This is a genomic window from Hydrotalea sp. GW822-HT8A01, from assembly GCF_058798575.1.
Map to the genome: position 1 here is coordinate 1,038,086 of NZ_CM179506.1, position 57,671 is coordinate 1,095,756.

At 39.0% G+C, this 57,671-nt stretch carries 56 protein-coding genes and 1 tRNA gene (1 of these 57 cut by a window edge); 25 read left to right on the forward strand and 32 right to left on the reverse strand.

Annotated features, from left to right (window positions below; genetic code table 11):
• Positions 1-45 precede the first annotated feature (45 nt).
• The 6 genes from AC3QLY_RS04535 to AC3QLY_RS04560 form a co-directional block, all read right to left on the reverse strand.
• Complete coding sequence (locus AC3QLY_RS04535; RefSeq protein ID WP_492990752.1) at positions 46-456, reverse strand: hypothetical protein; 411 nt, start codon at positions 454-456, stop codon at positions 46-48.
• A 3-nt stretch (positions 457-459) separates the two neighbouring features.
• Entirely contained in the window at positions 460-1,074 is a 615-nt protein-coding gene (locus AC3QLY_RS04540; protein WP_492990754.1) for an SHOCT domain-containing protein, read from the reverse strand.
• 201 nt (positions 1,075-1,275) lie between these two features.
• Positions 1,276-1,995 (reverse strand): hypothetical protein, encoded by a 720-nt coding sequence (locus tag AC3QLY_RS04545; RefSeq protein WP_492990756.1) that lies wholly within the window; start codon positions 1,993-1,995, stop codon positions 1,276-1,278.
• Positions 1,976-3,496: a DUF4339 domain-containing protein gene (locus AC3QLY_RS04550; protein WP_492990758.1), complete on the reverse strand. Its 1,521-nt coding sequence runs from the start codon at positions 3,494-3,496 to the stop codon at positions 1,976-1,978. The genes AC3QLY_RS04545 and AC3QLY_RS04550 overlap by 20 nt, the downstream gene beginning before the upstream one ends.
• Before the next feature lie 263 nt (positions 3,497-3,759).
• Positions 3,760-4,947: a tyrosine-type recombinase/integrase gene (locus AC3QLY_RS04555; RefSeq protein ID WP_074420924.1), complete on the reverse strand. Its 1,188-nt coding sequence runs from the start codon at positions 4,945-4,947 to the stop codon at positions 3,760-3,762.
• 377 nt (positions 4,948-5,324) lie between these two features.
• Positions 5,325-5,618 carry a hypothetical protein gene (locus AC3QLY_RS04560; RefSeq protein ID WP_074418430.1) on the reverse strand — a complete coding sequence of 98 codons (294 nt, stop codon included), beginning with the start codon at positions 5,616-5,618 and terminating at the stop codon, positions 5,325-5,327.
• Positions 5,619-6,181: 563 nt separating this feature from the next.
• On the opposite strand from AC3QLY_RS04560, the gene AC3QLY_RS04565 reads away from it, so the two are divergent.
• Complete coding sequence (locus AC3QLY_RS04565; protein WP_492990760.1) at positions 6,182-6,664, forward strand: hypothetical protein; 483 nt, start codon at positions 6,182-6,184, stop codon at positions 6,662-6,664.
• A 124-nt stretch (positions 6,665-6,788) separates the two neighbouring features.
• Here the strand turns inward: AC3QLY_RS04565 and nadA are convergent, their stop codons facing one another.
• From nadA to AC3QLY_RS04585, 4 genes are all read right to left on the reverse strand, one after another.
• Positions 6,789-7,796, reverse strand: a complete 1,008-nt coding sequence (gene nadA / locus AC3QLY_RS04570; protein WP_074420918.1) for a quinolinate synthase NadA — start codon at positions 7,794-7,796, stop codon at positions 6,789-6,791.
• A 579-nt stretch (positions 7,797-8,375) separates the two neighbouring features.
• Positions 8,376-9,266 carry an OmpA family protein gene (locus AC3QLY_RS04575; protein WP_492990762.1) on the reverse strand — a complete coding sequence of 297 codons (891 nt, stop codon included), beginning with the start codon at positions 9,264-9,266 and terminating at the stop codon, positions 8,376-8,378.
• A 62-nt stretch (positions 9,267-9,328) separates the two neighbouring features.
• On the reverse strand, positions 9,329-9,904 hold the full coding sequence (nadD, locus tag AC3QLY_RS04580) for a nicotinate (nicotinamide) nucleotide adenylyltransferase (RefSeq protein WP_492990764.1): 576 nt from the start codon (positions 9,902-9,904) through the stop codon (positions 9,329-9,331).
• Positions 9,901-10,149: a FeoA family protein gene (locus tag AC3QLY_RS04585; protein WP_074418424.1), complete on the reverse strand. Its 249-nt coding sequence runs from the start codon at positions 10,147-10,149 to the stop codon at positions 9,901-9,903. The genes nadD and AC3QLY_RS04585 overlap by 4 nt, the downstream gene beginning before the upstream one ends.
• 75 nt (positions 10,150-10,224) lie before the next feature.
• Between AC3QLY_RS04585 and ybeY the strand changes: the two genes are divergently transcribed.
• The 7 genes from ybeY to AC3QLY_RS04620 all read left to right on the forward strand — a co-directional run bounded on the left by ybeY (position 10,225) and on the right by AC3QLY_RS04620 (position 22,033).
• On the forward strand, positions 10,225-10,740 hold the full coding sequence (gene ybeY / locus AC3QLY_RS04590) for an rRNA maturation RNase YbeY (protein WP_288095482.1): 516 nt from the start codon (positions 10,225-10,227) through the stop codon (positions 10,738-10,740).
• Between the two features lie 119 nt (positions 10,741-10,859).
• Entirely contained in the window at positions 10,860-12,728 is a 1,869-nt protein-coding gene (gene mnmG, locus AC3QLY_RS04595) for a tRNA uridine-5-carboxymethylaminomethyl(34) synthesis enzyme MnmG (RefSeq protein ID WP_218330800.1), read from the forward strand.
• Positions 12,729-12,765: 37 nt separating this feature from the next.
• Positions 12,766-13,806, forward strand: a complete 1,041-nt coding sequence (locus AC3QLY_RS04600) for a proline iminopeptidase-family hydrolase (protein ID WP_074420922.1) — start codon at positions 12,766-12,768, stop codon at positions 13,804-13,806.
• A gap of 159 nt (positions 13,807-13,965) precedes the next feature.
• Positions 13,966-17,040 carry an amidohydrolase family protein gene (locus AC3QLY_RS04605; protein ID WP_218330799.1) on the forward strand — a complete coding sequence of 1,025 codons (3,075 nt, stop codon included), beginning with the start codon at positions 13,966-13,968 and terminating at the stop codon, positions 17,038-17,040.
• A 51-nt stretch (positions 17,041-17,091) separates the two neighbouring features.
• Entirely contained in the window at positions 17,092-18,411 is a 1,320-nt protein-coding gene (locus AC3QLY_RS04610) for an amidohydrolase family protein (RefSeq protein WP_218330798.1), read from the forward strand.
• A gap of 99 nt (positions 18,412-18,510) precedes the next feature.
• Positions 18,511-21,339, forward strand: a complete 2,829-nt coding sequence (gene polA / locus AC3QLY_RS04615; protein WP_492990767.1) for a DNA polymerase I — start codon at positions 18,511-18,513, stop codon at positions 21,337-21,339.
• A 10-nt stretch (positions 21,340-21,349) separates the two neighbouring features.
• Positions 21,350-22,033 carry a peptidylprolyl isomerase gene (locus AC3QLY_RS04620; RefSeq protein WP_287101497.1) on the forward strand — a complete coding sequence of 228 codons (684 nt, stop codon included), beginning with the start codon at positions 21,350-21,352 and terminating at the stop codon, positions 22,031-22,033.
• A gap of 51 nt (positions 22,034-22,084) precedes the next feature.
• On the opposite strand, the gene AC3QLY_RS04625 is transcribed toward AC3QLY_RS04620, so the two are convergent.
• The 5 genes from AC3QLY_RS04625 to glk form a co-directional block, all read right to left on the reverse strand.
• Positions 22,085-22,483: a lipocalin-like domain-containing protein gene (locus tag AC3QLY_RS04625; RefSeq protein WP_218330796.1), complete on the reverse strand. Its 399-nt coding sequence runs from the start codon at positions 22,481-22,483 to the stop codon at positions 22,085-22,087.
• Between the two features lie 11 nt (positions 22,484-22,494).
• Positions 22,495-23,001: a DUF2480 family protein gene (locus AC3QLY_RS04630; protein WP_218330795.1), complete on the reverse strand. Its 507-nt coding sequence runs from the start codon at positions 22,999-23,001 to the stop codon at positions 22,495-22,497.
• Positions 23,002-23,125: 124 nt separating this feature from the next.
• Positions 23,126-25,225, reverse strand: coding sequence for a peptidylprolyl isomerase (locus AC3QLY_RS04635; protein WP_218330794.1), 2,100 nt, complete (start codon positions 25,223-25,225; stop codon positions 23,126-23,128).
• A 211-nt stretch (positions 25,226-25,436) separates the two neighbouring features.
• Positions 25,437-26,219, reverse strand: coding sequence for a murein L,D-transpeptidase catalytic domain family protein (locus tag AC3QLY_RS04640; RefSeq protein WP_141676770.1), 783 nt, complete (start codon positions 26,217-26,219; stop codon positions 25,437-25,439).
• Positions 26,220-26,326: 107 nt separating this feature from the next.
• Entirely contained in the window at positions 26,327-27,370 is a 1,044-nt protein-coding gene (glk, locus tag AC3QLY_RS04645; protein WP_074419277.1) for a glucokinase, read from the reverse strand.
• A gap of 208 nt (positions 27,371-27,578) precedes the next feature.
• On the opposite strand from glk, the gene AC3QLY_RS04650 reads away from it, so the two are divergent.
• Both AC3QLY_RS04650 and AC3QLY_RS04655 read left to right on the forward strand, forming a co-directional pair.
• Positions 27,579-29,951, forward strand: coding sequence for an ATP-dependent helicase (locus AC3QLY_RS04650; protein WP_228733137.1), 2,373 nt, complete (start codon positions 27,579-27,581; stop codon positions 29,949-29,951).
• A 223-nt stretch (positions 29,952-30,174) separates the two neighbouring features.
• Positions 30,175-30,774 (forward strand): NifU family protein, encoded by a 600-nt coding sequence (locus AC3QLY_RS04655; RefSeq protein ID WP_218330793.1) that lies wholly within the window; start codon positions 30,175-30,177, stop codon positions 30,772-30,774.
• Positions 30,775-30,830: 56 nt separating this feature from the next.
• Here the strand turns inward: AC3QLY_RS04655 and AC3QLY_RS04660 are convergent, their stop codons facing one another.
• Together AC3QLY_RS04660 and AC3QLY_RS04665 are read right to left on the reverse strand one after the other, a co-directional pair.
• Entirely contained in the window at positions 30,831-31,736 is a 906-nt protein-coding gene (locus AC3QLY_RS04660) for a hypothetical protein (protein WP_492990772.1), read from the reverse strand.
• Positions 31,737-31,811: 75 nt separating this feature from the next.
• Entirely contained in the window at positions 31,812-32,951 is a 1,140-nt protein-coding gene (locus AC3QLY_RS04665) for an AI-2E family transporter (protein WP_074419275.1), read from the reverse strand.
• A gap of 149 nt (positions 32,952-33,100) precedes the next feature.
• Here AC3QLY_RS04665 and AC3QLY_RS04670 point away from each other — a divergent pair, with 149 nt between their 5' ends.
• The 7 genes from AC3QLY_RS04670 to AC3QLY_RS04700 all read left to right on the forward strand — a co-directional run bounded on the left by AC3QLY_RS04670 (position 33,101) and on the right by AC3QLY_RS04700 (position 35,898).
• The gene (locus AC3QLY_RS04670; protein WP_492990774.1) at positions 33,101-33,262 is read left to right on the forward strand and encodes a hypothetical protein; all 162 of its coding nucleotides are present in this window, start codon (positions 33,101-33,103) and stop codon (positions 33,260-33,262) included.
• Between the two features lie 243 nt (positions 33,263-33,505).
• On the forward strand, positions 33,506-33,913 hold the full coding sequence (locus AC3QLY_RS04675) for an IS110 family transposase (RefSeq protein ID WP_218330791.1): 408 nt from the start codon (positions 33,506-33,508) through the stop codon (positions 33,911-33,913).
• A gap of 29 nt (positions 33,914-33,942) precedes the next feature.
• A complete protein-coding gene (locus AC3QLY_RS04680) occupies positions 33,943-34,077 on the forward strand; it encodes a hypothetical protein (RefSeq protein ID WP_262900168.1) in 135 nt (44 codons plus the stop codon).
• 189 nt (positions 34,078-34,266) lie between these two features.
• Positions 34,267-34,839, forward strand: coding sequence for a transposase (locus AC3QLY_RS04685; protein ID WP_492990775.1), 573 nt, complete (start codon positions 34,267-34,269; stop codon positions 34,837-34,839).
• 60 nt (positions 34,840-34,899) lie between these two features.
• Positions 34,900-35,271, forward strand: a complete 372-nt coding sequence (locus AC3QLY_RS04690) for an iron chaperone (RefSeq protein WP_218330789.1) — start codon at positions 34,900-34,902, stop codon at positions 35,269-35,271.
• Positions 35,268-35,555 (forward strand): YdeI/OmpD-associated family protein, encoded by a 288-nt coding sequence (locus AC3QLY_RS04695; RefSeq protein ID WP_218330788.1) that lies wholly within the window; start codon positions 35,268-35,270, stop codon positions 35,553-35,555. Before AC3QLY_RS04690 ends, AC3QLY_RS04695 begins: the two co-directional genes overlap by 4 nt.
• A 172-nt stretch (positions 35,556-35,727) precedes the next feature.
• On the forward strand, positions 35,728-35,898 hold the full coding sequence (locus AC3QLY_RS04700; protein ID WP_218330787.1) for a DUF2200 family protein: 171 nt from the start codon (positions 35,728-35,730) through the stop codon (positions 35,896-35,898).
• Positions 35,899-36,027: 129 nt separating this feature from the next.
• Here AC3QLY_RS04700 and AC3QLY_RS04705 read toward each other — a convergent pair whose 3' ends face one another.
• Positions 36,028-36,924, reverse strand: a complete 897-nt coding sequence (locus AC3QLY_RS04705; protein WP_218330786.1) for a helix-turn-helix domain-containing protein — start codon at positions 36,922-36,924, stop codon at positions 36,028-36,030.
• Positions 36,925-37,081: 157 nt separating this feature from the next.
• On the opposite strand from AC3QLY_RS04705, the gene AC3QLY_RS04710 reads away from it, so the two are divergent.
• The 3 genes from AC3QLY_RS04710 to AC3QLY_RS04720 are packed head-to-tail and all read left to right on the forward strand — an operon-like array spanning position 37,082 to position 39,903.
• Positions 37,082-37,987 carry an MBL fold metallo-hydrolase gene (locus tag AC3QLY_RS04710; protein WP_218330785.1) on the forward strand — a complete coding sequence of 302 codons (906 nt, stop codon included), beginning with the start codon at positions 37,082-37,084 and terminating at the stop codon, positions 37,985-37,987.
• A gap of 4 nt (positions 37,988-37,991) precedes the next feature.
• Positions 37,992-38,855 (forward strand): carboxymuconolactone decarboxylase family protein, encoded by an 864-nt coding sequence (locus AC3QLY_RS04715; protein WP_218330784.1) that lies wholly within the window; start codon positions 37,992-37,994, stop codon positions 38,853-38,855.
• A gap of 37 nt (positions 38,856-38,892) precedes the next feature.
• Entirely contained in the window at positions 38,893-39,903 is a 1,011-nt protein-coding gene (locus AC3QLY_RS04720) for an aldo/keto reductase (protein ID WP_492990778.1), read from the forward strand.
• 214 nt (positions 39,904-40,117) lie between these two features.
• On the opposite strand, the gene AC3QLY_RS04725 is transcribed toward AC3QLY_RS04720, so the two are convergent.
• Entirely contained in the window at positions 40,118-41,089 is a 972-nt protein-coding gene (locus tag AC3QLY_RS04725) for a phytanoyl-CoA dioxygenase family protein (protein ID WP_218330783.1), read from the reverse strand.
• Positions 41,090-41,288: 199 nt separating this feature from the next.
• Between AC3QLY_RS04725 and AC3QLY_RS04730 the strand changes: the two genes are divergently transcribed.
• Entirely contained in the window at positions 41,289-42,137 is an 849-nt protein-coding gene (locus tag AC3QLY_RS04730) for a helix-turn-helix domain-containing protein (protein ID WP_218330782.1), read from the forward strand.
• Positions 42,138-42,173: 36 nt separating this feature from the next.
• Here AC3QLY_RS04730 and moaCB read toward each other — a convergent pair whose 3' ends face one another.
• From moaCB to AC3QLY_RS04790, 12 genes are all read right to left on the reverse strand, one after another.
• Complete coding sequence (moaCB, locus tag AC3QLY_RS04735) at positions 42,174-43,082, reverse strand: bifunctional molybdenum cofactor biosynthesis protein MoaC/MoaB (RefSeq protein ID WP_492990781.1); 909 nt, start codon at positions 43,080-43,082, stop codon at positions 42,174-42,176.
• Between the two features lies 1 nt (position 43,083).
• On the reverse strand, positions 43,084-43,527 hold the full coding sequence (locus AC3QLY_RS04740) for a molybdenum cofactor biosynthesis protein MoaE (RefSeq protein ID WP_492990783.1): 444 nt from the start codon (positions 43,525-43,527) through the stop codon (positions 43,084-43,086).
• A 3-nt stretch (positions 43,528-43,530) separates the two neighbouring features.
• A complete protein-coding gene (locus tag AC3QLY_RS04745; RefSeq protein WP_492990784.1) occupies positions 43,531-44,616 on the reverse strand; it encodes a ThiF family adenylyltransferase in 1,086 nt (361 codons plus the stop codon).
• Positions 44,617-44,618: 2 nt separating this feature from the next.
• Positions 44,619-44,846 (reverse strand): MoaD/ThiS family protein, encoded by a 228-nt coding sequence (locus AC3QLY_RS04750; protein WP_074419270.1) that lies wholly within the window; start codon positions 44,844-44,846, stop codon positions 44,619-44,621.
• Between the two features lie 15 nt (positions 44,847-44,861).
• Positions 44,862-45,587, reverse strand: a complete 726-nt coding sequence (locus AC3QLY_RS04755; protein ID WP_492990786.1) for a sulfite exporter TauE/SafE family protein — start codon at positions 45,585-45,587, stop codon at positions 44,862-44,864.
• A gap of 12 nt (positions 45,588-45,599) precedes the next feature.
• Positions 45,600-46,775, reverse strand: coding sequence for a molybdopterin molybdotransferase MoeA (locus AC3QLY_RS04760; RefSeq protein ID WP_218330780.1), 1,176 nt, complete (start codon positions 46,773-46,775; stop codon positions 45,600-45,602).
• Positions 46,776-46,786: 11 nt separating this feature from the next.
• Entirely contained in the window at positions 46,787-47,776 is a 990-nt protein-coding gene (moaA, locus tag AC3QLY_RS04765) for a GTP 3',8-cyclase MoaA (protein WP_228733135.1), read from the reverse strand.
• The gene (locus tag AC3QLY_RS04770; protein WP_074419280.1) at positions 47,757-48,368 is read right to left on the reverse strand and encodes a nucleotidyltransferase family protein; all 612 of its coding nucleotides are present in this window, start codon (positions 48,366-48,368) and stop codon (positions 47,757-47,759) included. The genes moaA and AC3QLY_RS04770 overlap by 20 nt, the downstream gene beginning before the upstream one ends.
• Positions 48,365-49,468: an XdhC family protein gene (locus AC3QLY_RS04775; protein WP_074418473.1), complete on the reverse strand. Its 1,104-nt coding sequence runs from the start codon at positions 49,466-49,468 to the stop codon at positions 48,365-48,367. The genes AC3QLY_RS04770 and AC3QLY_RS04775 overlap by 4 nt, the downstream gene beginning before the upstream one ends.
• Positions 49,469-49,488: 20 nt before the next feature.
• Entirely contained in the window at positions 49,489-49,899 is a 411-nt protein-coding gene (locus AC3QLY_RS04780) for a c-type cytochrome (RefSeq protein WP_218330779.1), read from the reverse strand.
• A 111-nt stretch (positions 49,900-50,010) separates the two neighbouring features.
• Positions 50,011-52,218: a xanthine dehydrogenase family protein molybdopterin-binding subunit gene (locus AC3QLY_RS04785; protein ID WP_218330778.1), complete on the reverse strand. Its 2,208-nt coding sequence runs from the start codon at positions 52,216-52,218 to the stop codon at positions 50,011-50,013.
• 19 nt (positions 52,219-52,237) lie between these two features.
• Positions 52,238-52,699 carry a (2Fe-2S)-binding protein gene (locus AC3QLY_RS04790; protein WP_074418470.1) on the reverse strand — a complete coding sequence of 154 codons (462 nt, stop codon included), beginning with the start codon at positions 52,697-52,699 and terminating at the stop codon, positions 52,238-52,240.
• Between the two features lie 1,308 nt (positions 52,700-54,007).
• Between AC3QLY_RS04790 and AC3QLY_RS04795 the strand changes: the two genes are divergently transcribed.
• Entirely contained in the window at positions 54,008-54,691 is a 684-nt protein-coding gene (locus AC3QLY_RS04795; protein ID WP_288072245.1) for an IS982 family transposase, read from the forward strand.
• Positions 54,692-55,149: 458 nt separating this feature from the next.
• Here the strand turns inward: AC3QLY_RS04795 and AC3QLY_RS04800 are convergent.
• Positions 55,150-55,222 (reverse strand) — tRNA-Lys (locus AC3QLY_RS04800).
• A 135-nt stretch (positions 55,223-55,357) separates the two neighbouring features.
• Between AC3QLY_RS04800 and pxpB the strand changes: the two genes are divergently transcribed.
• The 3 genes in view from pxpB to AC3QLY_RS04815 are tightly spaced (each overlapping or abutting the next) and all read left to right on the forward strand, a layout consistent with a single transcriptional unit that may run on beyond the window.
• Positions 55,358-56,086 carry a 5-oxoprolinase subunit PxpB gene (gene pxpB, locus AC3QLY_RS04805; RefSeq protein WP_218331645.1) on the forward strand — a complete coding sequence of 243 codons (729 nt, stop codon included), beginning with the start codon at positions 55,358-55,360 and terminating at the stop codon, positions 56,084-56,086.
• Positions 56,077-57,078, forward strand: coding sequence for a 5-oxoprolinase subunit C family protein (locus AC3QLY_RS04810; RefSeq protein WP_218331647.1), 1,002 nt, complete (start codon positions 56,077-56,079; stop codon positions 57,076-57,078). The genes pxpB and AC3QLY_RS04810 overlap by 10 nt, the downstream gene beginning before the upstream one ends.
• Positions 57,065-57,671 carry the 5' portion of a 5-oxoprolinase subunit PxpA gene (locus AC3QLY_RS04815; RefSeq protein ID WP_218331650.1) on the forward strand. 134 nt of this gene lie beyond the right edge of the window, so 607 of the gene's 741 nt are visible here — the first part of the coding sequence; it begins with the start codon at positions 57,065-57,067; its stop codon lies off the right edge, out of view. The genes AC3QLY_RS04810 and AC3QLY_RS04815 overlap by 14 nt, the downstream gene beginning before the upstream one ends.

Below are 57,671 nucleotides of genomic sequence, written 5' to 3' on the forward strand. Positions count from 1 at the left end.
CTAACACAAAACCTGATGTTGCACGCTGGCAAAGTCTTACTAAATTCATATTGCATTTAGTGGTGGAACTTCTCCAAATTTTTCAGCATATGTTGTCAATAATGAACGTTCAAGTTCTTCGGGTTTGTCTGTTTGCAAAAGTTCTATAAATAAAATCTCATAAGGAAATTGTTTTGCAATGTTTGGATTTGCTTTGTATCGTCTGCCACAAATATGTCCTGTTCCATTATATTCTGGTGCAATTGATTTCTTTAATTCAATTACTCTGTCAATAAAGGAAGTTGCTTTGCCAATGTATAAAACGCCTTCAATGTCTGCTCCTAAAAACCTGTTAATGGGTATTCTTGTTTCATTACGAACTGCAATGATTTTATAAACACCACCATTTTGGTTGTGTCTTTCATTGATGCTGTTCCAAAAATTGCTGTCGTTTAGCAACAGTAAATCTTGTGTCATTGTTTATGCGTTTAACAATTTTGCTTTTAGTTTATTGTATTCGTCTTCGCTTATTATACCTTTAAGTTTAAGGTCAAATAGCTTTTCCAACTCTACTGAAATTGAATTGCTGTTATTGTTTTGTTGCACTTGTCCAAAAATGTTTGCAAGTTCTTTTGCTTGATTTTTAGCGAATGAATTTTTATACTCTTCTTGCATTGTTGTAATTGTGTCTTTCAACTTTTGAGGATTTTCAACTCCACTATAAGTTGTAGCACCGTGTCCTGCTGCTGTTTGAATAACAACAGTTCCATAACCCCAATTTCTTTCCATAAAATTTTGGCTGAATGAAACATTATTTATTTTATCAAGTGGACTTTCTTTTGCGTTAAGTGAGAGTAGTCCAAACTCATCAATAACACGAAAGTTTGTAACAATCCAAATGTTTTTTTGCCACTCAAAATACTTGTAAACACAGAATAAAATTGCAGCTATTGTCAAGCACAAACCATAACCACCAATTTTAATTCCTATGATTGAACATAAAAGTCCAAATGCAAATTTGTTGAACAAAGTAGGAAACCAATGCAGCTTTGTTATTAAAGCTACTTTCTCGTCTTTTTTTAATTGAGTTCTCATTTTTTATAAAGTCTTAGTGTGTGTCAAATTGCTTGCGTGCAACGTTTTCGGGCTTTGCGTTCGGGCGGGTTTCGGAGTACAAAACTGTCAACCAGCACTGAACTTAAATAGAATCACAAAGCTCCAAATTTGCACGTCACCCCGCCTGACGCAAAACCCGTGTTACCAGCCGTTTTTCTTTGTCTGTCAATTGCTTTGTCGTCATTTTTTGGTGATGAATTTCATAAAAGTTGAAGTCAGGTCGATGATAAATTCGATTTCTTTTTCGTTCACATTGTCATCGTGTTTGGCATATTTATTTTGATATTTCCCGTAATAGTCCAAAAGTGTATTAAACATATTGGTCGTTTCAGGACTTATTCCTTTAGCTTGTTGAAATTGTCCTACGTCTGCAATTTGTTTTTCTAAAGGCTTGTCATTATTAAGAACCTCTTTTAGCAGTAACTCTAATGAAAGTCTTAAGTCGTCAATTAAATTTCTTTGGTAAACATTTTTATTAAGTTTGTCAAAGGCAGAATTATATAATTCAAAAGCCTTCTTGTAAGCAGAAAGCCAATGTTGAGTTTCCTTTACAAGTTCAGTTGTAAGAATATGTTGTCCGCTTGGTATATACTCAGGGTATTGAGAATACAATTTGTTTCTTAAATCCTTAACACTGTCAAGATGTTGAAGCCTTTCAATAGTCTCAGAAATAATTTCAAATTGTTGGTCTGAGTTAAAACACTTCAAATTTTCCAGAAATGCTGTTCTTTTATTAGGAACATCAACAAATGGAGGCTTATGGAATGGAATGTCTACATTATAATCCAAACTTTTGGCTGAAAAATACTTGCCAATTTCTGTTGAAGTAAGGCCAGTATTAGTGTCCGCTAAAATATCAGATGCGTATGTTAAGAATACATTATTTAGTGGTTTCTTCATTTTCAGTTTGGTCAATTTGTTTTTCTCCTTCGTTAATTGTGTTATCAACGTTAGATTCATTTTTAACTTCTTCTTTCGCACCAACTCTTTTGAAAGTTATGCTACTCTTATCTTTATTTGATACAAGTATCAAATCATCTTGATTGATTTTTTCGATTTTATAAAATAGTTCTTTATTTGGATAAGAAAGATTTACGGTATTTCCTTTGTCAGTAAACTTCACAACACCCTTGGAAACTTTATCATTAATGATTTCAATGAATGTGTGTTTGCCAAAGAAAGAATGTTCAAAGAAGAATATTTGCTCTTGATAAGCGTTGTTTTTCCAACGTTTCCCAAACAAGTTTAAGTTTCTAAAATATTTAGGTTTTGCGAAAAAGCTGATAATTAGTAGTAGTAATATTGAACCTACTGTAATACCTAAGTAAGTAAATAGGTCTTTTCTTATGACTTCCTCATTCTCGGTTATTTCATAGTGTTTGCCATACGTTGAATAATATACAGCCCAATCTTCCGTATTAATATTTGCCCCGTGTTCGCCTGTACTATTCCAAGAAGGTGCAAAAATGCCTGAAGATGAATACTGTTTTGGTGATGTATTATCCATATAGAAGTATTCATTCCTGATGTCAGAGAAATTAGATATGTCTACATATTTGCCAGGAGTGAAAGCCCCCGGTGATTTCTTGTCTTCTTTGGTAAAATACTCAAATGCTTGTGTATAACATTGTCTGACTGGCAGCCTGTAGTTGCTTGCATAATATCCGCCACCAACTTTCATTCGTTCTCCCCATCCCATATCCATATATTCTGGCTCAACATACCTACCTGCTGGCTTCTTATAACCCATATCACCAGAAGAATAGGTTTCGACATCGTAGCCATCGTCATTTTGTTTTGTTAGTTGCTTGATAGTGAAGCCACCTCCTGTCGCTTCGAAAATTGTATAAAGTTTCTCGCTTGCCCACCATTCTTGAAATAAATTAGCAAGGGGGTCATCACTTTTATTTTTCGATTTTGAATAGCCTGTTTCTTTTAGTTCACCTTGTGTTAATGAAATTACACCGTCAAGCACAACAGTTTTACCGTCAAGAATATTGTCAACCTTTGAGTAAATCTCTTTTTTTAATTTCTGCTTTTTATTGTTTGAAATTAAATATGCCGTGAGAATAGCAGCCCCAATGAGCAAAATTGAAATTGAATAAATTTTGAAGGAAGCCCAAAATTTCACATTGCTATCTTCTACAAGAATTTTCTTTTCTTCTTTAGCTTCGTCTTGAACTTGAATTGTTGAATTTGTCGAGTTGTCAATAATTGGAGGTGGGGGCGGTGTTTTTTTGAGAAGTCCTTTAAGTTCTTCCACTTCTTTAACTGGTTTCCAATTTTCAAAACCGTCAGCCCAAACTAAGGTGTCAGGTTTTAGGCCAACTGTCTTTAGTTGGTCAATGCTAAAAGGCCCTTTTTGTTCCTTTTCATCTAAGTAGTAAAATTCTTTTTCCATACTGTCAATTTTGTTCGTTTGTCTGTCGTCCTAAAATGGCTGGTAACACATAAATATATGCTATAATACGCTACTTTCCTAAAAAAACACACCTTGATAGCCAACTACTTAACATTATACAATTTCAATTTTCGTTAGGACAATCCACTCGGCTCTTTTTGTAAAACAAAATTTTACTGTTTATCGCTATTACTCCTTATAGATTGCTTAAAATCAATGCTTTACTGTTATCAAAATCAAATTGTCGCCCCCGCACAGCGGTTTTACCATTCTATGCTTTCTTTTTTCATTAAATCATCCAATGGGCTACTAATGTTTACCAAATTTCGTTTGCTTACGTGTAAATACCGTTCCGTTGTCTTTATGTCAAAATGCCCCAGTAGATCCTTTATATAACGTATATCCGTTCCTTTATCAAGCAGGTGTGTGGCAAAACTGTGCCGTAAACTATGCACACCTACCTCTTTTTTAATGCCCGCCTTGGTTTTGGCATTATTAAATATTTGCTGCACCGTACGGGTGGGGTAGGCGGTATTGGTTTGTTCAGATTCAAACAAGTATTCTTTTGGCTGCGGCCTGTACTCACTAAGGTATTTTCTTAATATATCCAATAATACAGGGCTTAGGTTTACATACCTGTCTTTTTTGCCCTTTGCTCGCCGCACAAAAATTTGCATACGGCTACTGTCTATATCCGATATCTTTAATTCCACAATTTCACTTACCCTTAAACCGGCACTGTATGCAGTAAATAACATGGCTTTATGTTTTTTATTAGATAGTGCATTAAACAACCTTCCTAATTCTTTTTCATTTAATAGTTTAGGAAGCAGTAAGGGTTTTTTGGGCCTGGGTATTTCCCAAAAAAACTTTTCACGGCCCAGCACCTGTTCAAAATAAAATTTTAATGCATTAAGCCTGCTATGAGCTGTGTTTTCACTTATTCCCTCTTTTTCTATTGTATAAACCATATAGCGGCGTAGCTCATCTGCAGTTAATGTATCTACATGCTTTTGTTTTATAGTTTGCAGCAACCGGCCAAATTCGTTTCGGTATGTTTTTATGGTGGAAGGGCTATAGGCCTTTAAAGTTAGTTGCTGCACAAGCATTGCCATTGCTTTATTATTTTCATTGCTTATTATGGATGTGGCCTGGCTCGTAATTTTGGGTTTGTTTGCTGCAGGTTGCATAGTGGTGTTCCCTGTTTCTTTTTCTTCTATGATATATTTTTTTAGAGCTGCATTATTAATAGAAGCATGGCAGCTTAATGTGTCCATAATTAATTGATAGTTGTTGCGGTTTAGCGGCAAATACCAGCAGGTATGTGTCCTGCTCCATTTAATACCTGGTATTTTTTTTACTATTCCGTTAAGCCGGGTATCTACTTTAAAATAAATGCCAATACATTCAGCATTTCGGTGCTCCAGTATTTTAAGAACAATTATTTGCATATCTAAAATAAAATAATAGATGTTTATAATTAATACTACCCTCCTTTCAACCTTCCCATTACCTTCCTCCAAAACAGTGATAAAATCCCTTCTCCCCGCTGTTAAAATTGATAACAGACTACAACTGACTGATTTCTCGTCTATCTGCCCCTTTTCTTTTTATTCATAAAAGTAATATAGCTGGTACAAAACTACTTCTAATTTAATGGCTGAATAAGATGCCCTATTTTATATGTTAATTATCAATCATACAATATTTAAGTATTAAAATGTCACTAACAAAATAGTTCTACGTATTGTTTCCGGAACTGTGTACAATACCATTATACCATTATATAATAAACAACTTCAGTAACACTTACCATAATACGTATCAATTAATCCAATATGGTCAGCCAAACTGAAAAGGTATTGGTTACTACAGTTAAATCAACAATCGCAATTGCAAAAAGTATAATAAAAAAAGTACCAACCGCTTGCAACCATGCGCCTTTTAAAACTTCCTGATAATATTGTTTAGCAAATAAAATTAATTGTTCATTAGTGGCATTAAGCGGAGGTACTGTATTAATACCAAACGAATTGCCAGTCATAAGAACATCTAAAATTCCTACAATTGCGCTATCAAAATAAATTTTCGTATAATTGTTTTGCCTGTCATAAGAAAACATTAAAATTATTTAATTGAGAAATGTCAGTTTATACTTGCCACCACTCATAAATATACCATAATTCTGAAGTTATTATATTATAAATAAAAAATATTATTATACTTATTTTCAAGGTATTATAACGGTTCCGCGAAATATACATACATTTTTAAACGCTTTCGTAAAGCCAGCCAACCCCATACGTTCATTATTTTACACCTTTTTTTAACAGCTTTATACAGCTTCGCTGTCCTCACCCACACAGCCCAGAGGTTTACTGTTTTTCCCTTTCTATTAAGATTAAATATATACCTTTTAGCTTTATGCACCAAATTTTTTATATACATTTTTTACTCCATTAGGGATTTTTTTCTCCTCCCTCAAATCCATCCTGCTTCCATACAACATCAACTCAACAGCGTTGCGCAACGCTGTTGATAGGTATTTCTATCAAATCTAGCTGCCTTACATTAGGTCTTCTTTATTGTTATAAATACCCGTATTTTTTTCACAAAAAACCTGCTCTAAAATTTGGAAACGGGGGTTGCGTTGTTGTATATTGTATACAAAAAAGTCAATATTATATGGCTACCATTCCCTATACGTATATTTCGGGTACTTTTAATGGCCTTACCTTTTATGTGGTCAACGGTCGGCAAATGGTGCGTACCAAAACCTCTATTAATAAAAAAAGGTTTTATGCCGATCCGGCTTTTGCCCGCTTGCGGCAGTACAGTGCATGGCTGCAAATAGCATCGCCTATTGCCAGTAAAATTTACCGTCAACTGCCGCCGCAAAAGGGGTTACAACAACAAATCACAGGCCAATTGATGCAATGGCTGAAAAAAGGTGTAGCGCTGGCAGTGGCAGTGCAACGGTTAATAGATGCCTATTTGCCAAAACCCAAAACAGTAGCTTCCATTCCTGCCGTTGGTGATGCTACTGTGGTGGATGTGGATGCGCACCAAATGTTCAGGCATACAGATTCGAACGCTTCCCTGCAGGTTTTAAATGGGCTGCCTCTGCGTACCGGTTACACGGGCAGGCAGTACCTAACCACAATATAAGTTGGCCATACTTTGCTTGTTGATTGCTGCGGAACGAATAGGCGGAAAAGAGGTTGAATCATCTGCCTTTAGGCTTTTCTTGAATTGACTCTATAAAGTGCATATAATGGTACTTCATTGCTGTTTATCCAATTAATCCCGCAGCTTTACTAATGGCCAGCATGCGGTCTAAGGGTTTTTTGGCGGCTATACGCAAATCCTCTTCCATGGTAATTTCGGGTAATTCGTATAATAAGGTATTGTAAACTTTTTCCAGCGTATTCAGCTTCATATACGGACAATCGTTGCAAGCACAATTGTTATTGGGCGGTGCCGGTATAAAGGCTTTACCGGGATTATCTTTTTGCATTTGATGCAGGATACCAGTTTCGGTGGCTACAATATAAGACTGAGCGCTATCGGTATGGCTATATTTTAATAATTGGGTAGTACTTCCTATAAAATCGGCCATGGCTAAAACAGATTCTTCACATTCAGGATGGGCCAATAATTTAGCTTCGGGATGCCTTATTTTTAATCGGGTAATTTTTTCTACACTAAATATTTCATGTACCTGGCAGGCTCCATTCCATAACAACATATTTCGGCCGGTTTTTTTATTGAGGTAGGCTCCCAGATTACGGTCGGGTGCAAATAAGATGGGCGTATTTCCGGGTACACTTTCTATTATTTTTTCAGCATTGCCCGAAGTACAAATAATATCACTCAGGGCTTTTATTTCGGCGGTGCAGTTGATGTAAGAAATCACTACATGATCGGGATGTTTGGCTTTAAATTGTTTGAATAATTCAGTTGGGGCACTGTCGGCCAACGAACAACCGGCTTTTAAATCGGGCAGTAAAACCTTTTTATCTGGATTCAATATTTTGGCGGTCTCTGCCATAAAATGTACGCCGGCAAATAAAATAATGGCTGCATCGGTTTGTGATGCCTGTTTGGCCAATCCCAAACTATCGCCAATATAATCGGCAATATCCTGTATATCGGGTTCCTGATAATAATGAGCCAGTATAATGGCATTTTTGTGTTTTTTGAGTTGTTCAATTTCCTGGAACAAATCTACGTGCAGATCAATATCCACATCTAAAAAACCTTTTGATAATAAGTTGGCTTTTGCTTCGGCAATGTTCATAACTCGGGTAGTAATTCTTTAATAATATATTTTTATAAAAACCCTACTACTATTACGGGTGTGTATATCGGGATAACTTTGTTATCAACAATGTGTAAAGTTAATTATTCTTTAGTTATCCCTATGCTTTCACAGATTATCCACACCGTGAAACATAAGTAATTGCTGTATTGATAGGGTTTATGCACGCAGGTGTATTGTATTGTTTTACTGTATTCACTTTTTTGGTTTAACAGGTTATGCACTGTGTATGAACTGGTGATGGTTTGTGTGGATTACACTGAATTTTCAGTATATCTCTTTTTTACGCTTAGTTATTCTTTTTTTAAGCACAGTGTTTTTATCCAAAAAACGATTTTCTAACAAGTTTAAAAGGGATGTACACAGACCAGTGTGGATAAATTTTTTGTATATTGATTACTATTTTTATTTTATATAATAATTTTACTAATTAATTTATTTTATTGTGTTACTTTTGCTGTTTTTTTTATTTCCTGTGTTTATTTTATCTTGATGCTATCATAAAAAAAAGGCTGCTTCATTTTAATAAAGCAACCTTTTTTATGGAATGGATGGATATTAGTTGGTTTTTGGTCTTTCTAATAACTTAAAGAATTGATCCAACTGTGGTAAAATAATAATTCTGGTTCTGCGATTTGCAGCTCTTCCTTCTGGAGTATTGTTTGAGGCAACGGGAACGTATTGACTGCGTCCTGCAGCTGTAATTCTTTTTGGATCAATGCCATAATTATTTTGTAAAATACGTATTACTGAAGTGGCACGTTTTACACTTAAATCCCAGTTGTCTAATAATAATCCGTTTCTAAACGGAATACTGTCTGTATTGCCTTCTACCATAAATTCTATATTGGGTTGGTTATTGAGTACCTTGGCTACTTTACCCAATACTACTTTAGCCCGGTCGGTTACATCGTAGCTGCCGCTTTTAAACAATAGTTTATCAGAAATATCAATGTACACTACATCTTTATCAACTTTAATATTAATATCACTATCCTCTAAATTACCTAATACACCTTTTAAATTCATCACCAATGCCATATTCATGGAATCCTTTTGTGCAATAGTGGTTTGTAATTGTTGTATGTAACTGTCTTTAGAACTCATATTATCCATTGATTTTTTAATACTTTCTGCCTGAGATGCCGAAATAACCGACAAATCTTTTAATTGATTCAATACCTGTGTATTGTTTTGTTTCAAAAAATCTACCTGTTTGTTTAAGTCACCAATTTGCCCTACCAGAATACTTTTTTGATTTTGAAGGCCTTTGATTTCATCGTCTGAAGCGCTCAAATTTCCTTGGCAGTCGCGATACTTCTGTTGCAGTTCTAAATACGCACCATTCAGTTGATTATATTTTTCTTCCGACTGTCTGAGTTTTTTCGGGCTAACACAGGCAAATAATAATACTGCACAGGATAGAGCGAGAAGGCTTGTTGTTTTCATGATGACAAAACTGTTTAATAGATTAAAAAATAATTAATTTATAATGTAAATTTATTCCCTTTTTACTTTACATAATATCCGGCTTTCTCAATTTCTATTCGAACGGGTTCCGGTACTAAGTAGCGAATGCTTTTTTTCTCCTGAATCAATTTGCGGATATAGGTTGCAGAAATATCGAGCATGGGTGCTTTTAATACCGTTATTCCTTTGGGTAGGTGGTTGGGTAAAGAATGATCGGGTCGCACGTACACCAATAAGGGATATTGCTGCATTAATAATGTATGGTTTTTCCATTTGTGGATGTTTTCAAAACTATCACTGCCCATAATCACAGCAAATTGATGTTGCGGATATTTTTCGCTTAAATAAGTTAAGGTATCAATGGTATAAGAGGGTTTGGGTAAACCAAATTCCACATCCGATACTTTCAGTTGCATATCATCTGCTGCAATGGCCAAACGTGCCAAATGTAAACGGTGGAATTCGTTCAGTAAACCCGGTGCAGGTTTCAAAGGGTTTTGTGGGCTTACTACCAACCAAACCTGATCTACCGGACCATGATTGGCAATATGACTGGCAATAATTAAATGGCCGTGATGAATAGGGTTAAAAGAGCCAAAGTACAGCCCAATTCTCATGAATGTGTTTTTTTTTCGTTTGTGATATTATCAATCATAATGGCTGCCGCTTCATTTAACCGGAGGCTTAAAGAATAACCGGCAACGGAAATGGAAATGGGATCGCCTAATGGGGCAATTTGTTCTACCTTAATCATTTCTCCCGGCACACAACCCATTTCCATCAGCTTAATGAATAGCTCATCGTTTTTAAATGTGGTAATGGTGCCTTTGTCTCCAATCTTCAACTGACTCAATGGTTTCATAATGGGATGTAATAGGTTGTGAATTTTTTACAGTTTGTTTATTTGAGTGGTCTATACAAAATAGACATTCTGCTGATGTTTATAAAACACAAAAGTAAACCCATTTTATCGGGTTTAATTACGAATTTTGGTTTTAACCATCTATTAGAAACCATGCCTATTATTTATTTTCATGCAGCAGACAGGCCTTTTTACTGGAAGAACAAAACCCTATTAAAAACTTTTCTTACTACCATTTTTAAAAAAGAAAAACATTTGGGCAAACGGGTGGATTATATTTTCTGTTCCGATGAACACCTACTGTCTATGAACCAGCAATTCCTGCAACATGATACTTATACCGATATTTTAACGTTCAATTTAACCGAAGAACCTGCTTCCGGTATTGTAGCGGAAATTTATATCAGTACCGATCGCGTGAAGAAAAATGCTGTGCAACATGGCACCACATATCAGGAAGAACTACTCCGTGTGATGATACATGGTATCCTGCATTTATGTGGGTATCGCGATAAAACGGCAAGCGAAAAGACCTTGATGCGGGAAAAAGAGGCCTTTTATATCAATGCTCTTGAATCCATTTCCCAATAAATCCTACCCGTTTCACGTGGAACAAATTAGTGTGATTGAATGGAGTGGTTTCACGTGGAACAATTCCATGCATCCATAAAACCCCTATTCGGGTGTACATTTGCAAAAAACAAAACAAGATGTTTGCTGAATACGATGTGATTGTAGTAGGTGCCGGACATGCCGGTTGTGAGGCTGCTGCCGCCGCTGCCAATATGGGCAGTAAGGTTTTATTGATTACCATGAATATGCAAACCATTGCCCAAATGAGCTGTAATCCGGCCATGGGGGGTATTGCTAAAGGACAAATTGTACGGGAGATAGATGCTCTGGGGGGCTATAGCGGTATTGTAACCGATAAAAGCATGATTCAGTTTAGAATGCTGAATAAGAGCAAAGGACCGGCCATGTGGAGTCCAAGGGCACAAAACGACCGTATGTTGTTTGCCGCCACTTGGCGGGTAATGCTGGAAAACACACCCAATGTAGATTTTTACCAGGATATGGTACGCCAACTCATGATTCACAACAACAAAGCCTGTGGGGTAATTACCCAATTGGGTCATGAAATTAAGGCCAAAGCAGTGGTAGTAACCAGCGGTACTTTTTTAAATGGGGTGATTCATATAGGTGAAAAACAGTTTGGCGGTGGCCGTGTGGCCGAAAAAGCGGCTATCGGTATTACCGAACAATTGGTAGCCGAAGGCATGGAAAGCGACCGATTGAAAACTGGAACACCCCCAAGGGTTGATGGTAGAAGTTTAGATTATACCAAAATGGAAGAACAAAAAGGGGATGACACCATTACCGGATTTTCTTATTTACCCCATGTACCCATTCGCCCCGAACAACAAAAAAGTTGCTTTATTACCTATACCAATACCACCGTTCATGATATTTTAAAAACAGGATTCGATAGAAGTCCGATGTTCCAGGGTAGAATTGAAGGTATAGGCCCAAGATATTGCCCCAGTATTGAAGACAAAATTAACCGATTTGCAGAGCGCGACAGGCACCAGCTATTTGTAGAACCCGAAGGATGGCATACGGTAGAGATCTACGTAAATGGTTTTTCTACTTCTTTACCTGAAGAAGTACAAATACAGGCACTAAAGCAGGTTCCCGGATTTGAAAACTGTAAAATATTCCGCCCAGGTTATGCCATTGAATATGATTTCTTCCCCCCTACTCAATTAACCCATTCATTAGAAACCAAAACCATACAAAACCTGTTTTTTGCCGGCCAGATCAATGGTACCACCGGTTACGAAGAAGCCGCCTGCCAGGGTATTATGGCCGGTATCAATGCCCACTTAAAAACCAAAGCCGAAGCGCCATTTATTTTAAAAAGAAGCGAAGCCTATATTGGGGTGTTAATTGATGATTTAATTAGTAAGGGCACCGAAGAACCCTACCGCATGTTTACCAGCCGCGCCGAATTTAGAACACTGCTGCGGCAGGACAATGCTGACCTGCGCCTTACCGAAATAAGTTACCGCATGGGCCTGGCTGGTCAGGAAAGAATGGACCGGGTACAACAGAAAAGAATTGCTGTAGCTCAAATTACTGAACAACTGCAACAATACAATGTAGAACCAGATACGATAAATGATTATTTAGAAAGCGTTGCCTCTGCCCCATTGAATGAAAAACAAAAAGCGGCTAAATTATTATTGCGCCCTTCGGTTAATCTTTCAGCAATGTTACAAAGCTTGCCTGAACTACAGGCTGTTTTCAACAACAAAGATGCCGACCATTTAGAGCAGGCAGAAATTCAAATAAAGTACGAACGTTATATTGCTAAAGAACAAGAACTGGTAGAAAAAATGAGCCAAATGGAAGATTTAATCATTCCGGATAGTTTTGATTACGATAGGCTGCAAGCCCTTTCCTCTGAAGCCAGACAGAAATTTAAAAAAGTAAAACCACGAACCATTGGGCAGGCCGGTAGAATTAGTGGCGTAAATCCCAGCGATATTCAAATACTCATGGTGTATATGGGCCGATAATTCCTTAATTTTAAGGTATTCATCTAAACAAACACTTATGCACAAGAAAATTTGGTTACCTGCATTATTGCTAATGCTGATGGCCGCCGGTGGTTTAATGGCCTGTCATACATCGCCTAAATCTGTTACCGTACAAGAATACTTTGCACCACAAGATTCCGGGGTACAAACCGCCGGAATTAAAATGATCCCTATTCAAACCCCTGTGGGCACTTTTCGGGTATGGACCAAACGGATTGGTAACAATTCCACCATTAAAGTATTATTGTTACATGGCGGTCCGGCTATGACGCATGAATACTTAGAATGTTTTGAAAGCTTTTTTCCCAAAGAGGGATTTGAAATGATTGAATACGATCAGTTAGGCTCTTATTACAGCGACCAGCCCACCGATAGCAGTTTATGGACACTGCCCCGCTTTGTGGAAGAAGTAGAACAGGTTAGAAAGGCATTGGGATTGAATAAAGATAATTTTTATTTGCTGGGTAATTCTTGGGGCGGCATTCTGGCTATGCAATATGCCCTGAAATACCAGCAAAACCTGAAGGGATTGATTATTTGTAACATGATGAGCAGTTGTCCGGATTACGGCAAATATGCCGATCAGGTACTGGCCAAACAAATGGATCCAAAAGTATTGGATACCATTCGTGCCATAGAAGCCCGCGGCGATTATAAAAATCCCAAATACATGCAACTGCTGTTACCCAATTTCTACAAACAGCACCTGTGCCGTTTAGCCGAATGGCCCGATCCGGTAAACCGCGCCTTTAAACATGTAAATGAAACCATTTATACCATGATGCAGGGCCCTTCAGAATTTGGCATTGCAGGCCGCTTAGCCAATTGGGATATCAAAGACCGCCTGAAAGAAATTGTCGTACCTACTTTGGTGGTAGGCGCCAAATACGATACAATGGACCCCGACCACATGAGCTGGATGAGCAAACAGGTACAACATGGCCGCTATTTGTATTGCCCCGAAGGCAGCCATTTAGCCATGTGGGATGACCAGCAACATTTTTATCCCGGCGTTATCAGCTTTATTAAAGAGGTGGACAATGGCAATCTTAAATAATATAATATTTTAATATAATTAAAAGCGAAGAGTTTTTCCCTCGCTTTTTTTATGGCGTTAACTGTAAAAATCAGGTTTATCACCGAAAAAATGATGAGCGGTTTTATTCCTAAATCAAAAATAGTAGCTTTAAACATCCTTACTTCAAAACCAAAGATTATGAGAAAAGTACAACTTCTGCTACTGGGGCTTATTATTGGCCTACTGGTACATGCACAGGAAACCTTTCCGGTAAACGGGGTAGCAGACCCCCGAACCCGAGCGTATGCGTTTATTAATGCCACCATTGTTAAAGATGCGCAAACCACCCTTAACAATGCCACTTTATTGATAAAAGAGGGCAAGATACTGGCAGTTGGCAATGCAGTAACCATACCTGATGATGCGGTAGTAGTAGATTGCAAGAACAAATACCTTTACCCTTCGTTTATAGATGTCTATACCGATTATGGCGTAACCGAACCCATCCGTCCTTCCGGCGGCTTTAATTATATGGCTCCCACCCAGTTTACTTCGAATATCAAAGGCGCTTATGGCTGGAACCAGGCCATTAAGCCACAGGTAAATGCCATTGATCAGTTTAATGCCGACGATAAAAAAGCCGAATCCTATCGGATGATGGGTTTTGGTACCGTATTAACCCATGTAAAAGATGGGATAGCCCGCGGAACCGGTACAGTGGTTACTTTAGCCAATGAGGCCGATAATTTTGTGGTAGTGAAAGAAAAAGCATCTGCCCATTATTCCTTCAGCAAAGGCAGTTCCACCCAAAGCTACCCTACCAGTTTAATGGGTTCCATAGCATTATTGCGCCAAACCTATTTAGATGCCAAATGGTATAAAAATAAACCGGCCACTGAAGGTACCAATTTGTCTTTAGAAGCCTGGAATAATATTCAGTCGTTACCACAAATATTTGAAGCAGACGATAAATGGAACGATTTACGTGCCGATAGAATTGGGGATGAATTTGGAGTACAATATATTATTAAAGGTGGTGGTAATGAATATCAGCGCATGCCCGAAATAATTGCTTCTAAAGCAACGTATATTTTACCGCTTAATTTTCCCCAGGCATTGGATGTAGAAGACCCCAACGATGCCCGCTTTGTGTCGCTGGCCGATATGAAAAACTGGGAACTGGCTCCCACCAATCCCGCTGCTTTTGAAAAAGCCAATGTGCTTTTTTGTTTAACCACCAGCGATTTAAAAGATGTAAAACAATTTATGCCCAACTTACGGAAAGCCATTGCCGATGGTCTTTCTGAAAAAACCGCATTGGAAGCATTAACCAAAATACCCGCTACCCTGCTGAATGTGTACGATAAAGTAGGCAGCTTAGATGCAGGTAAATTAGCCAACTTTATTATTACCACTGGTCCGGTATTTGATGAGAATACCAAAATAGTTGAAAACTGGATCCAGGGAAAAAACTATGCCATTAACCCTGCAGAATGGAACACCGTTAGTGGAGAATATACTTTGACGATTCATACACCCAAGGGAACACAGCAATACAATTTGTTGGTAAAAAACAGCACTACTGCACAAATACTACAAGCCGATACCGTTGGTGTGAAATTGAGCTATGATGGTAAAGCAGTAAAAATGCAATTTGCTTTGGAAGGCAATAAAAAAGCTGAAGGCGAACGCCCACACCGAACCGGACAATATTTATTAAGCGGCCTGGCACTGAAAGAAAACTGGAGTGGTACCGGAAAAGATGATATGGGCAATGCCTTTACCTGGACAGCCACCTATACCAAACCATTACCTGCAGAAACAGCCAATAACAGAAAAAGAATGCAAAGCAGACCAATGGCAAAAGTAACCTATCCGTTTGATGGTTATGGCTTTGAAGAAATGCCGAAACAACAAACCCTGCTCATTAAAAATGGTACGGTATGGACCAACGAAAAAGAAGGGGTAGTTACCAATACCGATATATTAATTAAAAATGGCAAAATATCCAAAGTGGGTAAAAATTTAAGCGACCCCTCAGCCAAAGTAATTGATGCAACCGGTATGCACGTAACACCGGGCATCATCGATGAACACTCGCATATTGCTGCTGCCTCAATTAATGAAGGCGCACAATCTGTTACTTCTGAAGTAAGAATTGGCGACAACCTGAATCCTGACGATATTAATATTTACCGCCAGTTAAGTGGTGGCGTAACTACCTCGCATATATTACATGGATCGGCCAATACCATTGGCGGCCAAACCCAATTAATTAAATTACGGTGGGGCGCCGATGATGAGCAGTTGAAGTTTGCAGGCGCTGATCCCTTTATCAAATTTGCATTGGGCGAAAACGTTAAACGCACCACATCGCCTGCCAATAACCGTTTCCCTGATACACGTATGGGGGTAGAACAGGTATTGGTAGATGCCTTTACCCGTGCATTGGATTATGAAGCTGCCATGAAAAAAGATCCTGCAGGTACCCGGAGAGATTTGGAATTAGATGCATTGGTCGAAATTCTCAATAAAAAACGATTTATCACCTGCCATTCCTATGTACAAAGCGAAATTACTTCGGCAATGCGGGTAGCAGAACGTTTTGGTTTTCGTTTCAACACCTTCACCCATATTTTAGAAGGATATAAAGTGGCCGATAAAATGAAAGCACATGGTGCCAACGCTTCTACCTTCTCTGATTGGTGGGCGTATAAAAATGAAGTAAAAGATGCCATTGCATACAATGCTTCTATTATGCATAAAGTAGGATTGAATGTTTGTATCAATTCAGATGATGCAGAAATGGCACGCCGTTTAAATCAGGAAGCAGCCAAATCAATTAAATATGGCGGCATGAGCGAAGAAGATGCTTTGAAAATGGTAACCATTAATCCCGCCAAAGCTTTACATGTAGATAACAAAGTGGGCAGTATTAAAGAAGGCAAAGATGCAGATATAGTAATTTGGTCAGCAAATCCGTTGAGCATTTATGCTTCGGCACAAAAAACCATTGTGGATGGTATTGTTTATTTTGACAGGGAAAGAGATGCACAATTGCGAAAAAAAATTCTGGAAGAGCGCAACCGCCTTATTCAGAAAATGATTGGTGAAAAAAGAAACGGCACTCCGGTAATACCGGCACAACCCAGTTGGCAATATGTATTAAGTTGTGGTGATCACGACCATCATGATGGCATGATAACAATTGATATTAGCGAAGACGATGGTATTTCATCCGCCACTTTAGAAACCATTTCTCAAAACAAATAAATCAATTCATTCCAATCATAGAATGAACCTTACATCAAAAAATTAGGAATCATGAAAAATATTAAAATAACCCTCATACTTGCAGCCTTGTTCCTGATGAACGCTGCCGCCTTTGCGCAAGATGATGTTTTGCCTGCAAAACCCTATATGGGTCGGTTGTTTATTACCAATGGTACCGTACATGTTGGCAATGGCAGTGTAATCGATAAAGCTACTATTGAAGTAAACAATGGAAAAATAGTGGCAATACATACCACAGAAGTTACCATACCTGCCGATGCCAAAAAAGTAGATGCTACCGGCAAACAGGTATATCCCGGCTTAATTTTATCCAATACCGATTTAGGTTTAAAAGAAATAGCCAATGGCGTACGTGGCAGTAATGACTATTTAGAATTGGGCGACTTGAATCCGAATGTACGGTCTATAGTAGCTTATAATACCGATTCAAAAATCATTAATACACTTAAAGCCAACGGTATACTATTGGCGAGTGTAACACCCGAAGGCGGCAGCATTAGCGGCTCCTCTTCTGTTGTACAATTAGATGCCTGGAATTGGGAAGATGCCGCTTATAAAATGGACAATAATATTCACATGAATATGCCCAGCTTTATTCGTCGCCCCGGTAGAAGATTTGGTGCCGTAAACCCAGTTAATATGACCGACCCCGCTAAAGCTGCCTACGAAAAAATAGAAGAATTGAAAAACTTCTTTCGTCAGGCTAAAGCTTATTTGGCAGAAAGCAAACATGCACAAACCAATTTAAAGTTTGAAGCCGTAAAAGGCTTGTTCAATCAAAGTAAACATTTGTTCGTTCATGCTGATCAGGTAAAACAAATGCTGGCTGCCATTGATTTTGCAAAAGAATTTGGATTTAAAGTAACCATTGTAGGCGCCAGCGATAGCTACCAGATTGCCGATTTATTGAAAGCCAATGATATTTCAGTAATTTTAAATCAGGAACACGCCTTGCCTACAACAGAAGATGATGATGTAGACCAGCCCTATAAAACCCCCGGCGAATTGCAAAAAGCCGGCGTTTTATTTGCTTTGAACGATGCATTTGATGAAGCCCGATACCGCAACCTGATGTTTAATGCCGGAACGGCAGCTACTTATGGATTAACCAAAGAACAGGCTTTACAAGCCATTACCCTAAACAGCGCCAAAATTTTAGGCATTGATGACAAAACCGGTTCTATTGAAGCAGGGAAAGATGCCAATATTGTTGTAAGTGATGGAGATATATTAGATATGCATTCCAGCATCATCCGCCATGCCTTTATTCAGGGTAGAGAAGTGAGTTTAGAAAACAAACAAACCGAACTGAACAGAAAATATTTAACCAAATATGGTTTAACGCAGTAGTGGAGCCCAATATGCACAAAAACCAAAAAGAGGTTGCCACACCACAAATGGCAGCCTCTTTTCTTTTTCGCCTCCGCGCATTTCTATACCTTAGCTGTTATGCAGAAAAAATTGTTTTTATTAGATGCGTTTGCGCTCATTTTTCGCGCTTATTATGCATTGATACGCAGCCCCAGAATAACCAGCAAAGGCAAAAATACCAATGCGCAGTTTGGATTTACCAATACATTAATTGAGTTAATGAACAAGGAAAAGCCTACCCATTTGGCCGTATGCTTTGACATGGAAGGGCCTACCGAGCGGCACACCGATTTTGCAGATTATAAAGCCAACCGTCAGGAAACTCCGGAAGATTTACTGGCTGCCATTCCTGATATAAAAAAAATTATACAAGCCTTCAACATTCCCGTTATCGGTATTCCCGGTTATGAAGCAGATGATGTAATTGGTACACTGGCCTGGGAAGCACACGATGCAGGCTATGAAGTATTTATGGTAACCCCCGATAAAGATTATGGCCAGTTGGTACGCGATGGCATTACGATTTATAAACCGGCCTACCAGGGGGGTAATGTAGAATTGATGGGCCCGAAAGAAGTTTGTGAAAAATGGAATATCGATAGCATTAGTCAGGTAGTTGATATGTTAGGTTTAATGGGCGATGCAGTAGACAATATTCCCGGTATACCCGGAATTGGCGAAAAAACAGCCGCCAAATTATTAAAAGAATATGGCACGCTGGAAAATGTATTGGACAACGCCGACAATATTAAAGGAGCACTGGGTGAGAAAATCAGAGCCGGGAAAGAAAGCGCCATCATCAGTAAAAAATTGGCTACCATTATTACCAATGTGCCGGTTAGCTTTCATGAAGAAAATTTTCGATTAAAGCCATTCGATAAAGAAAAACTAATTGAAGTATTTACCGATTTAGAATTTAAAACCTTAGGCAAAAGAGTATTGGGAGAAGATTTGCCCGCATTTACCACTGCGCCGCAGGCCATACAAACCGATTTGTTTGGTGCACCGGTGGCTACTCAAACAAACAATGGTAGCAAACCGACCACCTACGTCAGCCCTACACCGTCAGTTGAAAATTTTGGAATAAAAGACAGCAGCAATACAGAACACACTTATCATTTAGTGAACACACCTGCTGCTATTCACAATTTAGTGGGAACCTTATTGCAGCAAAAAGAAATAGCATTTGATACCGAAACAACAGGCTTAGATGCAAATCTGGCGCAAATGGTAGGTATGAGTTTTGCCTATCGCCCACACGAAGCCTTTTACGTACCGGTGTCCAAAGAAAAAACAGCCGCCGCTGCATTGTTACAACAGTTCCTGCCACTATTTAATCATGAAGCTGTTTTGTGGATAGGCCAAAATATTAAATACGATTTATTGGTTTTAAAATGGCAGGGTATTGAGTTAAAAGGTAAAATTTTAGATACCATGTTGGCTCATTATGTAATTGAGCCCGATGGCAAACACAATATGAATGGATTGAGCGAACAGTATTTACATTATCAACCCATTTCTATAGAAACACTGATTGGCAAAAAGGGTAAAGGGCAAGGCAATATGCAGGATGTAGAATTGGAAAAGATAAAAGAATATGCGGCAGAGGATGCTGATATAACCCTGCAATTAAAACAGGTTTTGTTGCCGTTGGTAAAAGAAAAACAAGTGCAGCAGGTATTGGACCAGATAGAAAATCCGCTGGTGCCTGTACTTACCCGGATGGAATATGAAGGCGTAGCCGTTGATGTTGATTTTTTAAATGCTTACAGTAAAACCTTAGCCACCGAAGCCAAAGCGGCAGAAGAAAGCGTGTACCAACAAGCCGGCGTTCGGTTTAACCTCGCCTCACCCAAACAATTGGGCGAAGTGTTATTTGATAAACTGCAATTAGACCCATCTGCCAAAAAAACAAAAACCGGCCAATACCAAACAGGTGAAGATGTATTGACCAAGCTGGCGGCAAAGGGCCATAAAATTGTAGAAGATATTCTGGCATTCCGGGAGCTCACCAAACTGAATTCTACCTATGTAGAGGCGCTGCCTGCATTAATTCACCCCATCACCGGGCGGGTACATACCTCCTATGCACAGGCCGTAGCTGTAACCGGGCGGTTAAGTAGCAACAATCCCAATTTGCAAAATATACCCATCCGCAGTGATCGGGGCCGGGAAATCAGAAAAGCTTTTATTCCCCGTGAAAAGAACCGATTTATAGTAAGTGCCGACTACTCACAAATTGAATTACGCATTGTAGCTGCCATTAGCGGCGATACCAATATGTGTACTGCCTTTAAAGCCGGAAAAGACATTCATACCGCAACGGCAGCGAAAGTATATGGCATTGATGAAACAGCCGTAACCAAAGAAATGCGCTACAAAGCCAAAAGTGTAAATTTTGGCATTATTTATGGTCAGGGTGCTTTTGGTTTAGCCGATAATCTGGGCATTTCCCGTACCGAAGCCAAAGAAATTATCGACAATTATAAAAAAGAATTTCCGGGCATTACGGCCTATATGGAAAATACCATTGCCTTTGCACAAAAGCATGGTTATGTAGAAACACTGATGGGCAGAAAGCGCTGGTTAAAAGACATTAATTCCGCCAACTTTACCGTTCGCGGATATGCAGAACGCAATGCCATTAACTCGCCTATACAGGGAACGGCAGCAGATATGATTAAATTGGCCATGATAAAAATAGATGCCGCCCTGCGCAAAGAAAAATTTAAGTCGGTGATGATTTTACAGGTACACGATGAGTTGGTTTTTGATGTGGTACCCGAAGAATTGGAAATGATTCAGCCCCTTATTTTAAACAACATGCGGGAAGCATTGATATTGCCCAACAAAATACCCATTGAAGCAGAAATAGGCATTGGTAAAAACTGGTTAGAAGCACATTGATGGATGGTGTATGGCAAACAAATATGGAATAACAGAATTTAAAACAATGGAACAGAAAGGCATGTCCGTAAATGGCAAAACCATGAATCAACAAGGGAAAGCCGGAATATGGTTAGGGTTATTGTTAGGAATGATTACAACCTTCTGGGGCTGTAAACCTGAAAAACATTATACCCATCCGCACGTACAAATTGAAACAACTTTAGGATATATTGAATTAGAATTATACCCCGAAAAAGCACCTAAAACAGTAGCAGCTTTTTTGAGTTATGTAGACTCCGGTTACTACAAAAGAGCCAGTTTTTATCGTGTGTTGAACGATTTAAACCAACCCATGAATGCGCCCAAAACCGAACTGGTACAGGGTGGAATCTGGAAAACCAATAATCAATTGGCCACTTCGGTACCCGGTATACCGCACGAAAGTACCAAAGCAACCGGTTTGCGGCATGAAGCAGGTACCGTATCCTTAGCCAGAATGGCGCCGGGCACGGCAGGCACAGAATTTTTTATTTGTATGGAACGAGAGCCCGGACTGGATTATGGCGGCGCCAATATGGATGACAAACAGGGCTTTGCAGCTTTTGGTAAAGTGGTGAAGGGGATGGATATTGTTGAAAAAATTTACAATGGGAGCGATTATAACCAGTACCTCGATCCGCCGATCGTAATTTTTAATATTCGGCGCTTATAAAAATGCGCACTTTAGCAATAGCAGCGTATTTGGTATTTAAATAAGCCAACCTTATTGTTTTTTCAATTCCATTTTTTGAATATTACCTTGACCGTCGGTAGTTTTCCAAACCTGGTATTTGGCTTTATTGGTAACGATAATCCATGATTTTGGGAACTGTGCATTATCGCTGTTCAATGTAATGTTTTGTCCGTTAATTGTCCAGGTAAAAGGTTTTTGATCGTTGGTTTGGTTACCCAAAATAGAATAACTCAGCGATTTTATACCGCTGCCATCTTTCTTAAACTGAATGGTACCCACATTACTGGCTTCTGCATTCTGCTGATTGATATTGGTTTCCTGAAATTTTACAATATTCCAGGTTCCGGTTAATCGTTGTTGTAAACTGCAGGAATTTAGTAATAATGTGGCTACCACAATTGTACTGAGGGTTTTTATTTGTTTTTTCATAATAAAAAATTTTATTTTTTCTTAAAAACAGGCACAGTACTGCAAGGTTCACCGTACATGATGCTTTTTACTACCGGCCGTAATTGTTGTGTGATGGCTACATACATGGCTTCGGGTATGGGGGTTTCTCCACAACCTTTAATTACTACCCGTTTATTGGTGTATTCAGAAACGGGTATGGCTTTAATTTTCTGCAGCCAGGCCCATTCCAAAGCTTTATCGGTTGTTCCCCAAAAAATATCTTTTGCTACCGGCGTTAAATAAGCACTTACCAGCATGTAGGCCCACATGGGAATGATGGCATCGGCACTGCAATGAATGGCTACAATGGCGCCGGTATATTGTTCCCAGTTTACTGCTTGTAAGTTGGTTCTGAAATCTTTTTCTTTTAAAATCAGCCCCATGAAAAGATACTCTTTCAAATCGAAAGAGCGTAGCGGTTCGCTGGGCGAAAAACCGGCTAAATCCAAAGTAATTAATCCGCTTTCAGCTACCTTATTAACAATGGGTTTTTCCATATTTTAATGTTATTATCATCACAAAGATACAATTTGTTATGGGGGTGGTTTTTCGTAATACGATAAAAAAAGGCTTCCGGAAACAACCGGAAACCTTTTGAAGTATTTGATAAAAAAGAATGAACTAATAAAACTTGCTGCGGTAATCTTTTACTACGGCCGATTTGCGTAGGGCATCCATACCTCTGTAAATAGCCATTCGTAATGATTGTAACAGGGTTTGCTGAATGGTTTGTGCTTCTTCAGGTGTTGAAGGTTTGCTATTAAGAGCATCTACCTGTAATGCAAAAACACCATTACTGCCGGCAACGGGCGGCGTAACTTTATTGAGATAAGATTTGTTAAAAGAAGCACCGGTAAATTTAGCATCGTTACCAATGCCGGTAATAAACGGACTGCTAAAAGAAACGCTATCTGCTTTTTGAACAGAACTACCGGTGGCGGTTGCATACACATTTAAATCAGCCCCTGCTTTAAACTTGGTGTCTAATAATATTTTCGCTTTCTTTTCATTGCGTACTATGGGCTCAATCAGCGGTCTTAAAACGGCTGCTGGCGGTAAGCCCGGTTTAATGTCTGCAATAACAATAGGAACCACATAATTATTGCCAATTCTTACCGGTTCTTCTTCTACATTACCTACACTATGGTCATAAATCCAGCGTACTAACTGGCGGCTATCACCCAAATTGGGAATATTGTAATCGTTCTCTTTAATGTCTTCAGCCGTTAAAATAGGTTTATTCATTTTAGCAGCAGTAGCATCAAAATCTTTTTTGTTTTTGCTGAGAGAGGCAAACTGAGCTGCTGCATTTACGGCTGCGGCATCGGTTTCATTGCTAACGATAATGGGTTTAGCATAATAAGCAATTTTGTAGGCAGGAGAAGAACCTTTTTGTCCCAATACTTCTACATAATGTAAGCCATATTCGGTGGTAATAACCCCTTTGCTACCCACGGGTTTTTCAAAACTAAAATCATTGAAGGTAGGAACCATGCGTCCGGTAGTAAAATAATCGTATACACCGCCGGTGCTTTTGTTACCATCATCAGAATATTTTAAGGCAACAGAATCAAATGGAACACCAGCCTTTAGCTGCATTTCAACGGTGTCCATAATTTTACGGGCGGCGCTATCTTCTCTCACTCTTTGTAATACACCTGATTGCGGGTCTTGCTGGTGGGTGGCCACTAAAATATGGCGCACTTTTGCAGAATCAGGTAATTGTTTAACAGCAATTAGTTTAGCAATTACATATTCATTCCCATCTAAATAAGGACCATACACACCATTAACAGGTAATTTAGCAATAGAGTCAATGCTTTTTTGTTTGATTTGATTTTTAGAAATAAAGCCATCATAAAAAGGCAAATCAGATGTGTTTTGTGCAAAGAAGGTGTTGATGTTGGTATTGGTAGCCAAATCTGCTTTTTTGGCCAGCACTTGTTGAAAGGCTGCCATTGAATCGGTCGCACTTGGGTTGGCATCAAAGGTTACATAAGCAATACTGCGGGTTTCTTCATCGTGTTTGTATTCATCTTTATGTTTGCTGGCATAAGCCATAATTTCATCGTCACTTACTTTAACAGAAGAGTCGGGTATGGCACTATAAGGCGTATATACATAAGAAACGTTGGAGATTAAATTGTTATCGGATGCGGTTTTGGTAACCAACCATTTAGGAACATACATGGCTTGTTGCAACAAAGCCTGATATTTGGCCTGTAAAGCCTGTTGAATGGCCGGCTTAATATAAGCCTCTTCTACCTGCGCCATTTGTTGTGTATTCTTCGATTTTTTCAATTGTTCAAAAGCCGATTTAGCTTCATCTACCATAAACATACCGGTTTTAGGGTCAGTAAATTCCCGTTTTAACGGCGAGGTCATGGGGTTAAATAAAATATCGCTCACTTCTTTTGCCGTTACAGTAAGTCCTAGTTTTTTGTATTGCTGATCCATAATAATGGAAGCCACTTCATTATTCCATAACTGGGCAATGGTTTGTTCGCGATTGGCGCCACGGCCACCATACATACTTACTTTTTCTTCAAAGTCGGCACGCTCAATACTTTGGCCATTTACTTTACCGATAACCGTAGTATTGGAAAAGAAATTTCCCCTGCGAAATGAACCATCCTGCAGAATAAACGCCAGTAATGCCAGTGCAATAATGCCAAAAACAAACCAGGCTCCTTTGTCGCGTATGCGTTGAATAACAGACATAACTATAATTGTTAGTAATAAATTTTATAAGGATGGCAAAAATAGGGGATTAAGTTTATTGCACAAATTGTGGAAAAATTACCAAAAGGCAATGTGGTTGTCTAAAACGGGTCACTATAACAATCTCATCCCAGTTTTTGGAAAATCGTTGTTTCGGGAAGGTTTAGGTGCTTTGTTCTGCAACAGAAACAGAGTACCCTAGTACCCTGTTTTATAAACTAAAGTTGGCTGCTGTGGAAAAATTGCCGGAAAGCGAATCGGGTAATTGGCTGATGATAGCAGATGCTGTCAGATAATGTTCACTGGGGCTGTAAGCAAAAATACAAGACCCGTTTTTAATGGTTTGAATAATAGCCGGTGCCAGTTTGGGAGGCAGTGCAGGGCAGCCCTCGCTGCGGCCCAGATAGCCTTGTGCTTTTATAAACTTTTCACTGGCATAAGGTGCTGAATGTATTACGATACCTCTTTTGTAGGCATTGTCATTAATACCCGGTTCTAAACCATTTAACCGTAGTGCAAAACCATGTTTGCCGCGATAAGTGTTTTCAGTAACATAAAAACCTAAGCTGCTTTTATAACTATTGGCCCTGTTAGAGAATTGGGTGGCCATTAGTTTGCCGGAATTTTTTCCATGTGCCACATAGGTATTGTACAACAATGCCCCATGCAACAAGTCAATTACAAATAATCTTTTTTGTGAAGAAGGTAAACTAAAATCAATAATGGTTAAAACAGCATCGTTTTGAATTTTACCTGCTTGTAATAATTCCTGCATTCCGGCCAATGCCATTTTGTAGGCTGTAAAGGATAGACCTTTGTAGGCTAAAGCCAATTGTTGGTAAAGGGATAAATGGGTAGACGGGGCAATATTTTTGAGCGGAATATGACGATTTTGAGGACTATACGCAAAGTTTGGCGCAAAACTAAACATCGCCGGAAGGGCAATGATACATAGGATAAATTGGACTGTTTTTTTACCTTTCAACAACATCATGCTGCACAAATAAATTTCAAGAAGAATGCAAACTACTTGAAATAGCGAAAAAGTAGCGCCATAGGCAATATTTATTAACCTTTCTTTAACAAAGCAAACACACCAAATTAATGCATTCCCAACCATGCATAGTAGCCGGCGCCCAATAAAGGCGCTTGTTGATTCAGTACCACATGAACGCTTACTTCTGCCAATAGCTGACGCATTCTGCCGCTGTTTTGAAACGTTTCATCCCAAACTGTAGCATTTAATAAAGGCAACACTTTTGGTACAATACCCCCGGCCAGATAAAGTCCACCGGTAGCTTTGTATTTCAGAATTATATTAGCCGCCTCAATAGAAAGGTATCGGTTAAACAATTGCAAGGTTTCCAAGCAAACCGGGCAGGAGCGATCCTTTGCCGCTTTGCTGATGGCTGCAGCCTTATCGGCTGCTGTTTGAATACCCGATAAAATTGGATCCGGACATTTCTTTGCCTCTTTTAGTACTAAAAAATCCCAGATGTTTTCAATGCCACCACCACTAAGCAGTCGTTCCCAGCTAACATGCGGATATTTTTCCATTAAAAAATGCATCAAGGCAATATCTTGGTGGGTGCGGGGGGCAAAATCGCAGTGCCCGCCTTCTGTGGCAAAGGGATGGTAAGCAGTTCCATCAAAGTACATTCCCGCTTCGCCCAAGCCAGTACCTGCCGCCAATATGCCAATATTGCCCGGTGTTTCATTTTTTCCCTTGTGTAATATGTGCAGCTCATTGGGAGCAACGGCTGCAAGACCATAAGCTGTGGCTTCCAGATCATTTAAAATGGCCACCGGACAGTTATGCATCAATCGGCTGATATCTTTTCCATTAATTTCCCAGCTTAAATTGGTAAACTTTACCGATCCTTCTATAATAGGGCCGGCTACTGAGAGGCAAATGCGCTCCGGCACGAGCTGATCTTTTAAAAAATCGGTCAGAATTTCATGAAAGGAATGATAGTCTTTACTGGTATACCGTTTTTCTTTTATAGAGGTAAATCCCTGGCCATTCACTTTAAACAAAGCAATGTTGGCTTTTGTACCACCAATATCGCCTGCTAATACCAAAATATTATCGGGTGCTGCCTGCAAATGAGGGAAAGCAATCGGAAGATGTAAAGATGGATTCATAATAAGCGGCAAGTTAGTATAAATGATTTATTTGTACCGCCAATAGCCTGTTGAAATTTTTGCCCGAAAGAATATGCACATACTGTTTGAATACCGGGCATAGCTGTTATCTTGCAGCGCAGAAAATGGTGGAAATATACGCCGGTGATCAGCAAAAAGAATTATATTGAATTTACTATAATCAGGTTCCATCAACAGAGCCGAATGAATGAGAATGACACAGCCCAATTACTTAAACGGATTAAATGAACCCCAGAGGGAAGCGGTAACCACCATCAAGGGTCCTTTGTTAATTATTGCCGGAGCCGGTAGTGGAAAAACAAAAGTATTAACTACCCGGATTGCGCATTTAATGGCCAATGGGGTAGATGCCTTTAATATTTTAGCATTAACTTTTACCAATAAGGCAGCGCAGGAAATGAAAGAGCGGGTAGAAAGGATTTTGGGCAATCATGATGCACGAAACTTGTATATCGGCACTTTTCACAGTGTATTTGCTCGTATTCTCAGGGGCGAAGCACATCGGTTGGGCTACCCCAGTAATTTCACTATATATGATACAGATGACAGCCGTTCTGTTTTAAAAACCGTGATTAATGAATTGAATTTAGATGATAAGCACTACAAGCCCAACATTGTACATAACAGAATTTCATCGGCTAAAAATGCATTGGTTGGTCCGGCTGAATATGCCACAGATTATTACATTCAACAGGAAGATATGCGTGCCAACCGCCCCGCTATTGCACAGGTGTATGCAGCCTATGCGGCTCGCTGTTTTAAAAACGGGGCGATGGATTTTGATGATTTATTGTTCAAAATGTATGAGTTGCTGAAAACCCATAATGAGGCGCTGTATAAATATCAAAACAAGTTTAAATATATTTTGATTGATGAGTACCAGGATACCAATCCGGTACAATATCAAATTACCAAACTGCTGGCGGCCATTCATGAAAATATTTGTGTGGTGGGCGATGATGCCCAGAGTATTTACAGCTTTCGCGGAGCCACCATCGAAAATATATTGCAGTTCCAAAAAGATTATGATGATGTAAAGCTGGTAAAATTAGAGCAAAACTACCGCAGTACCGATACCATTATTAAAGTAGCCAACGAAGTAATTAAAAACAACAAGGGACAAATACCCAAATTATTATGGACCGAAAATGCGACCGGCGAAAAAATTAAGCTGGTACGCACCATGACCGATAATGAAGAAGGAAAGTTTGTAGCCGATACCATTCAGGAACAAAAACTGCGCAACCATTACGATAATAAAGATTTTGCTATTTTATACCGCACCAATGCCCAAAGCCGTTCGTTTGAAGAAAGCCTGCGCCGCATGGGCATACCGTATAAAATTTATGGCGGCCTCAGCTTTTACCAACGGAAAGAAGTGAAAGATTATATTGCTTACTTACGGGTAATTGTAAATACCAGAGATGAGGAAGCGCTGAAAAGAATTATTAACTATCCTGTTCGGGGTATTGGCAAAACAACTATTGAAAAAGCAGTGATTATTGCCAATGAAACAAACACTACATTATACGAAGTGTTGCAATCGGCCGCAGCCCATGGGTTTAAAGGCGCTACGCTGGAATCCATTCAAAATTTTGTAACCATGATTCGCTACTTTCAAACATTGATGGCAGGTAATAATGCGTATGAAGTAGCGGTTCAGGTGGGCAAACATACCAATTTGGTGAAAGAGTTGTTTAATGACAAAACTACAGAAGGCCTGGCCCGTTATGAAAACGTGCAGGAACTCATGAACTCAATAAAAGAGTGGACAGAGATGCCCGATAATGAAGAGGGCGAAATGGTAGATAAATCGCTTGGCAGTTATTTACAGCAAATAACCTTATTAACAGATGCAGATAAAGATACTGACCCCGATGCAGATTCAGTAAAACTAATGACCATTCATGCCGCCAAAGGGCTTGAATTTAAATGTGTGTTTGTGGGCGGTATTGAAGAAACGCTGTTCCCCAATGCCATGAGCATTAATTCAAGAGAAGAATTGGAAGAAGAGCGCCGCTTGTTTTATGTAGCAGTAACACGTGCCAAAGAAAAGCTGTGGTTAAGCTATGCCAATGCACGCTATCGTTTTGGAAGCCTTGTTCAAAATGAACCCAGTCGCTTTTTGGAAGAAATGCCCGAATCATTGTTAGATAAAAGTTATGCCGGAGGCGGCGCAAGAAACAATGCCGGAAATGGGTACAATAACGGTAATGCCTTTCAGCGCATGCAAAGGGGTATGGGTTATTCCGATACAAACGCTGCAGAAAAACAATATGGCTCCCCTCCTTCCAAGAAACAGCCTTCCAAACCCGCTTATATGCCTGTTACCCCACCACCACCTAAAGTAACGGTTCATGTACCCTCTCCCGATTTTGAACCCGGTGATCCCTCTGATATGGAAGCCGGCCAAACGGTTGAACATCAGAAATTTGGTTTTGGAAAAATTATTAAAATAGAAGGTGGTGCACACAATCCTATTGCTACCATTCAGTTTGAGCACAATGGCGAAAAGAAAATTATGCTGAATTATGCAAAAATCAGGATAGTACAGAAATAATTAGGATCCCATTCCTGCTTTGCCGGACTTTATTTGTTGTTGGCAACCTGCCCTACAACAGCGCAAATTAACCTTAGTAAACTTGCGGTTACCGCTATTTTTTGAAACAAATGGCACCGGTATTGCTTTCGATTCCCGAAAAAAACAGCATGTAACAGGCATTCGGGTGCCCCTTTCGCTGCTATTTGATTAATTTTGCGGTTGAAGCAATAAATCATTCGTTATGATAAAAACAGGCAACACCATTGTAAGTATTTATACAGAAATGACGCCCAATCCGGAAACAATGAAGTTTGTGGCCAATAAGCTACTGTATCCCGGAAAAAGTATTGACTTTCAGGATGAACGCAGTGCAGGGCCTTCTCCATTGGCAAAAGAATTGTTTAGTTTTCCGTTCATTAAAAGTGTATTTATTGCCAGCAATTTTGTAACCTTAACCAAAACACCGGATACTGGCGACTGGCAGGATGTGATTCCAACCATCAAACAATTTCTGAAAGATTATTTAGAAAATGGCGGACCTGTTATTAATGAAGAAGAAGTAGCGCAAATGAAACAGGAATCAGGTAATGTGGTAGCAGCCGATGATGATGATGTGGTAAAACGCATCAAAGAATTGTTGGAAAATTATGTAAAACCGGCGGTAGAAATGGATGGCGGTGCCATTCAGTTTCGTAGTTATAAAGAGGGAATTGTTAACCTGATGTTACAAGGCAGTTGCAGCGGTTGTCCATCTTCCATGATTACTTTAAAAGCAGGTATTGAAGGCATGATGAAGCGCATGATTCCCGAAGTGAAAGAAGTAGTTGCTGAAGCAGAATAGTTTTTCATTTTTTATAGTTTTCCCTTCTCTGAAAAAACAGAGAAGGGTTTTTATGTTTAGAACTTGAAATAGATCGAGAGTTCGGCAAAGAATGAATTTGCTAGATGCTTTTCTGAAGCCGGTGTGGTATTATTGGTAATGGTATAAGTGGTTCTGTTTTTTAAAGTGTAGGTAGTGGTAGTGGTGGTTTCAATTTTGTTCATGGGAATGGCATAGGTGGGTGTAAATGCAATGCCCCATTTTTTGGCATCGTACATAAGCGGTAATGAGGCCTCATAATCTAATAGCGTAATACCGGGATTAGGAACAAGGGTGGTGGATTTTACTGAAACCACATTTGGGTTTATTTTCTTTATAGCTTTACCCACTCTACGATTGGTGTATCCTTCATAAAAATATAAACTGCTGAAATTAGCAGCTAAAGTAGGTGTTATACTCCATTGCCTGTTTTCGGTGCCCCAGCTAAAAGCATGGGCAATGTTGGTATTAAAAGCAATATCTGTTTTGTTATCAAAAATTACATCAGCACTTATACCTGCTTGCAAAAAATTAAAATCATAGCTTAAGTCGGCTCCTATTCCACCCTTTATATCACTTTTAATTGCGGTACTTTGTGCATTGTAAAAGGTTTTATTGGCCCTTACATCGCCACTGAAATTTTGGATGGAGAAATTATATCCCGCATCCAACGAAAAATAATCAATTCTGTTTTCATTGGCTACTGCTGCATAAGCAACACTGGCACTAAAATATAGCCCGCTTTTGTGGTAATAACCAATTATAGGGGTAATATAAGGCAATACAGCAGAGTCTTTTCTGCCATTATACACAGCATTGCTTAAATAATCTACTGAAGCTTTCCAGTATGAGTGCGTACTATCTGAACTACTTTGCGCAAACGTTCTGGAGAGGCATAAAAACGAAATAAAAGCGAAGAAGGTAAATATTTTAAGTTGTTGCATATGGAATGGTTACTCATTATGAAACCATGAGACCAAGTCAGCAGACATTCGTTTAAAAACCCAACACAATAAAATTTATGCATTATGATTTTTGCTGTTCTTTGAGCCGGTATTTTTTTTGAATAAATGCATTAAAATATTTTTTCTTTTTTTATGAACATGTTCTGAATTATCGCTATCATCACCCAACAAGTAACCCCAGGCTTGTAAGTGCTCTACAGAATCAAAAATAATTTTTAAAATAGCCAGTATGGGTAAGGCCAAAAACATACCGGGTATGCCCCAAAGCAGGCTGCCAACAACAACGCCTAAAATAGTAGCCAGTGCATTGATTTTAACTTTTGAACCTACAACTTTTGGCAATAAAATATTGCTGTCTATTAAATGCACTACAATCATTACAATGGCCACTCCCAATACAGCAGTAGGGGTATTATTGGTATATGTAATTAACATACTTAGCAACGTGGCGGTATATATGCCAAGATAAGGAATGAGGTTTAATATGGCTGCCACCACGGCCAATAAAATAGCATATTGTACACCCAAAATTAACAGGCCAATATAGTTGAGAACCGCTACGATCAATAATTCAATTAACAAACCAAAAACATAATCTTTTATGATCATCCTAATTTTATGTAAAACATCAATTACGGTTAACGCATGGGCATTGCCGAAGCTTTTTACAAAAAATCCCATCACAATATGTCGGTACAATAAGAGTAAAAAAGTATAAATAGGAATGAGCACCAAATACACCAATACATTGGATAAAGTAGAGAATGTGCTTCCCACAATAGCCGATGTGCTGGTCATAGATTGTGTAGTAACCGAGTCAATCAGTTTTTTAAAATGTTGGTCACTAATGTGAAAGTGTTGTTGTGCCCAGTTTTCTAAATCGGAGATGGCAATATACAGTTGTTGCCCTACTTTAGGTAAATCGCTTTTAAAGCCAATAATTTGCGATGAAATAAAATAAAAAACAATCAGCACCAATATAATGGCTAATAATACAGCCAACAATGCACTGATGCCGCGGGAAATACCCCATTTTTCAAAAGCATTGGCAGGGCTAATTAACAACAAAGTAAACAAAGCCGCAAAAGCAACCGGAATAAAAAAGGATTGTGCATGGTATAGCAACAAAATAATCAGGCAAATACTAATCAACGTATAAGCCAGTTTTTGTAAAAAAGTGAGCGATGCTTTCAAGTGGCATGTTTTTGATCTGTGTAAAAATAGGAAAACTAAATGTAGAAAGCATCATAAAGCATAAATAACGAAGGCAATGTAAGCTTCTAAAAAATTGTTGTGGTAAATAACAAAATAGATGGTTAATTGAACAGAAAAAAATGAAACGTTTGATGCCAGTTCTTTTGGTTTTGGCTACCTATTCGTTGAAGGCACAGTCTGAAAAACCATTGTTTTATTTAAATGCCGATAGTAGTCGGTTTATATTAACTGGCGCAAGCGCTGCACATTTGGCTGCCTTACCCTTACGTTGCATACAATCCACCTATTAGGGTTTCCCAATTAATTACCTCGGCTAACGGGCTTATATTCGCAGCACTCTATGCAAGGCCGATTTAAGCATTGGTGCATCATAGCCCGTGTGCAATCCTGGTTGAAATGTAAATGTCCAGATTGTCAACATCAGGACTTGTTATAATTACATTGGTGGTGCCGACTTGTCGGCAACCCCGTTCAGAATAATTACAGCACGAAAATACATTTTCTTAGAGTTTTTTCACTTAAAAATCTTTTTTATGGTAAAGAAAAAAACTTCCTTGGAAATCATCCAACCCCACGCTGCCGGTATTGATGTAGGCAGCCGTTCCCATTTTGTGGCCATCGGACAAAATGCGGAAGATGTAAAAGAATTTGGTGTGTATAATGAAGACCTGCATGCCCTCACCGAGTGGCTCCTGCAAAACAAAATTAATTCTATAGCGATGGAAAGCACCGGTACGTACTGGCAAAGTCTGTTCAGCAATTTGCATCAGGCCGGGATGCAGGTTATCCTCTGCAATGGAAAGTTTACCAAAAACATCAAAGGGGAAAAATCCGATGTGCAGGATTGTCAATGGATTCAAAAACTTCATCCGCTCGGTTTATTATCCGGAAGTTTTTTACCCAATACCTGCGTAAGTACGACCGCCACTGAACCAACCTGATTGACAACAGCGCCGCCACCACCCGAAAAATGCAGAAGTATCTGCGCCTGCTTAACCTGCGGCTGGATGCAGTGGTCAATGACATCACCGGTCTTGCCATCATTGATGCCATCTGCAAAGGTGAAAAAAAATCCCGAAACCCTGGCCGCCCTCAGAAACGGTAATTGTAGAAAATCAGCAACCGAAACCGCCAAAGCCTTGCACAGTAATGGAAGAACCGATTATCTCTTTGCCCTGCACTGCACCAAGAATATGATATTTACAAATCCATTCAACAAAAAATACAACAGTGTGGTGCCTCCATTGAAGAACTCATCAAGAGTTTTATCAACGCCGATGAAAATAAAAAAAAGTTGAAAACCGATGCTAAGCCGCATAAAAGAGTAAACAAAAATGCACCCCAAAATTTTGACCTCAACCAGATCGCTTATCAATACTTTAATGGCATTGACCTGATGGCTGTGGAAGGCGTGGGGCACAGTACCATCATAGCATTAATGAGTGAAGTGAGAGTTGACGGACTTAAAAAATTTGATACGGCAAAATGGTTTGCCAGATGGCTGCGCCTCTCCCCCAACAACAGAGTATCGGGTGGCAGAGTACTCAGCCATAAAATACCCAAAGGAAGCAACCGGCTGAAAATAGCGCTGCGAAATGCCGCCAATGCCATCAGCAATCTCAAAGACACACACCTCTCCAATTTCTTTAAGCGGATTGCTTTTCGGAGGGGAAGGGCTGCCGCCATTTCTGCCACGGCCCGAAAACTGGCCATCATCATCCGGGACATGGTGGTAAAAGCAATCCCCTATTCCCCGCCCGCCCAATACGAATTTCTTGACCAGAAAAGAAAGAGAAAAGTCTTAGAAATGAAACGCCTTATTCATAAATTTAACATCACAACCCATGACCTCGGTTTACAACTTTAAATCAAGAAGTTGGAAAACGTTAGTCAGAATGTTATACGACCTCACGAAACAAGTTGACATATGAACAAAAGTAACTTAAAGTTTAATGACATAGACGAATATCACGCATCGCAATCTGCCGGTATTCGGAAAGTTCTTGAACAACTGCGACAGGGAATAAAGCAGGTTGCACCACAGGCAACGGATACCATCAGCTACGGTATGCCCGCTTTCAAACAGAACAAAGTGTTGGTTTATTATGCGGTTCACAAAGCGCATATCGGCTTTTATCCCACGTCCAATCCGATTGTTCATTTCAAAAAGGAATTAGAGAAATATAGTACCTCAAAAGGAGCAATTCAGTTTCCCATAGGCAAACCATTACCAATGGCATTGATAAAAAAGATAGTGAAGTTTCGTGTGGAAGAAGACGCTAAAAAACAAAAAAAATGAATAGTAAAATTTCCAATGGTATCCTGCATGAAGTGCCGAGTGATATGCAAAAAGCATTGTCATCTGATGCCGACATTCTTGTGAAATGGAATAATCTTACGCCTATTCAGCGCAATGAATGGATTTGCTGGGTTACCATCGTCAAAAAAAAAGAAACGAGAGCAGAGCATATTGAACGTATGGCTGAAGAATTGAAAGAAGGGAAACGGCAACCCTGTTGTTGGCCCGGATGTCCACATCGCAGACCAAATGCAAAAAAATGGTTTAAAAAACTTGAAATATGAAAGCAACACCTGAAAACGATAAACGAGTTGTAAAGATGGTATTTGCATCCGTATATCTATATTATATTATATAACAAAAGTTGAGAGTAAATGCAGAACAAAGAAAGAATTGTATTTGGTGATAAAATGGTTGCCGGCTTAGACGACAAAAATTAAAAGAATTGATTAGAAAGTGACTTTTGAAACATTCTTCAGGGAAGCAACATTGAACCCTAACGCACATCTCATAATCGATATAATTTGCGGCTATCGGATAAAAGAAATTGAAAATCCTCTGTCAAGGCAATCTACTGACCAGTCGCTATTCCCAGCCCATCGCAAAGCCGCCCAACGTTGTGTGTAACCCTGTTTGGACACCCCCGCAATTCACAAAGGGACAACTATAAATTCTAAAATAACCATCGCACAAACCCAACCTGCAAAAGACCTGCAATAGCCAACGCACCGCATTGAGTGCTCAATTGGAAAATACTTAATTTAACGTTCTATATTCAACCGGAGATTGACCAACCTTTTGTTTAAATAAACGGGTAAAATGTGAAGGATATTTAAATCCAAGCTCATAAGCAATTTCACTTACTGATTTGCTTGTATCAAAAATTTTTTCTTTTGCAATATCTATTAATTTCAATTGTATAAACTCTTGTGCCGACTTTCCTGTTTCTTTTTTTATTACATCTCCAAAATACTTTGCCGATAAATTAAGTTCACCTGCACAATAACTAACAGAAGGCAATCCTAAAGTTTGCGGTTTGTCAGAATTAAAATAATCGTTTAACAAACTTTCAAAACCAACTAATATATTCTTATGAGGATGTTCTCTCGTTACAAATTGCCTGTCGTAAAAACGTACACAATAATTTAAAAACAGTTCAATATTAGTCACAACTAAAGTTCTGCTGTGTTTATCAATGGCATGTGTTAGTTCATAACTAATTTTATTAAAACACTCTAACACAATTTGTCTTTCGGCATCTGAAAGATGAAGCGCCTCATTTGCATCATAGGTAAAAAAGCTATAATCAGTAATGTGTTTACCAAGATGTGTTCCCCGGATTAAATCAGGATGAAAAACCAATGCCCATCCTGTTGGCTGCACCATTTTTCCATTTTCCTCAAAACCAAATACCTGACCGGGGGCTATGAAAAGAAGCGTTCCATCTTCATAATCATAATGACTGCGACCATATTTTAATTCTCCGCACTTCAAATCTTTTAAAAAAATAATGTACAACTCCGAAATATAACGTGCTTCTACTACTGGTTTGGAAAATGATTGGTCAAGAACACTTACTAATGGATGCAGTGTCTTCTGCCCCCTGTCTTTGTTGAATTGTGCAACGCTTTCTATTTTGATTATTTTTTCCATGAATAACTCATTATTAAAATTAAAATTAGGATAAGTATTCTATAGCTTTTGCATTCGCCTTTACAACCGGAAATATTGGTAAGTAAAACAGGAATTCGTATAACTATTTAGCGCGAAAGTATAAAGAACTTTGCTTTTCAAAACGCAACAAATAGAAATGGTAAAGACAAAATACATATTCTTATTGCTAATGATTGTTATAACCTCAGCTTCTACCTCACAGGTACAATCAGGCACCGATAGCACTGCAAAGAAATTTCAGGCAAAAGCACCAGCAACTCAACCTTTCAGCGCTGAAGCATTTGCATCATCAAATAATACAACAATACGGTGGTTGGGCATGGCAGGATTTTTTATCAATAGCCACGGCACAACGTTTATGATTGACCCGCTGATGGAAGGTTACGACATGCCTTTATTAATGGATTTTCCCATTAAGCCAAAAAGCGTTCCGCACCTTGATGCAGTGCTTGCAACACATAGCGATAATGACCATTACAGCGTTGAAACCTTTCATGACCTTGCTTCTGTAACAAAAGAATTCCATTCTACTATTTATGTAGATTCTTTAATGAAAAATGAAGGCTTTCATTCTTTTGGACATTACATAGGAGATACGTTTCATTTTGGAAAAGTAACCGCTAGGCTAACCCTTGCAGACCATGCCTGGCAGAACGATTTTCCAAAACCCGGTCAGCGCTATTATTCGCCGGGAGATGCCTGCGGCTTTTGGTTCAACACGCCGGATGGCTCCATCTGGGCTCCCGGTGATTCAAGATTTATGCAGGAACAACTGCACATGCCTAAACCTGATGCAATCCTGTTTAACTACTCCGAGGATGCTGCTTTTCATTCAGGATTGGAAGGTGCTGTAAAAATTGCAAATGCTTATCCAAACACACCGATTATACTCAGTCATTGGGGATTTGTTGATGCTCCGGATTTTTCACCTTTCAATGGCGACCCAAAACACCTGATTGACAAAGTTGTCAATCCAGAACGGATAAATGTTTTGGCACCGGGTGAGCCTTTTATATTGAAACGGTTAAAAAATAAAAACTGAAATTATGAAACATATACTCCTCGCATTTACAATTATTGTATGCTCATTGTCGCAGTCAATGTCGCAAAATACCATCAAACAATCTAATAAAAAAGATACTATGAACAGAATAGAAAAATCAAAACAGAAATTTGAAGAACTTTTCAAACAAGTTCAATCTGTATCAAATTCTGACGACCCTGAATTAATGAACATTTTACAACGCTTCATTTTCGGCGAAGTATTTTATATAGGCAATCTCAGCGACACCACCCGTGAACTCATCACGATTACAGCTCTTGCAACAAATCAGACGCTGCCACAATTGAAAGCACATACAAACGCTGCATTGAACATCGGTGTAAAGCCGATTGAAATCAGGGAAATAATTTATCAGTTAGCTCCATTCATAGGCTATCCCAAAGTATTAAATGCGTTAGATACTATAAACAGTGTTTTCAAAGACAGAGGAATAAAACTGCCTTTGGAAAATGAAGCAACAATAGCTGACAGTGAAAGATTCAATAAGGGAAAAGAAATTCAAACGCCGATTTATGGAGAAGGAATGAAACAAAACATGAAAGATTTGCCCGGCGAATTTGCGGAAGCAGTTCCGAGAATATTGACCGAATCATGTTTTGGTGATTTTTATACGAGAAATGGGCTCAATCTAAAAACAAGAGAGCTTATGATATTTTGTGCCCTGGCTACTTTAGGAGGTGCTGACAAGCAAATGGGTTCTCATGCCGTTGGTAATATGAAAGTAGGTAACGATAAAGAAACCCTTCTTTCTGCTTTAATACAATTATATCCATACATTGGCTTTCCACGCATTGCAAATGCTATTTATGCAATTAAAGAGGCTAAAATTGAAAAAGATGTTCATTAGAAAACAACACAATTTCATCAAAGAAAATATTAGAAAAATGAAAACAATACAAAAAAGAAAATTGGGCAATACCGGGCTTGAAGTGTCTGCGCTTGGGCTTGGATGTATGGGAATGAGTTGGTCTTATGGTGCAGCGAAAGATAAACAGGAAATGATTCAGTTCATTCGTTCGGCAGTTGAGCTTGGTATAACATTTTTTGACACGGCAGAAGTGTATGGTCCATTTACAAATGAAGAATTGGTTGGTGAAGCGTTAGAACCATTTAAAGGTAAAGTAGCCATTGCAACAAAGTTCGGATGGGCGGCTGCAAATGAAAATGAGGCAAATGCAAGATGGAATGCACTAAATAGCCGACCTGAACATATAAAAAAAGTGGTGGAAGGTTCCCTTAAAAGATTAAGAATAGAAGCCATTGATTTGTACTATCAACATCGCGTTGATACCAATGTTCCGATTGAAGATGTGGCGGGAACAGTAAAGCAATTAATTGAGCAAGGCAAAGTAAAATATTGGGGATTATCAGAAGCCGGCGCACAAACCATTCGCAAAGCACATGCAGTGCAGCCGGTTACTGCATTGCAAAGCGAATACTCTCTCTGGACAAGAGAACCTGAAAAAGAAATCATTCCAACATTGGAAGAATTAGGAATTGGTTTTGTTCCATTCAGTCCTTTAGGCAAAGGATTTCTTACAGGAAAAATTGATGAAACCACAAAATTAGATAGTGACGATTTTCGCAATACAGTTCCTCGGTTCAGCCCCGAAAACAGAAAAGCAAACCAGGCTCTGGTTGATTTATTAAACAAAGTTGCACAGGAAAAAAATGCAACACCTGCACAAATTGCACTAGCATGGCTGCTGGCGCAAAAGTCGTGGATAGTTCCTATTCCCGGCACAACAAAACTGGAACGTTTAGAAGAAAATTTGGGAGCGATTGACGTTGCACTTACAAACGATGATTTAAAAGAAATAGAAGAAGCGGCCTCTCACATTACCGTTCAGGGCAATCGTTATTCAGATTTTCATGAAAGCTTGACGGGACGTTAAATGCTTAAATGCTTTGTTGTATTAAACAATAGTCCGTTAAGAATTTGATGTGGAAAAGTTGGATACTAATACTTAATACTATAGTGTGAAGGTTCTTATAAAAAAGTGTATCATTTCCGAACACTTTGTATATATCATAAAAAAACAGCCCAACAATTTGTTGCGCTGATGTGGGGGATAAAAAGAACAATTTATATTCAGTTAGAAACGCATACTACCATTTTTCTAAACCCAATAATTTTTTTCCCAATGCATTTAATTGTGCTGTTCCATAACGGGTTTGTTCCCATTTTCGCGGATCTCCTGGAAAAGCATACCCCTCCGGAGCAATGCGATTTTTCCAGGAATCAACACGCCAGTTTTTTAATGCTTTATTTTCTTCTTCGGCAGGCATCATGGAAATATATTGTGCAATGCGCACTTTATTTTTACTATTATTGGGCCTGATGCCATGCGGTTGCAAGCTGTTAAAGATGAGCAAATCACCTGCCCCCATTTTTACCTTCACCAATTCAAATCCCATTATATCCGGTTTAAAATGATCACGATTGGCTGGTTGTGTGGTTTTCCAGGCATCATAGGTTCTAAATAATTCCGGAACACATTGAAAACCACCCATATCTTCATCTTTTTGATCGGCCAATGCCAGTACACCCTGCACATTTACCGGTTTTGTTTCCGGATCATAATCCCAATGAATAAAGCCTTTGTATTCAAAACCTGGCCTAATGGGGAAATTTAAATTCGCCCGATCAATGGTTACCCATAATTTTTCCGTTCCCCAAATATCTACAAATGCATCGTATACACGCTGTGTCATACGGTTATTCCATAAATGTTGGTGGTTATATACTTCCACCATACCGGTATTAATCAGTTCTTTCATTTGCATGTCGGCGCGTGGTGCCGAATACCAGGTTGCAGGGTTATTGGGATCTTTTTCTTCAAACTCCCATAAAAACTGAGCCGTTGCTAAAGCCTGTTCTCGCGGTACGGCATTTTTAATAACAATATAACCATTGGTTATCCAAAACTGCCAGTCTTCCTCACTAAGTACGCGTAATGATTTACCATTACTTCTGTCGTTCAGTTTATGTTGACTTGATTTTGTTACAGAAGGGTTCCCGGGAATATCTTTATGTGCGTTTGTGGGCACCATCACTGCTGCCATTGTTTTTTCCTGCATACGCTAAAATTATTACAATGAATGAATCGTTTTTTAAGTGAATAAACGGTATAAAGTATTAAACCCCATAGCAACCGTTATTTTCATGCAATAAAAGTACAAGTATAGAAGTAGGGTTACAAATAGCCCATTGACCAATTTATATGCTGTATTGATAATTTTTTTCGATAAATTACAGTTTGTTTACAAATACAGCACCATGCGGGCTAAAAGAGAAAACTGCGAAACCGGCCCTGACAGTTCATTGCGGATTTTGCAGAATCCTAATTTAAATGATATTTTTTACTGGCATTTTCATCCAGAATATGAAATTGTATATGTAGAATCACCTAAGGGTTTAAGGCATATTGGTAATCATATTTCCAATTATGAAGGCAGTGATCTGGCATTGATTGGTCCTAATATACCACACCTCAATTTTGATTATGGAGTTAAAAACAAAGTAGAAACCGTTGTTATTCAAATGCGGGAAGATTTTTTGGGGGATGGAATAATTTCTATTTCGGAATTTGGTGCTATTAGAACCCTGCTTGAACTGGCAAAGGAAGGTCTGGTTTTTTATGGCGATACAAAATTGAAGGCAGGAACGCTTCTAAAAGAAATACGAACATTACCACATTTTGAAAAATTAATCCGGTTATTGCAGGTACTTCAACTTTTAGCAAATAGTGATGAAAAAGAAACGCTGCATGTAAAACCCGTATCTGTTTCAGTATTACAAAAAGAAAATCAACGCTTGCAGCAGGTTTATCAATTTATTGAATTACACTATCAGCAATCGATTGACGTAAAGGATGTAGCCAGGCTATGCAGTTTAACTACTGCAGCGTTTTGCAGATATTTTAAAAAAGCAACACATTTCACTTTTACTGAATTTCTTAACCAATACCGCATCAATCAGGCAAAAAAATTATTGCTGTATCATCAAAACATTACCAATGTTTGTTTTGAGTGTGGCTTTGGCAATATTTCACATTTCAATAAAACCTTCAAAGCAGTTACCGGAGTAACCCCTTCTGTTTTCAGAAAGCATTATTTAAACAACTAACATTAAAGCAAACGCTACATTCAATAATGCTTCAAATTAATGTGGCTGATTGTTTTTTATTTCCAAAGCATGCAATACTGCCGGAAACAAAGCTTCCATGTATTCTGTTGCACCTCCGGTAGAGCCGGGTAGGGTTAATACCAAAGTGTTTTTAATAAAACCGGCAACACTTCTCGACAGCATGGCATAAGGCATTCGTTCCTGACCGTAACGGCGGGCTTCTTCCATAATGCCCGGCAGTTCCATATCTAATAATGGGCGAACAGCATCCGGTGTTATATCTCTTTCTGAAACACCGGTGCCTCCAACAAAAAACAATAATTGAATTTCATCAATGGCATACCGTTGTATTTGTTCCTGAATGTATGAACGCTCATCGGGAATAACAGCATAATGCGCCGTTTGTATTTGAAATGATTTGAGTTTTTCTATTACGGCTAAGCCGGCCTTGTCTGTTGCCTTTTGATTATAAATACTGTCGGAACAAACAATCACTACCGCCTGAAGCTTTGCCGTATTCAACATTTTACGATCGGTTTTTCCGCCTGATTTTGATAACAGACGAATATGCTGAATTTCTATTTGCGGATCAATGGGTTTCAACATATCATACAAGGTTAATGCAGCAACAGCAGCGCCATGCATGGCCTCTACTTCTACACCGGTTTTATAAATGGTATGCACTTCAACAATGATTTCTACCGATAATTCCCGGATAGTAAACTGAACATCGGCAAATTCAACTGGTAATGGATGGCAATCCGGAATTACCTCGCTGGTTTTTTTGATAGCAAACAATGCGGCTACTTTTGCGAATGAAAACACATCTCCCTTGGGCACTCTTTTTTCCTGGATGGCTACTATGGTTTCAGGAGCAGATGTTTTTACGGTTGCAACAGCAATGGCTATACGTAAGCTGTTTGATTTATGGGTGATGTTGACCATATTAATGATTTTCTTTCCAAACAGTATCTTGATTATTCAAAATTTCTTTCCCCCAAATAGGTAATTGAAATTTAATGGCTTCAACCAATTCTTCACAGGCTGCAATAGATGCCTTACGATGTGTTGATGAAATAAATACAAATAAACTGATTTTGCCTGCCGGAACTACGCCTAAGCTGTGATACACGTGCATACATGTAAGTTCGTATTTTTGAAATAAATCTTCTCTTATATCGTGCATTTGCTGCAGAGCCATTTCTTTGTAAGTGGTATATTCTATTGCTTGTACCCTTCCTCCTTCTTTTTCATCGGCCCGTACCTGGCCTAAAAATATGCTGTGTGCGCCAATATTTTTTTGGGTGGCGTGTTGTGCAATGCTATTGGTAATTTTTTGCGGAGCAATGGCGCCTTCCACAAATATATTTTTAATACTTTTTGTTTTCATATACTACTGATTAAAATAGGCAGTTAATCCACCTTTTAAACTATATACTTTTTGTTGGGTGTGCTGTTGTAACTGCGCTGCTGCATACACGCTTCTAATTCCATGCTGACAAATTACACAAATATCTTTATTGCCGGGTAATTCGTTATTGAAAGCATAGAGTTCTGAAGCAGGTACATGCAGATCAGCAAAATCAATGGTGGGATATTCATGGTATTCACGAACATCAATTACAAAAAATTGATTTTCTTTTTGCTTTTTTTTAAATTCAGGAATACTGATTTCAGAAATAGCTGTTTCAGTGGCACAATGCAATTCATAATCCATGGCTTCAAAAGTAGAACGGTCAATTGCAGTAAGTGCCTTCTTTTTCAACAATTCAATTTCATAAACCACAGCATTCAAAACATGGTAGGTAAATAATCTGCCGTCTAACAAACGGCCTAATCCTGTTATTAATTTAACAGCTTCTGTAGCCTGCATGGTACCAATCATTCCCGGCAACATACCCAGTACTCCGGCTTCTTCGCAGGATTTAATTTCATCTGCTGCCGGTGGCACAGGAAAAACATCCCGATACTGAATATTTCTTCCATTATTTTTTGTGTAATTGAAAACCGTCAACTGCCCTTCATACACGGAAACAGCACCGTATATCAAAGGAATATTTAAAAGAGCACAGGCATCATTCAACATATATTTTGCAGAAAAATTATCGGTAGCATCTATCACTATATCATACCCTGTCAGGATTTGTAGTGCATTGTGATTATTGATGTGAAAGGGGTATACCGTTATGTGTGTTTCAGGGTTCAATGCCTGCATTTTTGCTGCTGCAACGGTTACCTTTTTTTCACCCACTTCAGAAGTATTAAATAAAGTTTGGCGATGCAGATTATGCAATTGTATGGTATCCCCATCTATGATACCTATTTCTCCAACACCTGCGCCAACCAGATATTGCAAGGCAGGACAACCCAATGCACCGATTCCCACAATCAAGATTTTTGCCTGATACAGCTTTTGTTGTGCTGCCAAGCCAAAACCAGGCAATATCATTTGCCTGCTATATCGTTTTTGTTCAAACATATTTATCCTCCTGAAAATGGTGGCATCAATGCCACCGTATCTCCCTTGTTTAAAATTGTATTTTCCTGCACCATTTTACCATTTACCGCTATAAAATATTTTGCTGTTTGCAATGGCTGGTATTTTTTTTCCAGCAACTGTTTTAATGCTGCTGTATCAGCAACGCCCTCTATCAATTCTTTAGGCTGCCGGGTAATATCGATGAGATTTCCAAAAAATAGTATTTCCATTTTTTAATCTATTGATTATACAAATAAAAGTTTGATGGAAGCCATGATTAAAACTACGGCCAGCATGTACTTCATACTTTTTTCATTGAGTTTTTTTGAACCAGTATAAGCGCCCACCCACCCACCCAATAATACGATGATAACAATATAAATGATTTGTGTACTGAGCGGAAATCCTGTTTTAATTTGACCTGCCATGCCGGATAAAGAATTTAAAAATATAAAGATAGCACAGATTGCGGCTGTTTGTTTTTGTGTAGACCATCCCATCAGCAATAAAACCGGAGCCAATAATATTCCTCCGCCCATGCCAATCATTCCGGAAACCAACCCGATAATGGCACCTATTACAAACAATACATACCATTTGGGCGACGGATTTAAAGGCTTTTCAGAATTTTGATACAAAAGCCGAATAATAGAAATGAGTAATACTACCCCTAATAGCTTTTTATAAATTGAATCTGAAACTGGCATTATACTGCCAATAAACGCAAATGGAATAGAGGCTGCTATTAATGGCCATAACAATTTAGATTTGAAATGACCGGCTCGATAAAATGAAACAAAGGCAATGAAAGATACCAATGTGTTGAGCAATAAAGATGTGGGCTTCATTACAGCCGGACTAAAACTTAACAAGGCCATTACAGCCAAATAACCACTGGCACCACCATGCCCAATACTGGAATAAAAAAACGCTACCAAAAAAAACAAAATGTACAACCAAATTTCATGCATACAATGATAGTTCTAAATAAATAAATATATTTTTACTTCCTGCTGTGCGGCAATGAATGTCCACTCTTCTTCCAGCTCTATCCAACAGTTCGCCTTTCCCAATGCACTTAACTGATAAGAAGCCTGTGCCGGCAAAACAGTTACTTCTCCTGATTCATAGTATCCTTTCAGGAATTGTGTAAGCGGAATTGTTTTTTTAAATGGTGCTTTTAAATGGGCAGTAGTTGTTTGAATAGTATGGGTTCCACACAATTGATCGATGGCGGGCAATACATACTGATACAAACAGGATAAAACTGCACCCGGATTTCCCGGCAAACCAAATACCAGCCGGTTTTGCTGTGTCCCAAAAAACAATGGTTTCCCGGGTCGTTGCTTCACTTTATGAAAGTGCTGTTCTATACCCGCTTTGATACAGGCGGCAGGAACAAAATCATAATCTCCCGCACTTACGCCACCGGTCAGTAATATCAAATCATATTCTTGTACCGCAGCATTAATGTTTGCAATGGTATCATTCAGGTCATCTTTTAAATAATGCACTGCAATATTTTCAATACCGGCTTGTTTTAAATGTGCCTGAATGGCGAATGCATTAGAGTCGAACACCTGCCCAAATTGTAAGGATTGGCCCGGCTGTACCAATTCGTTTCCGGTAAGTAAAATAGCAACAGATGGTTTTTGAATAACAGGCACGTTTGTAATACCGGCACTGGCCAACAAACCAATATGTGCCGGACGCAGAACAGTTCCTGCTTCAATTAAAACTGTATTTTTTTCTATATCGGAGCCTTTTTCCCGAATGTGATCGCCCAACTGAACTATACGATCGGATTGTATTTGAATAGATTGGTTAATTAGATTTACATATTCTTTTTGTACAACGCAATCGGCACCATCCGGTATAGGGCCTCCGGTATAAACGCGAATGGCCATTCCGTTTTCTAACGTTAATTGTTGTGAAGTTCCGGCAGGTAATGCATCCTGAATGAGCAATGTTTTTTCTTTTTCAACATAATAAATAGCATAACCATCCATAGAGGATTGACGAAATGCAGGAAACTGAATAGGACTTACGATGGTTTGTGCCAATGCATAGCCTGGTGCTTGAAGAATAGGACGTTCTATTGTTGGCAATGTTTTAGAATGACTGTTGATAATTTGTTTTGCTGTTGCTACTGAAATCATATTGCTACTTATTAACCGCCAATGGCAATCATACTTCTGTTGTGTAATGAATTGGCATCAATTAAATTAAATTGCTTGGAAAATTGTCCGCCCAGCGCTTTGTGTTTGGTTAAAAGATTCTGCCGTATAAGCGGTAACACATCCTGATGGTTGCGAAGTGGTGTTAATAAATCTGTTTCCTGTTCTGCAAACAAACAGTTTTTCATTTTGCCATCTGCAGTTAAACGAATACGATTACATCCTTCACAGAATGGTGCGCTCATGGTGCTAATTACGGCAAAAGTACCGGCATAATTTTCAATACGGTATTGTTTACTGGTATCGTGTACATCATTTTGTATGGAGATGGTGGTATGCTTTTTTTGAATGGTTTCCAGCATTTGTGCCCAGGTAACCAATTTATCGCTTTTCCATTGATTTCCATCAAAAGGCATAAACTCTATAAATCGAACGTCAATGGGGGTATGTTGTGTCCATGCCACAAAATCCAATAGCTCATTGTCATTTACTCCTTTTACCACTACTGCATTTACTTTTACTTTAAAGTTGTGCTGTAACAATGCATCAATATTTGCTTTTACCCGTTTAAATTCATCGCGGCGGGTAAGTTGTTGAAATTTTTCTTTTTGCAAAGTATCTAAACTAATGTTTACAGATGAAATGCCAGCCGCTTTAAAACTTTCTATAAATTCATGTACCCGAACACCATTGGTAGTAATGGTTAATGTTGCCGGCAGGCTGCTCAGTAATTCAATAATTTTTGGAGCATCTTTCCGAACCAGTGGTTCGCCACCCGTTAATCTTATTTTGGTGATGCCTTCATTCACAAAAATTTTGGCCAGTTCTAAAATTTCATTCGGCTGCATTAATTTGGCCGATGGCATAAAAGTATAATCAGCCGCCGGCATACAATAAAAACAACGAAGGTTGCAATTATCGGTCAGTGAAATACGTAAATAAGTATGTTTACGTTGATGGGTATCATTTAGCATTGCTTTCATTATTAAGGAGGCAAAATTTTTCATAATCCTCCGGTGTATCAATATCAAATTTCCCTAAAGGAAAAGCAATAGTAGCCACATCTTTTCGGTATTGATGTACTATTTTTCTGGCACCCACATCTCCTTTCAGTTCTAATAACTTTGCAAAATATTGTTCTGCAAATAAAACTGGCGTGCCAATAATGCCATCATATTCTGCTGCTACAATGCCTTTTTGTGTATGTTGTTGCAAGGTTAACATGTTTTGTAAAAGGGTACTATTCAAAAAAGGCTGATCACTTACCAGCAAAAACAAATGTGTGACGGGTAATGGTTTTTGCATAACGTACTCAATCCCTTTTTGAATAGAAGTAGCCATCCCCTTTTGCCAGTTTTCATTGTACACAATATCCACATCCTTTTGCCAATTCATTTGTTCCAGAATAAGTTGGTGATAAAAGCCGGTAACAATCAGCAAATGTTGCGGCTGTATTTGTTTCACCTCCTGAACCAAATGCAGTAACAGGTTGGTAGATTGATACGGCAGTAACATTTTTGCTCGTCCTATTCGGGTTGCTGCCCCTGCCGCCAGTATGATTACACCGGTACTCATATTGTGGCAGCATGAATGGGTAATGACTTCTCTCTTAAATGAATGGGTGATTGTTGATGCATCACCGACATAATTTCTGCAGCAATGGAGAGTGCAATTTCTGCTGCAGTTTCTGCACCTAAATCCAGCCCCGTTGGTCCATAAATAGTTTGTAGCTGCTTTTCGTTGTAGTGAATACCCTGCAGTTCTAAATCATGTAACATTCTGTTTCTTTTTGTGACTGGCCCCAATAAACCAATATAAGGTAATGGTGTGGATTGCAAGGTTGAGAGCACAGCCAAATCATAATTATAATTATGCGTCATTAAAGCAACGGCAGTTTTGGCATCTGCCTGTAATTTTCCTGCTACTTCTTCAGGTTTACTTATCAAGATTCGATTTGCCATAGGGAAGCGTTGATGGGTTGCATGTGTTTTTCTTCCATCAGCTATTACCACATCCCATCCCAGCGTTGCTGCTATCTGCGCCAATGGCATCACGTCATTGCCAGCACCCACAATTACCAACTGAATGGAAGGCTGCACCCATTGAATAAAAAATTGGTGTTTTTTCCCCTCCCAAGCAACCATCACATGATCCGATTTTTCTGTTGCAATAACCGAGGCAATCGGTTCTGCTAACTGTTGTTGTAATGAAAGTGGCAGAAATTCAGCAGTAGTAGTACCGAAATGCTGATCATCTTCCAGTGCATAACCGCATATCAGTTGTGCAGGTTTTCTGTCGGCCACGGCTTTGCGTAATAGCTGAATAGGGGCATGTTCATTGGTATCGTTGATGCATAAGGGTTCAAACAATATTGAAACAATGCCATTGCAACCTAACTGAATACCCAGTTTAGCATCATCTTCATCGGTAGTATCATACACCACTATTTTCTTTTTATCCTGATGCATGGCCAACAATGCTTTTTTCAAAGCATCACCTTCCAAACATCCGCCGCTGATGGCACCGGTTAATTCGCCCGTTTCATTCACCAACATTCTGGCACCGGGCCTTCTGTAAGAAGAACCATCCACATGCACCACAGTGGCCAATGCTGTTTGTTGTTGTAAACGGCAAGCCGCATCATACGCTGCAATAATATCTTTTATTTCTTTCATGCCGCTTCATGTTCTGCTGCTTATTCACGCAAGTGATTCACCTGTTCCGGAGTAACCATTCCCTTTAAGCGGTTGCCCCAGCTATTTCTGGTATAATTTAAAATATCCGCAATTTGTTCGCTGGTTAAATAATCCTGTGCCGGCATAATATTGTTAAACGATACCCCATTCACGGTAATTGCACCAGTTTGCCCTTTTAATACCACATTAATTAATTCAGCTATCGGCTTTTGCATAAAATCTGATTTGGCCAAAGGCGGAAAAACGCCCTCCTGTCCCTTGCCATCTTCCATGTGGCAATTTTGGCAATACATGCCGTATGCTTCCTTACCTCTTGCTATGCTTTCTTTCAATAATGCCTTGTCCTGTTGAAAAGAAACAGCCAAAACGCCAAGCGTTAACAATGCCATGCTACTGATTAGTTTTTTCATGTGTACATTTTATGTTTCCATTGGTCTTATGAAATAGCAGAATGATTCGTCCGGTTAGTTTGTAACATTCCACGGGGCTATTTCATGCACAATTCATTTATACTTGAATGGTTAAACAATATGGTTGATATCAAAAGGCAATTTGCGAATTCTTTTTCCGGTGGCTGCATAAATAGCATTACAGAGTGCCGGAGCAAAAGGTGGCAAACCCGGTTCGCCCACGCCTTTTATTTTAGGACCGCCATTGGCAATAATGTGCACTTCAACCGGTGGCATTTCATTGATGCGTACCAATGGATTGTTGTTGAAATTACTTTGAACCGTTTGACCATTGTTGAAGGTAATGCCATTTTTAATGGCGGCAGTTAAAGCCATAACGGCAGCTCCCTGCACCTGCGCTTCTACCGTATCGGGATTTACCACCGTTCCCAAATCAATTACAGCGTATGCTTTTTCTATTTGAATGCCATTACCTTTTTTTGAAACCTCTACCACATAACCGGCCAATCCTGCAAAAAACTCCCATTGTGCAACACCCCTGCCCCATCCTGCCGGTAAAGGTGTTTCCCATTTAGATACTTCTTTTAGTTTTTGCATAAGGGTTTTGGTGTCAGTATCTTTTGCAAGCATATCTAACCGAAATGCCATGGGGTCTTTTTTAGCTGCTACCGCCATTTCATCTATAAAACTTTCATGCGAAAAAGCCAGTGTAGTACTGGTAACCGCTCGCCATGCAGCCAATGGAACCGGCATATAATGAAACACGTACAAATTTTTCATATTCGGAATTTCGTATTTCTGTTCACTAATACCTTCCGTCATAGTGCCATTCGACTTTGTTTTATCGTAATTTTTATTGCCATCTAAGGTTGGTGCAATTACTTTGTGTTGAAAGGCTAACGGGTTACCATTTGCGTCTAATGCACCTTTAAATGCCGAAAAAGTCATGGGGCGGAAGGGACCCATTTTGGTATCATCCTCTCTTGTCCATAATGATTTAACGGGTTTGCCAATTTTTTTACTGAGCTCAATTGCTTCTTCTACATAGTCGGGATACAATCTTCTTCCAAAACCACCTCCGCTAAATAATACATGAATGGTGATGTTTTCTTCAGGAATATTATACTTTTTAGTGAACTGATCCATAATTCTACCCGGTACTTGCGTAGATGCCCAAATTTCAATTTTATTGCCATCATACCAATTACAAACACAATTCATAGGCTCTATGGGCGAATGTGAAACCACAGGTGTTTCATAAAAGGCTTCTAATTTAACCGGCGCTTCGGCAAAGGCTTTATCAAAATCACCTGATTGATGGTCGATAGCCCCTTCTTCTTTAGCCGATTGGCGTAAGCTTTCAGCAAAATCTTTTGAATTAAAGGATTCATTCCCATCATAATCCCAGGTAACTTTCAATGCTTTTCTTCCCTGCAGGGCTGCCCAGTAATTTTCAGCCAGTACTGCAACACCCACGGAATGATGGCCATTAATATCGCGTTCACAGGTTTCAACTCCAATTACGCCTTTCACTTTTTTTGCGGCTGTATCATCATACCTCACCAATTTTCCGCCAAACACCGGGCAACGCTCAATAGAGGCATATACCATACCGGGCACTTTTACATCAATACCAAACATTGCTTTGCCGGTTGATTTTAGAGGAACATCTGGCCGTGGATACCGTTTACCTAGTATTTTAAAGTTTTTTGGATCTTTTAATGTTGGATTTTTAGGCACTTCCAATTTTGCGGCAGCAGCAGCTACATCGCCATATCCCAAAGTTTTGCCTGATGGACGATGCATAATTTTTGCATTATCGGCATAACATTCACTTACTGGTACACCCCATTGCTGCGCAGCAGCCATCACTAACATTTCTTTGGCGGCAGCACCAATTTGGCGCATTTGCATATAACTGGTTCTTACCGATGCACTACCTCCGGAAAACTGGCCATTGCCATATTTTTTTTGCCCTCCGGTTTGTTGAATGGTAACGCCTTCTAATGGTACTTCTAATTCTTCTGCAATTAATGACGGTACAGATTGATAAACCCCCTGACCAATTTCGGGACGGGGATTCATGAGGGTTATTTGTCCGGTAGGTTCTATGATTACAAAAGGCGATAAATCATACCTTGAACCGGCTCCTGTTAGCTTCTGTAGTGCTTTCTGTTTTTCCAGGTAAGACTGGGTAATTTTTTCAATTACAGATTCTCCATTTGCTTTTAATGATAGGCCAATCATAAGGCCGGTGCCTGTAAATCCTGATAATTTCAGGAAATTACGACGATTTATGGTTGAAGTAGACTCCGACATATTTTGATATTTTTATGGATTAAGCGTTCATGATTTCTGAGGCACGATGAATGGCAGAACGGATGCGCTGATAAGTGCCACACCTGCATAAATTTCCCTGCATGGCAGCGTCAATATCGGCATCAGTAGGTTTGGGCTTGTTTTTTAGCAGTGCTGTAGCACTCATAATTTGACCCGATTGGCAGTAGCCACATTGTGGTACTTGCAATTCAATCCAGGCTTTTTGAACGGCCTGACCAGCTTTGTTTTCATCTAACCCTTCAATGGTGGTAATATTTTTACCTGCGGCAGCAGCAACCGGAAAACTACACGACCTAACGGGAGTGCCATTTACATGTACGGTACAGGCACCACATTGTGCAATACCGCAGCCAAATTTGGTGCCTGTTAAATCAACATAATCTCTAATAGCCCATAACAGAGGCATTTCAGGTGCCACATCAATTGTATAGGTTTTATTGTTTACGGTTAAAGTAATCATGATTTACTTTTTTTATAGATTGAAATATTTTTTTTACAGAACAGTAGCTTTGAAACGATTTCATAAAACTTGGAATGCTATAATCTCCAAACAAAACGAACATACCGACCATGCAACAATCAAAGTTTAAATTTAAGCAAAACAATAGCGCAAACAAAACATTTGTACTGATGTTTAAATTTTAACAGAAAAATTAGACTGAGATAAATTTTTATATACTGCTTCGAGGATGACGCCAAACCGCCGTTATTGGATATAACGATTTTTGCATGAAAGGTTACAGCATTTGCTGAATTTTTTCTTTCACAGGTACCCGCCAAAAACGGGTTTCAACCGATACCATACACTTAGTTTTTCAACACCCGTTTTCTTCGTAATTGCTTTAGGGTATTTTATATGTAACATCATTTTGAAGCTGTTTCTTTGCAGGGTAAAATTTTGTACCCTAAACCCACTGGCAAATTGAGGACAGGGGGCATAATTGAAGCAATATTTAATATTATATTAAATTATATGTTTTATTTTCTGTCTTAAAATTATAAATTTTAGACGATAATTTTAATAATTAATTATTTTTTTGAGAATTTTATCAAAAAATAGAATAAAAAATTAAATATTTATTTTAATAATTTATTTTGGACATCACGTTAAAATATTCATAAGTAATTGATTATAATATAGTTATAATTATTTTTTTACTTTGGATATCATAAATTGATATAAATTATTGTTTGTTCATAATAAAAGAAACTTGCACTTTTACATTGCACAGGGGAACAAGAGAGAAAATATTTTTAAGATTTTTCATATGGCAAGCAATCGTTAGAGGCTATTCTGTTTCTACAGAATGGCCCTTTTTTCCCCTAATTAAATGTAAAGCCTACTTGCAAATTTCCACCAACTGAAGCAGGTGCATTGTTACCAAAACGCGTTGGAAATGATATCGAAAACCAATAATCTACATCCTTTGTTTGTAAATACACTTTATTGAATACAGGGGTAAAACCATACCTGCCCTGAGTTTCAAATGCTAACCTTGGTACAAAATTAAACCCATGGTTCCCCCTAAAAATTATACCGGGATCAAAAAGTAAATTATTGGTCTTGCTGAATGGGGCACTGCCTTCGCTTTTATACCATTGTACTAAGGGCGTAATTTCATAACTAATACCAAATCGTTGATTATAGTATTAGTATATAATTCAAGTTTCCTAAAATAGAAGCATTTGAAACAGAATAATTTTGAGTTGCGAAAACAAAATTTCTATTCAAATGCTTTAGGACAAAGTTATTAGTATTTACTGTTTAGTGGATGATATACTCAAAGGTATCCATCATGTCGAACACAAGGAGCGTAAAGTAAGTGACAGTGAGATTATCAGCACGGCATTAGTGTCCGCTCTTTCTTTTAAAGGGAACCAGTTCCATGCCATCAATTATATGCGGACACATAATATGGTGCCGGCAATGATTGGCAAGAGTGGTTTCAATAAGCGGCTCCATAAGGTGGCCACGCTGTTGATGTGGCTGTTTTTGCATATTGGCAGGCTGTTTAAGTATATGTGTGCAGAGCTGGAATGCATTATTGATTCATTTCCTTTGAAAGCCTGTGATAACATACGTATCAGCCGCAGTAAACTATTGAAGGGTGAGCAATGGTGGGGTTTTAATGCCAGTAAACAGGAATACTTTTATGGTGTAAAAGTACAGTTGATTACAACCAAAGACGGCATAGCGGTTGAACTTTGCTTTTCGCCTGGCAGCGAACATGATGTGAATGCCCTGCAAAAAATGTTTATGGATTTGCCGCCCGAAAGTACTTTATTTGGAGACAGTGCCTACACGGCATACCAACTGGAAGGAAGAGCTATACAAAGAAACAGAATTGATAGAGCTGAAGATATGCAGGAAGGCAAACAGCAAAGGAGCAGACAAACCTTATCAGAGGTTTATAAAGAATATCATGAGAAAACGCGTAGAAACCACCATTAGCGAAATTGTAGAACTGACATCTCAGTCAATTCATGCAGTTACAAAGGGTGGATTCTTGCTTAAAATATTACTATTCGTTTTTGCTTTTCAAGTAAAGGCAATTATTTAAAACAGGAAACCTGGATTAAGTATTATTTATCCAGACAGAATACCTTTTGAATTTATAAAAATGATGCCTTTATTAAAGCAAGAACTTTGCTACTGGCTCTGTTCTATCAATATATTATTACACAGTTTATTTTACACTCCCTAAGCGGACCGATAAAATCATCCAAAACAAAAAAGTTATTACATTGAATGCATAATGCTTTTAAAATATAATTAGCGTATAACCTTATTCAGCCAAAAAATAAAACCAGCTTCATCATAACATTAGTTACCCGATCAGGACTCGAACCTGAACTATCAGAGCCAGAATCTGAAGTACTGCCATTATACGATCGGGTAAATTAAAACCGTGACCCCGCAGGGACTCGAACCCTGGACCTACTGATTAAGAGTCAGTAGCTCTACCAACTGAGCTACGGAGTCGGTGAGGTTGCAAAAGTACTTATTATGATAATATAATAGTTGTTGTATTAAGGTTTTTCCAACCATTTATTTTAATATTCCTTTTATCAACACCTGTTTTCTTTGTACCTTAACCCTCCCTAAATTACGTTCATCATGCACATGCCTGCTGCCTTCCGTGTTTATTCATTGAGTGATACGGCTATTGTTATTGATTGGGGTAATACCATTGATGAAGCCATCAACCATCAGGTACAGGCACTTTTCCAATGTTTTCAACAAGAAAAAAAAGATTTTATACGCGATGTTATTCCGGCCTATAGTAGCATTACCATCCTTTACAATCCGGTTGCTTTATGGAAACAGGGAATAGAAAATATAGAGGGGTATGTAAGGAATTTTGTGGAGGGTGTTTTGATAAACTGTACCAATAGGAAGGAGGTTGAACAGCCTATAGTACGAATTCCGGTTTGTTATGATCCGGCCGTAGCACCGGATTTAACTGCATTTTGTGCCGCAAAAAATATTACTGTAGCAACATTGATACAATGGCATAGCAATGAAATATACCGGGTCTTTATGTTAGGCTTTTTACCCGGTTTTGCCTATATGGGCACTGTTCCCGAAAGTTTGGCAATGCCGCGTAAAGCGCAACCTGCCAAACAAGTAGCTGCAGGTAGTGTAGGAATTGCAGGCCGCCAAACGGGTATTTATCCCTTTCATTCGCCGGGAGGCTGGCATATTATTGGCCAAACGCCAGAAGCCCTATTTCAACAAAACAGAAAGCAACCCGCACTGTTGCAACCCGGTAACCGGGTACAATTTGTGCCGATTGATATAGATACTTTTTATTCATTGAAACAAAACAAGAACACGTGTCTGTAGTTGTCATTAAACAGGGAATAGCCGATTCTATTCAGGATACCGGCCGATATGGCTGGCAATACCTCGGCATTAATCCCGATGGTGCCATGGACAAAACTGCCGCTGCCGTAGCAAATATTTTAGTGAACAATTCCCTGGAATGCCCGGTGATTGAAATGAGTTTCCCGGCTCCCGTTTTGCTATTTGAGCAGCAGGCATTGGTAGCGTTGAGTGGTGCCGATTTTTCTGCCTGGGTGAATGATGTACCCATTCCATTGAATACACCTTTTATCATTCAAAAAAATTGTGTGTTGCAATTTAAACAGGTAAAGTCTGGCGCTTGGTGTTATTTAGCTATTCATACTGGCTTTGCATTAGAATCATGGATGGGAAGTTTTAGTACCAATACCCTTGCCGGATGTGGCGGCTATAAAGGCCGCTATTTAAAAAAACACGATGAATTGCTGTTACAGGAATCAATAGATTACAGTGGTTTATTAGAGGGAAAAGATGTATTTATTTTTCATATTCAGGCCGATGCCAAACAATGGTATTTGCATACCGACGCAATACCTGTGATAGTGAGTAAAGATTGGAAAGATTTATCGACGCAGGCACAACAACTTTTTCTCAATAACACCTATACTGTTCAATCCAATAGCAACCGAATGGGTTATTATTTACAAAGTGAACCTATACAACTACATTTGCCTGTTACGGTATTATCTACTGCCGTTACCAATGGCACCATACAATTACTGCCTAACGGACAGTGCATTGTGTTAATGGCCGGGCATCAAACAACGGGCGGATACCCCATTCCTGCAACGGTGTGCAGCGCCGCTATACCTACATTGGCGCAAATAAGGCCGCATCAAACACTACGTTTTAAAAGCGTATCACTACATGAGGCACACCAACTCATGCAGCAACAACAACAATATTTACAGCAACTGCAGTATGCAGCGGCAGCAACACTCAACAAATTATTTACGGACTATGCTATCCATTGATTTGAATTGCGATTTGGGCGAAGGTATGAATACCGATGCCCTGCTGATGCCCTTTATTTCCAGTGCCAATATAGCCTGCGGATTTCATGCCGGAGATGCTGCCACCATGCGCAAAACGGTAGCATTGTGTTTGCAGTATGGGGTTGCCATTGGTGCCCATCCCGGCTTTAACGACAAAGCCAATTTTGGCAGAAAGCCCATACCGTTAACTGAACCGGAGTTATTGGTATTGATACAACAGCAAATAGAAGCATTACAGCAAATTTGCGAAGCAATGGAAACCTCCTTGCATCATATAAAACTGCATGGTGCATTGTATAATATGGCATCGGCTGATGTGGTACTGGCAGGACAGATAGCCAAAATATTGCATACTTTATACCCCAAATTAATCGTATATGCACTGAGTGGCAGTTATTTAATGGATGCCTGCAAGGATATAGGATTGCAAACCGCAGCTGAGGTATTTGCCGACAGAACTTATCAGGATAACGGCCAATTAACACCGCGTTCAGCACCTCAAGCACTCATTGAAACAACGGAGGCGGCTTTGCAGCAAGTATTAACAATGGTACAAAACAGGCAGGTAACAA

Coding starts and splice junctions, on each gene's coding strand:
- AC3QLY_RS04535 (WP_492990752.1), bottom strand. CDS start 456: ATGACACAAGATTTACTGTTGCTAAACGACAGCAATTTTTGGAACAGC.
- AC3QLY_RS04540 (WP_492990754.1), bottom strand. CDS start 1,074: ATGAGAACTCAATTAAAAAAAGACGAGAAAGTAGCTTTAATAACAAAG.
- AC3QLY_RS04545 (WP_492990756.1), bottom strand. CDS start 1,995: ATGAAGAAACCACTAAATAATGTATTCTTAACATACGCATCTGATATT.
- AC3QLY_RS04550 (WP_492990758.1), bottom strand. CDS start 3,496: ATGGAAAAAGAATTTTACTACTTAGATGAAAAGGAACAAAAAGGGCCT.
- AC3QLY_RS04555 (WP_074420924.1), bottom strand. CDS start 4,947: ATGCAAATAATTGTTCTTAAAATACTGGAGCACCGAAATGCTGAATGT.
- AC3QLY_RS04560 (WP_074418430.1), bottom strand. CDS start 5,618: ATGTTTTCTTATGACAGGCAAAACAATTATACGAAAATTTATTTTGAT.
- AC3QLY_RS04565 (WP_492990760.1), top strand. CDS start 6,182: ATGGCTACCATTCCCTATACGTATATTTCGGGTACTTTTAATGGCCTT.
- nadA (WP_074420918.1), bottom strand. CDS start 7,796: ATGAACATTGCCGAAGCAAAAGCCAACTTATTATCAAAAGGTTTTTTA.
- AC3QLY_RS04575 (WP_492990762.1), bottom strand. CDS start 9,266: ATGAAAACAACAAGCCTTCTCGCTCTATCCTGTGCAGTATTATTATTT.
- nadD (WP_492990764.1), bottom strand. CDS start 9,904: ATGAGAATTGGGCTGTACTTTGGCTCTTTTAACCCTATTCATCACGGC.
- AC3QLY_RS04585 (WP_074418424.1), bottom strand. CDS start 10,149: ATGAAACCATTGAGTCAGTTGAAGATTGGAGACAAAGGCACCATTACC.
- ybeY (WP_288095482.1), top strand. CDS start 10,225: ATGTTTATAAAACACAAAAGTAAACCCATTTTATCGGGTTTAATTACG.
- mnmG (WP_218330800.1), top strand. CDS start 10,860: ATGTTTGCTGAATACGATGTGATTGTAGTAGGTGCCGGACATGCCGGT.
- AC3QLY_RS04600 (WP_074420922.1), top strand. CDS start 12,766: ATGCACAAGAAAATTTGGTTACCTGCATTATTGCTAATGCTGATGGCC.
- AC3QLY_RS04605 (WP_218330799.1), top strand. CDS start 13,966: ATGAGAAAAGTACAACTTCTGCTACTGGGGCTTATTATTGGCCTACTG.
- AC3QLY_RS04610 (WP_218330798.1), top strand. CDS start 17,092: ATGAAAAATATTAAAATAACCCTCATACTTGCAGCCTTGTTCCTGATG.
- polA (WP_492990767.1), top strand. CDS start 18,511: ATGCAGAAAAAATTGTTTTTATTAGATGCGTTTGCGCTCATTTTTCGC.
- AC3QLY_RS04620 (WP_287101497.1), top strand. CDS start 21,350: ATGGCAAACAAATATGGAATAACAGAATTTAAAACAATGGAACAGAAA.
- AC3QLY_RS04625 (WP_218330796.1), bottom strand. CDS start 22,483: ATGAAAAAACAAATAAAAACCCTCAGTACAATTGTGGTAGCCACATTA.
- AC3QLY_RS04630 (WP_218330795.1), bottom strand. CDS start 23,001: ATGGAAAAACCCATTGTTAATAAGGTAGCTGAAAGCGGATTAATTACT.
- AC3QLY_RS04635 (WP_218330794.1), bottom strand. CDS start 25,225: ATGTCTGTTATTCAACGCATACGCGACAAAGGAGCCTGGTTTGTTTTT.
- AC3QLY_RS04640 (WP_141676770.1), bottom strand. CDS start 26,219: ATGATGTTGTTGAAAGGTAAAAAAACAGTCCAATTTATCCTATGTATC.
- glk (WP_074419277.1), bottom strand. CDS start 27,370: ATGAATCCATCTTTACATCTTCCGATTGCTTTCCCTCATTTGCAGGCA.
- AC3QLY_RS04650 (WP_228733137.1), top strand. CDS start 27,579: ATGAGAATGACACAGCCCAATTACTTAAACGGATTAAATGAACCCCAG.
- AC3QLY_RS04655 (WP_218330793.1), top strand. CDS start 30,175: ATGATAAAAACAGGCAACACCATTGTAAGTATTTATACAGAAATGACG.
- AC3QLY_RS04660 (WP_492990772.1), bottom strand. CDS start 31,736: ATGCAACAACTTAAAATATTTACCTTCTTCGCTTTTATTTCGTTTTTA.
- AC3QLY_RS04675 (WP_218330791.1), top strand. CDS start 33,506: ATGGTAAAGAAAAAAACTTCCTTGGAAATCATCCAACCCCACGCTGCC.
- AC3QLY_RS04680 (WP_262900168.1), top strand. CDS start 33,943: ATGCAGAAGTATCTGCGCCTGCTTAACCTGCGGCTGGATGCAGTGGTC.
- AC3QLY_RS04690 (WP_218330789.1), top strand. CDS start 34,900: ATGAACAAAAGTAACTTAAAGTTTAATGACATAGACGAATATCACGCA.
- AC3QLY_RS04695 (WP_218330788.1), top strand. CDS start 35,268: ATGAATAGTAAAATTTCCAATGGTATCCTGCATGAAGTGCCGAGTGAT.
- AC3QLY_RS04705 (WP_218330786.1), bottom strand. CDS start 36,924: ATGGAAAAAATAATCAAAATAGAAAGCGTTGCACAATTCAACAAAGAC.
- AC3QLY_RS04710 (WP_218330785.1), top strand. CDS start 37,082: ATGGTAAAGACAAAATACATATTCTTATTGCTAATGATTGTTATAACC.
- AC3QLY_RS04715 (WP_218330784.1), top strand. CDS start 37,992: ATGAAACATATACTCCTCGCATTTACAATTATTGTATGCTCATTGTCG.
- AC3QLY_RS04720 (WP_492990778.1), top strand. CDS start 38,893: ATGAAAACAATACAAAAAAGAAAATTGGGCAATACCGGGCTTGAAGTG.
- AC3QLY_RS04725 (WP_218330783.1), bottom strand. CDS start 41,089: ATGCAGGAAAAAACAATGGCAGCAGTGATGGTGCCCACAAACGCACAT.
- AC3QLY_RS04730 (WP_218330782.1), top strand. CDS start 41,289: ATGCGGGCTAAAAGAGAAAACTGCGAAACCGGCCCTGACAGTTCATTG.
- moaCB (WP_492990781.1), bottom strand. CDS start 43,082: ATGGTCAACATCACCCATAAATCAAACAGCTTACGTATAGCCATTGCT.
- AC3QLY_RS04740 (WP_492990783.1), bottom strand. CDS start 43,527: ATGAAAACAAAAAGTATTAAAAATATATTTGTGGAAGGCGCCATTGCT.
- AC3QLY_RS04745 (WP_492990784.1), bottom strand. CDS start 44,616: ATGTTTGAACAAAAACGATATAGCAGGCAAATGATATTGCCTGGTTTT.
- AC3QLY_RS04750 (WP_074419270.1), bottom strand. CDS start 44,846: ATGGAAATACTATTTTTTGGAAATCTCATCGATATTACCCGGCAGCCT.
- AC3QLY_RS04755 (WP_492990786.1), bottom strand. CDS start 45,587: ATGCATGAAATTTGGTTGTACATTTTGTTTTTTTTGGTAGCGTTTTTT.
- AC3QLY_RS04760 (WP_218330780.1), bottom strand. CDS start 46,775: ATGATTTCAGTAGCAACAGCAAAACAAATTATCAACAGTCATTCTAAA.
- moaA (WP_228733135.1), bottom strand. CDS start 47,776: ATGAAAGCAATGCTAAATGATACCCATCAACGTAAACATACTTATTTA.
- AC3QLY_RS04770 (WP_074419280.1), bottom strand. CDS start 48,368: ATGAGTACCGGTGTAATCATACTGGCGGCAGGGGCAGCAACCCGAATA.
- AC3QLY_RS04775 (WP_074418473.1), bottom strand. CDS start 49,468: ATGAAAGAAATAAAAGATATTATTGCAGCGTATGATGCGGCTTGCCGT.
- AC3QLY_RS04780 (WP_218330779.1), bottom strand. CDS start 49,899: ATGAAAAAACTAATCAGTAGCATGGCATTGTTAACGCTTGGCGTTTTG.
- AC3QLY_RS04785 (WP_218330778.1), bottom strand. CDS start 52,218: ATGTCGGAGTCTACTTCAACCATAAATCGTCGTAATTTCCTGAAATTA.
- AC3QLY_RS04790 (WP_074418470.1), bottom strand. CDS start 52,699: ATGATTACTTTAACCGTAAACAATAAAACCTATACAATTGATGTGGCA.
- pxpB (WP_218331645.1), top strand. CDS start 55,358: ATGCACATGCCTGCTGCCTTCCGTGTTTATTCATTGAGTGATACGGCT.